This window comes from Sphingomonas sp. NIBR02145, assembly GCF_027359115.1.
GTDB classification, from domain to species: domain Bacteria; phylum Pseudomonadota; class Alphaproteobacteria; order Sphingomonadales; family Sphingomonadaceae; genus Sphingomonas; species Sphingomonas kyeonggiensis_A.
Genome location: NZ_CP114791.1, coordinates 1736524 through 1793172, shown reverse-complemented (window position 1 = coordinate 1793172; position 56649 = coordinate 1736524). Strand labels below are relative to the sequence as shown.

51 protein-coding genes, 1 tRNA gene and 1 pseudogene (2 of these 53 cut by a window edge) are annotated in these 56649 nt (G+C 67.7%); 35 read left to right on the top strand and 18 right to left on the bottom strand.

Features of this window, described 5'->3' with window-relative positions:
* The 5 genes from O3305_RS08040 to O3305_RS08020 form a co-directional block, all read left to right on the top strand.
* Positions 1-684, top strand: partial view of a FecR family protein gene (locus O3305_RS08040; protein WP_269575922.1) — the 3' portion only. Its footprint begins 297 nt before the window's first position; 684 of the gene's 981 nt are visible here — the last part of the coding sequence; its start codon lies beyond the left edge, outside the window; its stop codon occupies positions 682-684.
* Positions 685-829: 145 nt separating this feature from the next.
* A complete protein-coding gene (locus tag O3305_RS08035; protein WP_269575921.1) occupies positions 830-4363 on the top strand; it encodes a TonB-dependent receptor domain-containing protein in 3534 nt (1177 codons plus the stop codon).
* Between the two features lie 12 nt (positions 4364-4375).
* The gene (locus O3305_RS08030) at positions 4376-4960 is read left to right on the top strand and encodes a biliverdin-producing heme oxygenase (RefSeq protein WP_269575920.1); all 585 of its coding nucleotides are present in this window, start codon (positions 4376-4378) and stop codon (positions 4958-4960) included.
* Entirely contained in the window at positions 4953-5369 is a 417-nt protein-coding gene (locus O3305_RS08025; RefSeq protein ID WP_269575919.1) for a YbaN family protein, read from the top strand. Before O3305_RS08030 ends, O3305_RS08025 begins: the two co-directional genes overlap by 8 nt.
* Positions 5370-5374: 5 nt before the next feature.
* Positions 5375-6109, top strand: coding sequence for an energy transducer TonB family protein (locus O3305_RS08020; RefSeq protein WP_269576477.1), 735 nt, complete (start codon positions 5375-5377; stop codon positions 6107-6109).
* A gap of 170 nt (positions 6110-6279) precedes the next feature.
* Here the strand turns inward: O3305_RS08020 and O3305_RS08015 are convergent, their stop codons facing one another.
* Positions 6280-7011 carry a FadR/GntR family transcriptional regulator gene (locus O3305_RS08015; protein ID WP_269575918.1) on the bottom strand — a complete coding sequence of 244 codons (732 nt, stop codon included), beginning with the start codon at positions 7009-7011 and terminating at the stop codon, positions 6280-6282.
* Between the two features lie 70 nt (positions 7012-7081).
* On the opposite strand from O3305_RS08015, the gene O3305_RS08010 reads away from it, so the two are divergent.
* The 3 genes from O3305_RS08010 to bktB are packed head-to-tail and all read left to right on the top strand — an operon-like array spanning position 7082 to position 11217.
* Entirely contained in the window at positions 7082-9139 is a 2058-nt protein-coding gene (locus O3305_RS08010) for a 3-hydroxyacyl-CoA dehydrogenase NAD-binding domain-containing protein (protein WP_269575917.1), read from the top strand.
* 12 nt (positions 9140-9151) lie between these two features.
* On the top strand, positions 9152-10039 hold the full coding sequence (locus tag O3305_RS08005; protein WP_269575916.1) for an SDR family NAD(P)-dependent oxidoreductase: 888 nt from the start codon (positions 9152-9154) through the stop codon (positions 10037-10039).
* On the top strand, positions 10036-11217 hold the full coding sequence (gene bktB, locus O3305_RS08000; RefSeq protein WP_269575915.1) for a beta-ketothiolase BktB: 1182 nt from the start codon (positions 10036-10038) through the stop codon (positions 11215-11217). Before O3305_RS08005 ends, bktB begins: the two co-directional genes overlap by 4 nt.
* Positions 11218-11259: 42 nt before the next feature.
* Here the strand turns inward: bktB and O3305_RS07995 are convergent, their stop codons facing one another.
* Genes O3305_RS07995 through O3305_RS07980 form a run of 4 tightly spaced genes read right to left on the bottom strand, consistent with a single transcriptional unit; the run spans position 11260 to position 16334 of the window.
* Positions 11260-12846, bottom strand: a complete 1587-nt coding sequence (locus O3305_RS07995; protein ID WP_342251594.1) for a long-chain-fatty-acid--CoA ligase — start codon at positions 12844-12846, stop codon at positions 11260-11262.
* Positions 12843-14486, bottom strand: a complete 1644-nt coding sequence (locus tag O3305_RS07990; protein ID WP_269575914.1) for a carboxylesterase/lipase family protein — start codon at positions 14484-14486, stop codon at positions 12843-12845. Before O3305_RS07990 ends, O3305_RS07995 begins: the two co-directional genes overlap by 4 nt.
* A 37-nt stretch (positions 14487-14523) precedes the next feature.
* Positions 14524-15576, bottom strand: a complete 1053-nt coding sequence (locus O3305_RS07985) for a serine hydrolase domain-containing protein (RefSeq protein ID WP_269575913.1) — start codon at positions 15574-15576, stop codon at positions 14524-14526.
* A 2-nt stretch (positions 15577-15578) separates the two neighbouring features.
* Positions 15579-16334, bottom strand: coding sequence for a GntR family transcriptional regulator (locus O3305_RS07980; protein ID WP_269575912.1), 756 nt, complete (start codon positions 16332-16334; stop codon positions 15579-15581).
* Between the two features lie 224 nt (positions 16335-16558).
* On the opposite strand from O3305_RS07980, the gene O3305_RS07975 reads away from it, so the two are divergent.
* From O3305_RS07975 to O3305_RS07965, 3 genes are all read left to right on the top strand, one after another.
* Positions 16559-18952, top strand: a complete 2394-nt coding sequence (locus O3305_RS07975) for a TonB-dependent receptor (protein WP_269575911.1) — start codon at positions 16559-16561, stop codon at positions 18950-18952.
* Between the two features lie 114 nt (positions 18953-19066).
* Complete coding sequence (locus tag O3305_RS07970) at positions 19067-20341, top strand: MFS transporter (protein ID WP_269575910.1); 1275 nt, start codon at positions 19067-19069, stop codon at positions 20339-20341.
* Positions 20334-21623 (top strand): hypothetical protein, encoded by a 1290-nt coding sequence (locus tag O3305_RS07965; protein ID WP_269575909.1) that lies wholly within the window; start codon positions 20334-20336, stop codon positions 21621-21623. Before O3305_RS07970 ends, O3305_RS07965 begins: the two co-directional genes overlap by 8 nt.
* 106 nt (positions 21624-21729) lie before the next feature.
* On the opposite strand, the gene O3305_RS07960 is transcribed toward O3305_RS07965, so the two are convergent.
* The 3 genes from O3305_RS07960 to O3305_RS07950 all read right to left on the bottom strand — a co-directional run bounded on the left by O3305_RS07960 (position 21730) and on the right by O3305_RS07950 (position 24141).
* Positions 21730-21806: transfer RNA gene (locus O3305_RS07960), tRNA-Trp, on the bottom strand.
* A 235-nt stretch (positions 21807-22041) separates the two neighbouring features.
* Positions 22042-23838: an IlvD/Edd family dehydratase gene (locus O3305_RS07955; RefSeq protein WP_269575908.1), complete on the bottom strand. Its 1797-nt coding sequence runs from the start codon at positions 23836-23838 to the stop codon at positions 22042-22044.
* 21 nt (positions 23839-23859) lie between these two features.
* Positions 23860-24141, bottom strand: a complete 282-nt coding sequence (locus O3305_RS07950; protein ID WP_269576601.1) for a hypothetical protein — start codon at positions 24139-24141, stop codon at positions 23860-23862.
* Between the two features lie 133 nt (positions 24142-24274).
* Between O3305_RS07950 and O3305_RS07945 the strand changes: the two genes are divergently transcribed.
* A complete protein-coding gene (locus O3305_RS07945) occupies positions 24275-25564 on the top strand; it encodes a sugar MFS transporter (protein ID WP_269575907.1) in 1290 nt (429 codons plus the stop codon).
* Between the two features lie 13 nt (positions 25565-25577).
* Here O3305_RS07945 and O3305_RS07940 read toward each other — a convergent pair whose 3' ends face one another.
* Positions 25578-26339 (bottom strand): FadR/GntR family transcriptional regulator, encoded by a 762-nt coding sequence (locus O3305_RS07940; protein WP_269575906.1) that lies wholly within the window; start codon positions 26337-26339, stop codon positions 25578-25580.
* 131 nt (positions 26340-26470) lie between these two features.
* On the opposite strand from O3305_RS07940, the gene araD1 reads away from it, so the two are divergent.
* Positions 26471-27466, top strand: coding sequence for an AraD1 family protein (gene araD1, locus O3305_RS07935; RefSeq protein ID WP_269575905.1), 996 nt, complete (start codon positions 26471-26473; stop codon positions 27464-27466).
* 13 nt (positions 27467-27479) lie between these two features.
* Here araD1 and O3305_RS07930 read toward each other — a convergent pair whose 3' ends face one another.
* Both O3305_RS07930 and O3305_RS07925 read right to left on the bottom strand, forming a co-directional pair.
* Complete coding sequence (locus tag O3305_RS07930) at positions 27480-29075, bottom strand: alpha-N-arabinofuranosidase (protein ID WP_269575904.1); 1596 nt, start codon at positions 29073-29075, stop codon at positions 27480-27482.
* A 233-nt stretch (positions 29076-29308) separates the two neighbouring features.
* Complete coding sequence (locus O3305_RS07925; protein ID WP_269575903.1) at positions 29309-31672, bottom strand: putative bifunctional diguanylate cyclase/phosphodiesterase; 2364 nt, start codon at positions 31670-31672, stop codon at positions 29309-29311.
* A gap of 399 nt (positions 31673-32071) precedes the next feature.
* Between O3305_RS07925 and O3305_RS07920 the strand changes: the two genes are divergently transcribed.
* Positions 32072-32296, top strand: coding sequence for a ParD-like family protein (locus O3305_RS07920; RefSeq protein WP_184170966.1), 225 nt, complete (start codon positions 32072-32074; stop codon positions 32294-32296).
* Complete coding sequence (map, locus tag O3305_RS07915) at positions 32280-33068, top strand: type I methionyl aminopeptidase (RefSeq protein ID WP_269575902.1); 789 nt, start codon at positions 32280-32282, stop codon at positions 33066-33068. Before O3305_RS07920 ends, map begins: the two co-directional genes overlap by 17 nt.
* Before the next feature lie 324 nt (positions 33069-33392).
* Here map and O3305_RS07910 read toward each other — a convergent pair whose 3' ends face one another.
* Positions 33393-35165, bottom strand: coding sequence for a fatty acyl-AMP ligase (locus O3305_RS07910; protein ID WP_269575901.1), 1773 nt, complete (start codon positions 35163-35165; stop codon positions 33393-33395).
* 120 nt (positions 35166-35285) lie between these two features.
* On the opposite strand from O3305_RS07910, the gene O3305_RS07905 reads away from it, so the two are divergent.
* The 5 genes and pseudogenes from O3305_RS07905 to O3305_RS23150 all read left to right on the top strand — a co-directional run.
* The gene (locus tag O3305_RS07905) at positions 35286-35819 is read left to right on the top strand and encodes a regulatory protein RecX (RefSeq protein WP_269575900.1); all 534 of its coding nucleotides are present in this window, start codon (positions 35286-35288) and stop codon (positions 35817-35819) included.
* 66 nt (positions 35820-35885) lie between these two features.
* Positions 35886-36470, top strand: a complete 585-nt coding sequence (locus O3305_RS07900) for a cold-shock protein (RefSeq protein ID WP_184170978.1) — start codon at positions 35886-35888, stop codon at positions 36468-36470.
* A gap of 13 nt (positions 36471-36483) precedes the next feature.
* Entirely contained in the window at positions 36484-36966 is a 483-nt protein-coding gene (locus O3305_RS07895; RefSeq protein WP_269575899.1) for a DUF192 domain-containing protein, read from the top strand.
* Positions 36967-37004: 38 nt separating this feature from the next.
* Positions 37005-37397: an NADH:ubiquinone oxidoreductase subunit NDUFA12 gene (locus O3305_RS07890; protein WP_184170984.1), complete on the top strand. Its 393-nt coding sequence runs from the start codon at positions 37005-37007 to the stop codon at positions 37395-37397.
* A pseudogene (locus O3305_RS23150) lies at positions 37394-37834 on the top strand (DUF2155 domain-containing protein); the annotation flags it as partial. The gene O3305_RS07890 and the pseudogene O3305_RS23150, both read left to right, overlap by 4 nt.
* A 35-nt stretch (positions 37835-37869) precedes the next feature.
* Here the strand turns inward: O3305_RS23150 and aat are convergent.
* The 3 genes from aat to O3305_RS07870 all read right to left on the bottom strand — a co-directional run bounded on the left by aat (position 37870) and on the right by O3305_RS07870 (position 39823).
* Entirely contained in the window at positions 37870-38562 is a 693-nt protein-coding gene (aat, locus tag O3305_RS23145; protein ID WP_502958199.1) for a leucyl/phenylalanyl-tRNA--protein transferase, read from the bottom strand.
* Positions 38563-38621: 59 nt separating this feature from the next.
* Entirely contained in the window at positions 38622-39356 is a 735-nt protein-coding gene (locus O3305_RS07875; RefSeq protein WP_269575898.1) for a ParA family protein, read from the bottom strand.
* 86 nt (positions 39357-39442) lie between these two features.
* Entirely contained in the window at positions 39443-39823 is a 381-nt protein-coding gene (locus O3305_RS07870; RefSeq protein ID WP_269575897.1) for a hypothetical protein, read from the bottom strand.
* 357 nt (positions 39824-40180) lie between these two features.
* Between O3305_RS07870 and O3305_RS07865 the strand changes: the two genes are divergently transcribed.
* On the top strand, positions 40181-40690 hold the full coding sequence (locus O3305_RS07865) for a hypothetical protein (RefSeq protein WP_269575896.1): 510 nt from the start codon (positions 40181-40183) through the stop codon (positions 40688-40690).
* A gap of 16 nt (positions 40691-40706) precedes the next feature.
* Here O3305_RS07865 and O3305_RS07860 read toward each other — a convergent pair whose 3' ends face one another.
* Positions 40707-41204: a DNA-deoxyinosine glycosylase gene (locus tag O3305_RS07860; protein WP_269575895.1), complete on the bottom strand. Its 498-nt coding sequence runs from the start codon at positions 41202-41204 to the stop codon at positions 40707-40709.
* Positions 41205-41226: 22 nt separating this feature from the next.
* Between O3305_RS07860 and O3305_RS07855 the strand changes: the two genes are divergently transcribed.
* Positions 41227-41562, top strand: a complete 336-nt coding sequence (locus O3305_RS07855; RefSeq protein ID WP_269575894.1) for an Mpo1-like protein — start codon at positions 41227-41229, stop codon at positions 41560-41562.
* On the opposite strand, the gene O3305_RS07850 is transcribed toward O3305_RS07855, so the two are convergent.
* The gene (locus O3305_RS07850) at positions 41559-42026 is read right to left on the bottom strand and encodes a hypothetical protein (protein WP_269575893.1); all 468 of its coding nucleotides are present in this window, start codon (positions 42024-42026) and stop codon (positions 41559-41561) included. The two genes, O3305_RS07855 and O3305_RS07850, sit on opposite strands and share 4 nt — an antisense overlap.
* Before the next feature lie 133 nt (positions 42027-42159).
* Entirely contained in the window at positions 42160-42363 is a 204-nt protein-coding gene (locus O3305_RS07845) for a hypothetical protein (RefSeq protein WP_269575892.1), read from the bottom strand.
* Positions 42364-42531: 168 nt separating this feature from the next.
* Between O3305_RS07845 and O3305_RS07840 the strand changes: the two genes are divergently transcribed.
* The 13 genes from O3305_RS07840 to murC all read left to right on the top strand — a co-directional run.
* Complete coding sequence (locus tag O3305_RS07840; RefSeq protein WP_269575891.1) at positions 42532-43524, top strand: cysteine synthase A; 993 nt, start codon at positions 42532-42534, stop codon at positions 43522-43524.
* 57 nt (positions 43525-43581) lie between these two features.
* Positions 43582-43890: a hypothetical protein gene (locus tag O3305_RS07835; protein ID WP_269575890.1), complete on the top strand. Its 309-nt coding sequence runs from the start codon at positions 43582-43584 to the stop codon at positions 43888-43890.
* An 800-nt stretch (positions 43891-44690) separates the two neighbouring features.
* The gene (locus tag O3305_RS07830; protein WP_269575889.1) at positions 44691-45176 is read left to right on the top strand and encodes a division/cell wall cluster transcriptional repressor MraZ; all 486 of its coding nucleotides are present in this window, start codon (positions 44691-44693) and stop codon (positions 45174-45176) included.
* A gap of 32 nt (positions 45177-45208) precedes the next feature.
* On the top strand, positions 45209-46126 hold the full coding sequence (gene rsmH / locus O3305_RS07825; protein ID WP_221416629.1) for a 16S rRNA (cytosine(1402)-N(4))-methyltransferase RsmH: 918 nt from the start codon (positions 45209-45211) through the stop codon (positions 46124-46126).
* 1 nt (position 46127) lies between these two features.
* Positions 46128-46700: a hypothetical protein gene (locus tag O3305_RS07820; protein ID WP_184171021.1), complete on the top strand. Its 573-nt coding sequence runs from the start codon at positions 46128-46130 to the stop codon at positions 46698-46700.
* Positions 46697-48412 (top strand): peptidoglycan D,D-transpeptidase FtsI family protein, encoded by a 1716-nt coding sequence (locus tag O3305_RS07815; RefSeq protein ID WP_269575888.1) that lies wholly within the window; start codon positions 46697-46699, stop codon positions 48410-48412. Before O3305_RS07820 ends, O3305_RS07815 begins: the two co-directional genes overlap by 4 nt.
* Positions 48409-49827, top strand: coding sequence for a UDP-N-acetylmuramoyl-L-alanyl-D-glutamate--2,6-diaminopimelate ligase (locus tag O3305_RS07810; RefSeq protein ID WP_269575887.1), 1419 nt, complete (start codon positions 48409-48411; stop codon positions 49825-49827). Before O3305_RS07815 ends, O3305_RS07810 begins: the two co-directional genes overlap by 4 nt.
* Positions 49824-51197: a UDP-N-acetylmuramoyl-tripeptide--D-alanyl-D-alanine ligase gene (locus O3305_RS07805; RefSeq protein WP_269575886.1), complete on the top strand. Its 1374-nt coding sequence runs from the start codon at positions 49824-49826 to the stop codon at positions 51195-51197. The genes O3305_RS07810 and O3305_RS07805 overlap by 4 nt, the downstream gene beginning before the upstream one ends.
* Positions 51197-52267 carry a phospho-N-acetylmuramoyl-pentapeptide-transferase gene (gene mraY, locus O3305_RS07800; protein ID WP_184171033.1) on the top strand — a complete coding sequence of 357 codons (1071 nt, stop codon included), beginning with the start codon at positions 51197-51199 and terminating at the stop codon, positions 52265-52267. Before O3305_RS07805 ends, mraY begins: the two co-directional genes overlap by 1 nt.
* A complete protein-coding gene (gene murD / locus O3305_RS07795; RefSeq protein ID WP_269575885.1) occupies positions 52264-53604 on the top strand; it encodes a UDP-N-acetylmuramoyl-L-alanine--D-glutamate ligase in 1341 nt (446 codons plus the stop codon). Before mraY ends, murD begins: the two co-directional genes overlap by 4 nt.
* A complete protein-coding gene (locus tag O3305_RS07790; RefSeq protein WP_260396327.1) occupies positions 53601-54830 on the top strand; it encodes an FtsW/RodA/SpoVE family cell cycle protein in 1230 nt (409 codons plus the stop codon). The genes murD and O3305_RS07790 overlap by 4 nt, the downstream gene beginning before the upstream one ends.
* Positions 54827-55978: an undecaprenyldiphospho-muramoylpentapeptide beta-N-acetylglucosaminyltransferase gene (gene murG / locus O3305_RS07785; protein WP_269575884.1), complete on the top strand. Its 1152-nt coding sequence runs from the start codon at positions 54827-54829 to the stop codon at positions 55976-55978. The genes O3305_RS07790 and murG overlap by 4 nt, the downstream gene beginning before the upstream one ends.
* Positions 55975-56649: the 5' portion of a UDP-N-acetylmuramate--L-alanine ligase gene (murC, locus tag O3305_RS07780; RefSeq protein ID WP_269575883.1), read on the top strand. The gene runs 732 nt beyond the window's last position; 675 of the gene's 1407 nt are visible here — the first part of the coding sequence; its start codon is at positions 55975-55977; its stop codon lies off the right edge, out of view. The genes murG and murC overlap by 4 nt, the downstream gene beginning before the upstream one ends.

The following is a 56649-nucleotide window of genomic DNA, read 5'->3' as shown; positions in this document are numbered from 1 at the left end:
GCGGGAATGGCGGCCTGCCTGGCCGTGCTGGTCGCCGCACCTGAGCTGAACGTCCGGCTGCGGGCTGATCACCTGACCGGCACCGGCGAGATCCGTTCGGTCGCGCTGGCGGACGGCTCCGCCGCCATGCTCGACAGCGGATCGGCGATTGCCGTCGAGTATGCCCAGGGCGAGCGCCGGGTGCGGCTGCTGCGCGGGCGAGCCTGGTTCAACGTCGCGCATGGCGACCGGCGGCCGTTCCGCGTCGATGCGGCGGGCGGCACCACCGAGGATGTCGGCACCGCCTTCGAAGTCTCGACCGGCAATGGCGAGGGCGCCGATGTCGCGGTTAGCCAGGGCGCGGTACGGGTGATCGCGGCGCGCGGGGCGACGCCGCTGACTGCCGGGCAGCGCGCACATTATGTCGATGGGGCTGTTGCGCGGCTGGCGGACGTGCGGCCCGATCGGATTGCGGCCTGGCGTCAGGGCGAGCTGCTTATCGATCGGCAGCCCGCCGCTGCCGCAATCGCCGAGATCCGCCGCTATCGTGCCGCGCCGGTGATACTGATGGCCGATCTTGGTCGGGCAAAGCCGGTCAGCGGCGTGTTCCGGATCGATCGTCCCGACGATGCGCTGGCCGCGATTGCCGCCGCCGCGGGGCTGCGGATGACCCGCCTGCCGGGCGGGATTCTGCTGATCCGATAAAAATCACCGAAAGGGGGTTGGGTGTTTCTCTCCGGCGCCAGTCTCTCAGATGTATAACTGATAATGATTAGCATATGCATTTGAAGGGGCCGCGCGGGGCGGCGCTCATCGAACCGGGGGCTCCATGCTTCGTTCCAACTTCGCCATGTCCGTTGCCATTCGCTGCCTGCGCAGCGCGAGCGTGATCGCGCTCGCCATGGGCGCGACCGTCGCGCACGCCCAGAGCGGCAATGGTGCGGTGGTGCAGGGATTCGATATTCCGGCGGCGACGCTCGAGGAAGCGCTGCGTATCTATATGCGGCAATCGGGCGTGCAGGTATCCTGGAGCGGGATCGACGGCACCGCGATCCGGGTGAACGCAGTTAAGGGCAATCTCTCCGCCGCAGCCGCGCTGAGCCGGCTGCTCGAGGGGACGGGGCTGACCTATCGCTTCACCGCCGCGACCTCGGCGATCCTGGAAGCCGCGCCGCGTGCCGATGCCGGCACGGTCCAGCTCGGCACGCTGCGCGTCGAGGGTGCGAATGACGGTGCGGGTGGCGGCGCCCGGGGTGCGGGCGGCACGGTCGCCGGCAATGCGGGCGAGGGACGGACCTTCACCGGCGCCCAGTCCACCGCCTATTTCAGCCGGGAGCGGATCGAGCGCTTCCGCGGCACCTCGCCGGGCGACTTCCTGAGCGGCACGCCGGGCGTGCTCAACGGCGACAACCGCAATTCGGGCGCGCTCGACGTCAACATCCGCGGCATGCAGGGGATGGACCGCGTGCCGGTGGTTATCGACGGATCGCTCCAGCAATCGACCGTCTATCGCGGCTATTCCGGCGTGGCGGGGCGCACCTATCTCGATCCCGACCTGGTCGGCAGCGTGACGATCGAGAAGGGGCCGAGCGCCGCTGCCGACGGCGTCGGCGCGACCGGCGGCCTGGTGCGTGTCGATACGATCGGCGCGAAGGACCTGATCGCCGAGGGTAACGACTTCGGCATCCGCTTCCGCGGCGGACTGTCCGGCAACAATGTCGCGCCGCCGCCGACGGCGACGCCGGGCACCGGCACGGGCAGCGCCGAGCGGTTCGACCGGCCGGGGGCGCTCGACCTGGGTGGCTGGAACTTCAGCGTCGCTGCCGCCGGGCGTGTCGGCGATATCGAGCTGGTCGGCGCGGTCGCGCGGCGCAAGCTCGGCAACTATTTCGGCGGCGAGCACGGCACCGTGCCGCCGGGCGGCACCGGCACGCTCGGCAATGTCCTCCAGCGCTACAATCTGGGCGAGGAAGTGCTCAGCACCTCGCAGGACAACAGCTCCTACCTGCTGCGCGGCACCTGGCGCTTCGGCGACGGGCATGGGATCGACCTGTCCTATGTCCGCTACGAAAGCGATTTCGGCGAGATGATGCCCTCGCAGATCATCCGCTTCGGCGGGGCGCTGCAGGCGCCGCTCAGCCGCGCCGAGGTCAACACCTATACCGCGCGCTATCGCTGGGATCCGGACAGCACCGACCTGATCAACCTGAAGATCGACGCCTGGAAGACCGACAGCTTCACCAGCATCGAGACGCTGTACCGATACGTCTTCCCCAACGGCAATGTCAGCGTGACCGACGCGGCCTATCAGAGCCAGTCGACCCGCTGGGGCGTCAACCTCTCGAACCGCTCGACGTTGCACACGCCGCTCGGCCGGCTCGATCTAGACTATGGCGGCAGCTATGCGCGCGAGGACATGACTCCTCCGCGCGGCTGGGACACCTACAAGGGCAATTCGGGCTACACTTCGTTCGTCGAGCCGCGGCATGGCTGGCGCGACGAGTTCAGCGGCTTCATCGCCGGCGAGCTGAAGCCGAACGACTGGGTGACCTTCAACGCCGCGCTGCGCTACACCAACACCGTCTCGCAGGATCTGACCGAGACGCATACCTGGGCCGGCACGCCGCAGGTCGAGGTCACCGGCTATAACCGCGAAAGCAATGCCGGCTTCGCGCCGATCGCGTCCTTCCTGATCGAGCCCGTGAAGGGCCTGCAATTCTACGCCCGCTATGCCGAGGCGATCCGCAACCCCAGCCTGTTCGAATCCACCACGGGTTTTTCCTTCTACCCCGATCCGCGCAACCCGATCCGGCCGGAGCATGCCCGCAACAGCGAAGTCGGCGCGAACCTGCAACTGGCGAACCTGGCGAAGGCCGGCGACCTGCTCCAGGCCAAGCTTGCCTATTTCAGCAACGATATCGACGACTACCTGACCCGCGGCATCAGCGAGGGCATGACCTCGATCGTCAATATCGAGAAGGCGCGGCTGCAGGGCGTGGAGGCATCGTTCCAATATGATGCCGGCGTGGTCTTCGCCGATTTCGGCGGCACCTATTACACCTTCAAGCAGTTCTGCGGGACCAACCACACCTGCCGCGAGGGGGGCACGGCGGACAGCTATGTCCCGGCGCATTTGCCGCCCAAGCTGAGCCTGAACGTCAACGCGGGCGTCCGCCTGCTCGACGAGCGGCTCACCCTGGGCGGGCGCTATCGCCATGTCGGCGGGCGCGACACGCCGATCATCACCTTTGGCGGCTCGATGACCAGCATCGACTGGTCGCCGTACGACCTGTTCGACGCCTATGGCACCTTCGACATCAGCGACGATCTGCGGCTCGACGTGGCGATCGATAACCTGACCGATCGCTATTACATGGACGCGCTGACGCTGGGGCTGATGCCTTCGCCGGGGCGGACGGTCCGGATCGGGATGACCGCCGGCTTTGGCGGCCCCGCGCGCAACCGGTCGCGCGATGCCCGCCAGCGGGCGATCGAGGCGCTGAACGGGCGCCCGGCGCCGGCCGCTTTCGACGGCGACTGGTCCGGCCCCTATATCGGGCTCGCGGCGGGGCACGACTTCGTCAAAAGCCGCCGCACCCGCTCGACCGCCGGCAACGGCGCGACCGGCGGGATTCCCGCCACCGAAGTCGGCGAGGCCGAGGGCAATGGCAGCCGGATCGGGCTGCTCGGCGGCTACACCTGGCAGCTGGCGCGGCACTGGGTGGTCGGCATCGAAGGCGATTTCGGCCTGAGCCGGGCGCGGTCGCGGCTCTACACCAACTCGACCGAGCTGCTGGTCAACACGTCGATCATCACGCCGCAGGACATGCGAAACCAGGCCGATACCGAGTTCGCTTCGGACTGGACCGGCGGGCTGCGCGCGCGGCTGGGCTATGCGACGGGGCCGGTGCTGGTGTTCGGCAGCGCGGGTCTTGCGCTGATGCAGGAAGTGCAGACGCGCACCCAGTATCTGGACAATGCGGCAGCGTCCTATTTCAACGCCAATCGCCGTTTCAGCCAGAATTCTGCGCCGATGTTCTCGGAGAAGGACCGGCGGCTGGCGACCGGCTGGAGCGTGGGAGGCGGTGTCGAGTGGGCGCTCGGCAACAACTGGTCGGTGCGCGGCGACTATGGCTATGCGCGCTATGGCAGCGGCGCCTTCCGGTTCGACGATGCCCGCGCGGGCGTGGGGCGGAACTTCACCGTAGCCGGCGCGGTTCTCCGCGATCCGGTGACCAACGCCATCCTGCGCGATCCGGTGACCGGCGCGATCCTGCGCGAGATGACCAGCTACACCGGCACGTCGAGCACGGTGAACGGGCGGCGCACGCGCAGCAATGCCGATGCGCACAGCATCCGTCTCGGCGTGAACTTCCGGTTCTGAAGGAGCATGTGGATGACCGATGTGACGAACCTGCCGCGATCGCAGCGGCTCAAGCAGGCGACGCGGGAGGTGCATGACGGGCTCGATCGCTCGATCATGGACGCCGGGCTGTTCGAGAGCCTGGCCGGCTATGTCCGCTTCGTCGCGATGCAGCGGCGCTTCCACCGCGACGTCGACGCGCTCTACGCCGATCCCGCGATGCGCGCGCTGCTGCCCGGGCTTGCCGACCGGCGCCGGCTGCCGCTGATCGAAGCCGACCTGGCCGATCTCGGACTGGGCGAGGCGGAGGCCGATGCGCCGGCGTTCGCGGCCGGCCAGGTCGACCCCGCCACGGCGCTCGGCTGGCTCTATGTCGCGGAAGGATCGAACATGGGGGCGGCGCTGCTGCGCAAGGCGGCGGCGAAGCTTGGCCTGTCCGATACGCATGGCGCGCGACACCTGGCGCCAGCGCCGGAAGGGCCGGCCGCGCAGTGGCGCAGCTTCACCGCCGCGCTCGACGCGATACCGCTCGACGAGGCAGCGGAGGCGCGTGCCGTCGAAGGGGCGAAGGCGGCCTTTGCCCGGGTGCAGCGCCATGCCGACAGCGTCCTTGCCTGACGCCGAACCGGCAGCGCCGCACGGCGGGCGCGGGGCCCGGGCGGCGTGGCTGGTCGCCGGGCTCGTCTGTCTGGGCCTGGGCGGTGTCGGCATCGTCGTGCCGCTGATGCCGACGACGATCTTCGTCATCCTCGCCGCCGGGTGTTTCGCCCGATCCTCGCCGCGGCTCGATGCCTGGTTGCGCACCCACCCGCGCTTCGGCCCCCCGATCCGCGCCTGGCAGGCCGAGCGGGCGATCCCGGCGCGGGCGAAGCGGGCGGCCTGCATGGGGATCGCGCTCGGCTATGGCCTGTTCTGGCTCGGCGCGCGGCCGCATTGGCCCCTGGCGCTCACCGTTGCCGTGATGACGGGCGGCTGTGCGCTGTGGATTGTCACCCGACCGCTGCCTAGCGGGGCGGGGCTGCCGTGAAGCTGATGCTCCCGGAGGATGTTGTCGCGTCGCCTTTGCTCCTGCCGGTGCAGCGGCATGGCTATCGTGCGCAGGATTGGCGGACGCGGTCGATCGGGCTGGGTGGTGCGCTTGCCGTGCCGGCGGCGATGCTCGCGCTTGCCGTGCTGCGCTGGGCGACACCTGCGACGATCCCGGCGCGGCCGGCACCGATGATGGTGGAGCTGCTGCCGCTCGCCGCGCCGCCCGAACCGGTTCGCGAAGTGCCGGAAGGGCGGGTGCAGGAGGAACGCAAGGCGCGCAGGATGGCCGAGCCCGTGCGCCCCGAGCCGCCCAAGGTGATCGTGCCCCACCTGCTCACCCAGCCGACCGCGCCGGCGCCGCCGGTCGAGCCCGCGCCCAATGCCGATCCGGTGCCCGAGACGACCGCGCCCAAATCGACGCCCGCGCCGCCGGCCCCGCGCATGTCCAGCGATGCGCCGGCGAGCTGGGAGGCGCGGCTGCTCGCGCATCTCGAGAAATATCGCCGCTATCCGGCATCGGCCCGGGCGCGGCGCGAGCAGGGCGTCGCCTATGTGCGCTTCCGGATGAACCGGGCAGGGCGGGTGCTCGACGCGGCGCTGCTCCGTTCGTCGGGCAATGCCGCGCTCGATCGCGCCGCGATGGAGACGATCCGCCGCGCCCAGCCGCTGCCGGCGATCCCCGAGGACCGGGCGGACGAGCTGCAGCTCTCGGTTCCCGTGGAGTTCACCGTCCGCTGATCGGGCGATGCCGGATAGGAGCGCGAGCGGGCAGGGCGAAGACGATCAGACCGCACCGCACCCGACCAGGGCAAGCCGCCCGGCAGGTGACGATCCGCCTGCCCGAGGGCCGCACGCTCCGTATTCTTCGTGCCGGGGCAGGCGAAACGAAGATGACCCGATTGGCGAGCTCAGGGTGCCACCGGCGCATCCAGCGGCAAGCCGGCATGTTCGTAGCCGCGGCGGAAATCGGCCATATGCCGCTCCATCCATAGCCGGGCGGTAGCCAGGTCGCGCGCCCTGAGCGCGGCGACGATCTCGCGATGCGCCTCGAGGATGCGCCAGGGCGAGCGATCGCGCGTCCTCGGATGCGTGAACAGCCGGTCGAGCGAGGGGTAGAAAAGCAGCGACACCGGTTCGCGGGACATCAGCAGCACGCGGTTGCCGGTGGCCTGGGCGATCAGCGCATGGAACTCGACGTCGAGCGCCGAGATAGATTCGCCGCGCTCCAGCGCCTCGCTCATGGCCGCGGCATTGGCTTCCAGCGCCTCGACCAGTGTATCGTCGATCCGCCCCTCGAGCAGGTCCATCGCCAGCAGTTCGAGCTGCATCGCGACTTCCCAGATCTCGCGGAACGAGACCTGCTGCATCATCAGCGCGCGCGAGCTTTGCGAGGCGAGCGCGTCATGCTTCGGCCGCGTGACGTGCAGCCGCCGCCCGGCATCGCGCTTCACCAGGCCGCTTTGCTCGAGCGCACGCATGCCCTCGCGCACCGTGTGGCGCGTCACGCCGAACTTCTCCGCCAGTTCGGTTTCGGTCGGCAGCGGCTGGCCCGGTGCCAGTTCGCCGCTGAGGATCGCCTCCTCCAGCGCCTGCTGCACCGCCTGATAGGCACGCGCGATCGTGAGCTTGCCAAGTGCCATCAGAATCCCTTTGTCCAACAATCCAACATTTGATAGGTCGCAGCCCAACGCTGCCAATGGGAGGGGTGCTTTGCAAGTCGAGGTCGAACGGCGGGACAAGGTTGCGCTGCTGCGCTTCTCCAATCCGCCGGTGAACACCCAGTCGGTTGCCGGGGTGGGGGTGATCGCCGCGGCGTTTGCCGCGCTGGTGACGGACCCGGCAGTGGCCGCGATCGTCGTCAGCGGCGGGCCGAAGATCTTCAGTGCGGGCGCGCAGATCACCGAGTTCGATGGCGATCCGTCGAAGATCGACGCCAATCGCGCGATGATCGAGGCGATCGAGGCCTCGCCCAAGCCCGTGGTCGCGGCGATCAACGGCGTCTGCATGGGCGGCGGGCTCGAACTGGCGCTGGCCTGCCACTATCGGGTCAGCGCCGGAAACGCCCGGATCGGGCTGACCGAAGTGACGCTCGGTGTGCTGCCCGGCGGCGGCGGTACCCAGCGGCTGCCGCGCCTGATCGGGGCGAAGGCAGGGCTCGAGCTGATGCTGAGCGGGCGTGTGCTCGACGGTGCCCAGGCCAAGGCGGCAGGCGTGGTCGATGATGTGGTGACGGGAGATGCCGAGGCGGCGGCGCTCGCCCTGGCGGAGCTGGTGCCGGCGGTGCGCCGCACCGGCGAGATGCCGGCACCGGGTGACCTTGCCGAGGCACTGGCCGCTGCCAGGCCGCGCTCGCTGGCCCAGCGGCGGATCGTCGAATGCGTAGCTGCGATCGGGACGCATGATTTCGTCGCCGGACTGCGGGTCGAGGCGGATCTGTTCAGCGAGCTGCTGGGCTCGGAGGAGTCACGCGGATTGCGGCACGCCTTCTTTGGCCGCCGGATTGCCGCGCGCGTGCCCGGGCTGGGTGAGGCGAAACCGGGGAAGATCGGGCAGGTCGCGGTGATCGGCGGCGGGTTGATGGGCACCGGCATCGCGTTGGCACTGCTCAATGCGGGGCTGAAGATAGTGCTGGTCGAGCCGCGTGCCGAGGCGCTCGACAGGGCTCGCGCAACGATCGCCAAAGCCATCCTGCGCGAGGTCGAGAAGGGGCGGATCGGGGCGGATGTCGCCGATGCCCGTCTGGCTGCCCTCACCGCCGCATCGGAGATCGATGCGGCTGCCGGTGCCGACCTGCTGATCGAGGCGGTGTTCGAGGACATGGAGGTGAAGCGCCAGGTGTTCGAGGGCATGGAGCGGGTTGCCCGGACGGACGCGATCCTTGCGAGCAACACCTCGACGCTCGACCTCGATGCAATCGCCGGCTTCACGGCCACGCCGGAGCGGGTGGTGGGGCTGCACTTCTTCTCGCCCGCCAATGTGATGAAGCTGCTGGAAGTGGTGCGCGGCGCGAAAACCGCGCCCGAGACGCTGGCGACGGCAATGGCGTTCGGCAAGGCTATCGGCAAGAGCCCGGTGGCGGTCGGCGTTTGCGACGGGTTCGTCGGCAACCGGATGTTCGAGGAATATCTCCGCCAGGCCTGGTACCTGCTCGAGGAAGGTGCGCTGCCGGGCCAGCTGGACGGTGCGCTCAAGCGCTGGGGCATGGCGATGGGGCCGGTCGCGGTGATGGACCTGGCCGGGCAGGATATCGGCTGGAGCATCCGCAAGCGCCGCGCGGTGGACCAGCCCGACCGGCCCTATTCGAAGATCCCCGATCTGGTCTGTGAACTCGGGCGGTTCGGGCAGAAGACCGGGGCGGGCTTCTATCGCTATCCGGATGGACGCACCGCCGAGCCAGACCCGGAGATCGACGCGCTGATCCTTGCTGAATCCGCGCGGCTGGGCATCGAGCGGCGCGAGATCGGCGACGAAGAGATCGTCGAGCGCTGCATCTATGCCCTGGTCAATGAAGGCGCGAAAATCCTCGGCGAGAGGATAGCCTGGCGCGCGGTCGATATCGATGTCGTCTATCTCGACGGCTATGGCTTCCCCGGCGAGCGCGGCGGGCCGATGTATCTCGCCGACCGGATCGGCTTGCCCCGGGTGCTGGAACGCATCGAACAATTCGCCGCCGGTCCGCAGGGCTGGGCCTGGGCGCCGGCGCCTCTGCTTGTCGAACTCGCGGCTTCGGGGCGCACCTTCGCGTCGCTCGATGCGGCCACTCTCTGAAAGGAAAATAGGATGGGGATCGATCTCTCGACCCGGGTGGCGATCGTCACCGGTGCCGGCGGCGGGCTGGGCGCGGCGCATGCGATCGCATTGGCGAAGCGCGGCGCGAAGGTGGTCGTTGCCGACATGAACGGCGATGCGGCCCGCGCCGTCTGCGCGCGGATCGAGGCTGAGGGAGGCGAGGAGATGGCGGTGGCGGTGAGCGTCACCGATTTCGTCGGCGTCCAGGCTATGTGCGAGGATACGCTGGCGCGCTGGGGCCGGATCGATATCCTCGTCAACAATGCCGGCATCCTGCGCGACAAGAGCTTCGCCAAGATGGATCTGGACGATTTCCGGCTGGTGCTCGACGTCCACCTGATGGGCTCGGTCCACTGCACCAAGGCGGTGTGGGACACGATGCGCGCCCAGAATTACGGGCGGATCATCTTCACCACCTCGTCCTCGGGCCTCTACGGTAATTTCGGCCAGGCGAATTACGGCGCCGCCAAGATGGCACTGGTCGGGCTGATGCAGACCCTGGCAATCGAGGGCGAGCGCTACGGTATCCGGGTCAACAGCCTGGCGCCGAGCGCGGCGACGGGGATGACCAACGGGCTCTATTCGGAAGAGATGCTGGCGGGGCTCGACGCATCGCTGGTGAGCCCGGCGGTAGTGGCGCTGGCGGCCGAGGACGCCCCCAACCGCGCGATCCTGCTGGCCGGCGCCGGCAGCTTCGAGCAGGCGCATGTCAGCATGACGCGGGGGCTGTTCCTCGGCGATGGCGCGGGGGTGGCCGACACGCTGCTCGATCGGCTGGAAGCCGTCGGCGACCGGGCAGGGGAAGTGATCCCGGCCCGCGGCGAGGAACAATATCAGTATGAGATGTCGGCGCGCGCCGCCAGCATGGAGCGCGCATGACTGCCGAGGTCTTCATCGTCGCTGCGCGGCGCACCGCGATCGGCACCTTTGGCGGGGCGCTCGGGGCCGAGACGCCTGGCAATCTCGCTGCCACGGTCACGCGGGCGGCGCTCGATGCTGCGGGCGTGGCACCGGAGGCGGTGGGCCATGTCGTGTTCGGCCAGGTGATCCCGACCGCGCCGCGTGACGCCTATCTGGCCCGCGTGGCCGGTATCGAGGCGGGTATCCCCAAGGAAGTGCCGGCGCTTACCGTCAACCGGCTATGCGGTTCGGGCGTGCAGGCGATCGTGTCGGCGGCGCAGATGCTGATGCTCGGGGATGCCGAGATCGCGGTGGCCGGCGGTGCCGAGGTGATGAGCCGCGCGCCTTATTATGCACCGGCCACCCGCTGGGGGCAGAAGATGGGCGATGCTACTCTGGTCGATGGCCTCAACGGCGCGCTGACCGATCCGTTCGGCGGCGGGCTGATGGGCGTGACCGCCGAGAATGTCGCCGAGCGCCACGGCATCGATCGGGCCCGCCAGGACGCCTATGCTGCGGAGAGCCATGCCCGTGCAGTACGAGCGATCGCGGAAGGGCGGTTCGACGGACAGATCGTGCCGATCGAGGTGAAGGCGGGGCGCGCAACCAGGGTCTTTGATGTCGACGAGCATGTCCGGGCGGACGCCAATGCGGCCGATCTCGCGAAGCTGCGCACGATCTTCAAGGCGGGCGGCAGCGTGACCGCCGGCAACGCCTCTGGGATCAACGACGGTGCCGCTGCCGTCGTGCTGGCGAGCGAGAAGGCCGTGGCCGAGCACGGACTGACGCCGATGGCGCGGATCGTCGCCTATGGCCATGCCGGGGTCGATCCGGATTACATGGGCATGGGCCCGGTGCCGGCGACCCGGGCGGCGCTGGCCCGGGCAGGGCTGTCGGTCGCGGACATGGACGTGATCGAATCGAATGAGGCGTTCGCGGCACAGGCCTGTGCGGTTTCCGATGCGCTCGGTTTCGACCCCGCCAAGGTGAACCCCAATGGCAGCGGCATTTCGCTCGGCCATCCCGTGGGAGCAACGGGTGCGATCATCGTGACCAAGCTGGTCCATGAACTGGCGCGTGTGGGCGGGCGCTATGGCCTCGCGACGATGTGCATCGGCGGCGGTCAGGGCATCGCGCTGGTGGTGGAGCGGGTCTGAGGTAGCCGTCATCCCGGCGAAAGCCGGGATGACGTATCGGTTCTAGCAGCCGCTATACGCAGCCCGCAGCTGCAGCTTGTCGATCTTCCCGGTCGAGCCGCGCGGCATGCTCGGTACCCGCACCACTGCGTCGGGAATCCACCAAGAAGCGACCTGGCCGCGCAGGGCGCCGAGCAGGTCCTGGTCGCTGATCTCCTGGTCCTCGCGCAGCTCGACGAGCAGCAGCGGCCGCTCGCCCCATTTGACGTCGCTGCGGCCGATCACCGCCGCCAGGCTGACCTGGGGCAGGGCGCAGACCACGGCTTCGATCTCGGCCGGGTTGATCCATTCGCCGCCCGACTTGATCAGGTCCTTGGCGCGGCCGGTGATGATCAGGTTGCCGGCGCGATCGATCTTCGCCAGGTCGCCGGTATCGAACCAGCCCTCGGCGGTGGTGGCCGGCCTGTCCTGGCCGAAATAGCGTTCGATCACTGCGGCACCGCGCACGTGCAGGCGTCCCTCGACATCGCGCTGTTCGGGGAGCGGGCTGCCGGCCTCGTCCATAAGCAGCAGGTCCATGCCCAGCGCCGGGCGACCAGAGATCAGCGCATCTCGCGTGGGGGCGCTGAGCACGCCGAACGTGCCGACCGGTGACAGCTCGGTCATGCCCCAGCTGGTCTGAACGGGGATGCCGAGCTGACCCTCGATCCGCTCCATCAGCGCGGGCGGCATCGGCGCGCCGCCGACAAGGATGCGCTTGAGCGAGGGCAGGCTGGTGCCGGTCGCGTCGAGATGATCGCACAGGCCGAGCCAGACGGTGGGCACGCCGACCGCGATGGTGACTTCCTCGGCGGCGATCAGCCGGGCCAGGCTGGCGCCGTCGAGATGACGGCCGGGCAGCACCAGCCTGGCGCCCGCTGCCGGCACCGCAAAGGGCAGGCCCCAGGCATTGGCGTGGAACATCGGCACCACCGGCATCACCACGTCCTGGCTGGTGATGCCAGAGACATCGGCCTGGAGCAGGCGCAGCGTGTGCATGAAGCTGGAGCGGTGGGTGTAGGTCACGCCCTTGGGGGCGCCGGTCGAGCCGGAGGTGAAGCAGAGGCCGCTCGGCGCCTTCTCCTCGAAATCGCCCCAGGCAAAGCCCTCGCCGGCGGTGTCGAGCAGCGGCTCGAGCTGGGCGATCGCCGCGCTGCCATGGATCTGGGGCGTGAACTCGCCATCGATCACGAAGACCTGCCCGACACCGGGCGCTTCGTCGAGGATTCTGAGCGCCAGGGGCATCAGGTCGGCGCTGACGATCAGGATGCGCGCCCCCGACTGGCCGAGCATCCAGGCGAGCTGCGGGGCGGTGAGGCGCGGGTTGAGCGTGTGGCACACCGCGCCCATGCCCATGATCGCGAACCAGCTCTCGACATGCGACTGGCTGTTCCAGGCCAACGTGGCGACGCGCTCCCCCTTTCGCACGCCGAGGCCGGCGAGCAGCGACGAGATCTTGCGGGCGCGCCGGTCGAGCTCGGCATAGCTGGCATGGGTGATCGCACCACCCTCGCCGGCGGTGGCGACCTGCACATCGGGGTGCCATTTCGCTGCGTGCTCGACGATCCGGTCGAGGGTCAGCGGGAAGTCCTGCATGCTGCCGTCGATCACTTGCAGGCCTCCGCGGCCGGGGCAAGCGGCGGGGCGATCACCCCGACATTCCAGTTCCAGGGCTGGGTCCCCGCGGCCCGGCGGCGGCAGAAGACCTGATCGTGCAGCGCATATTCGGCCGGCTTTAGGTCGGCGGCGACCTCCGGCTTGTCGGTGAAGTGCATATAGGCGGCTCGTGCATTGTGGGATGGCCAGGCAGGATGGCCCGAAGCGGTGGGAGCGCCGGTACGGGCGAAGCTCGCCCAGTAATCGACCATCGCGTCGGAAAGCGCGCGCTCGGCCGGCATATCGGGGATCTTGGGCCAGAGCGCAGTCACCCGGTCGATCGTGCCGAACATGAAAGGCACTTCGCTGGCGTGGAAGGCGTGGATGCCGGCAGCGTCCGAGGACGGCATGTGGTGGTCGAAATAGTAGAGATAGGCCGGCTGGCCGGCCCGCGCCTGCTCGCGGACCAGCTTCTGCGAGTTCCAGGCGAAGAAGCCGTCGCGCGCGGCGGCGAGCATGTTCGCGCCGATCGCGTCCGAGGGGTAGAGGCGGAGGAACGCGTCGGCGAGTGGGCCATAGCCGGCGCGGATCTTCGCTTCGTAGGTCGCGGGCGTGAAGGTCGATGCCTCGGGCAGGCCCGGCAGGATCGATTTCATCGTGCTGATCTCGCCGGCGGTGAAGCCGGTCATCAGCGGCACCTTCGCCTGTTCGCCGCGCTCGAAGCTGTCGAGGAGCTGCCGGGTGATGACCGTGCCGTCGACGATCGCTGTCGAGGCGAAGCCGGCCTTCACGGCGCGGGCGGCGAGATCGGGGGCGGGGATCGCCCGCAGCTCCGCCACCGTCCTTGCGCCGATCGCGCCGGCATAATGCTCGCCAAGCGTCTCGGCGGAGGGAACGCCGTGCGCCATCGTCTTCAGTTCGGGGATGTTCATCAGCGACGCGCTCTGGACGATCGCCTTGCCGAACAGCCCTTGCGCCTGGGGCGATACCAGCAGGTGCAGGATGGCGAGGCCGCCCGCCGATTCCCCGGCGATGGTGACATTGCCGGGATCGCCGCCGAACGCGCCGATATTGGCCCTCACCCATTTCAGCGCGGCGATCTGGTCCATCACGCCGTAATTGCCCGAGCTGCCGTCGGGCGATTCCGCGCTCAGCCCCGGGTGCGCGAAATAGCCGAAGATGCCGAGCCGGTAGTTGATCGAGACGACGATCACCCCGCGTTTCGCCAGCCGGGCGCCATCGAACATCGCCTGTTGCGACGAACCGCGCACCAGGTTGCCGCCATGGATCCACACGAATACCGGCGCCTTCTTCGCGCGTGCCGGTGCCCAGATGTTGAGCGAGAGGCAATCCTCGCTCATCGCCGGATAGACCTCGGCATAGATGCTGCTGGGCGGCGCGGGCGGCTGCTGACAGGCCGCGCCGAACGCCGTGGCGTTGCGCACCCCGGTCCAGGCGGGCACTGCCACCGGCGGCTTCCAGCGCCGCTCGCCCACCGGCGCCAGCGCATAGGGTATGCCCTTGAAGACCTTCTGCCCGTCGACCTCGATGCCGCGGACGCTGCCCGCGGGTGCCTTGACGATCGACTGGGCGTCAGCCTGACCGGCGCCGACAAGCGCCAGGCCCAGCGCCGCAAAGCGGTGCGCTATCCCCATCTCACTCTCCTGAAATGCGTGTGTGCAGGGTCGGCGTTCAGCCGATCACCTTGTTCAGCCGCAGCCAGAGCTGCTGGTCGAAATCCTTGTCGCCCGCGGCGGCGCCGGTGCGCACCACCACGAGCTTCCTGCTTGGCACGACGAACAAGCGGCGGTTGAAGGCGCCGAGGGCGGCGACCGTGTCGGCAGGGGCGGCGGCGATCAGCGGGCCGTCCTTCCGGTTGCCCATCGCCCCCATCACGTAGTCGCCGCCGTTCAGCCACCAGAGACGACCATAGGCGGGGTTGGTCGGTGAGCGCTCGAACATCCGTTTCAGGCTCGCCTCGGAGACGACACGCTTGCCGTCGTTCGACACGCCGTTGTGCAGGATCATCAGCCCGAACAATGCGGTATCGCGCGGGGTGGTGACCAGACCGGTATCGTTGCCGATGCTGGCCAGCGCCGCGGGGCGCTTGCGCCAGGCGGTGTTTGCCATGCCGGCGGGCCCTGCCAGCCAGTCCCGCGTGATCGTCTCAAGCGGTTGCCGGGCCGCCGCCGCGACGATGCGCTTGGAGACCGCGTAGACCGGGGTGTTGTAGAAGAACTTCGTGCCGGCCGGAGCCTCGTAGCCGAACTTCTCGTCCAGGCCCGAGGCCATGTGCAGCACGTCGATCACGCGGATCTTCGCTTCCTGCTCGGGCGTCGCTCTGGACCAGCCGGCACCGATATAGTCGGCGACGGGCTTCTCGACGTCGATCAACCCCTTGTCGATCGCCACCGCGATCAGCACCGAGACGAAGCTCTTCTGCTGCGAGGCGACATCCTCGAGCAGCGCGCCGTCGCCGGCCTTGCCATAGACGAAGAGCGGGAACTGGCGATCGCCTTCGGGCGCCGGGAAGTTCTTCTCCACCAGCACCTTGCCATCCTGGATTACCAGGAAGCCGGTGGTGTTCTGATTGCGGAGATAGTCGAGCAGGCTGGTCATCGCCGCGTTGCCCGCACTTGCCGGAACGACAGGGCCGGGGCGGGCGGGGGCGGCGGCGGGCGCGATCGTCACACCGGCCATGGCCGCCGCGAGCAACATCAGCTTGGCGTGCGATCGTGCCTTCATCGTCATCTCCTGTTCGCGGCTGCGCGCTTCTTCTTTATCGGGGGAGCAGGGGCGGTCAGCGGCGTGACCTCGCGGACCCGGGGCCCGCGCGCGAGCATTATCCGGGCGACTTCGCCCTGCATGAAATAGAGGATGTCGCGGGCTGCCTGGCTCGCCTTGTCGGCGTCGCGCGCGATCAGCGCGGCGCGCACCTGGCGCCAATACTCATACGGGCCGGGGCCATTGGCGTTGATCGCCAGCGCGACATAGGAAAAGTGGAAGCGCGTCTTGCGCCGTACCATGTCGATCATCTTCTGCGCATCGGCGCTCGCCGATTCCGCCATCTCGCTGAAGATTGCTTCCGAGATCTCGATGATCTGCTCGCCCGGCGTCCCGGCGGCGGCGTCGCTCAGCAACCGGTCGATATTGACCAGCATGTGGCGGATCGCGGTATCGGAGGCACGCAGGCAGGCGAAGCGCGCGGCAAGGCCGTAGAGCGCGGCGCGGATCTCATAGAGATCAAACACTTCCTCCACCGTGGTGGCGGAAACACGGGCTCCGCGATTCTCCTCGATCTCGAGCAGCCCGTCGTCGGCAAGGGTGCGTAGCGCACGGCGAACGATCGAGCGGCCGACGCCGAACTCGCTGCACAGCGGCGCTTCGCGCAGCCATTCGCCCGGGGCAAGCTCGCTCCGCTGTATCCGAAGCCGCAGCGCTTGTGCCAGATCGTCGGCGGTCGAAATGGAACGCGCTTCCGCTGCGTCCGTCGACTCCGGCAATGCTGCTGATTCGTGATTGTCGGTCAAAGACTTGCCCTCTCGCGGGTTGGTTGCGCCATCGCAGTGCTTACCAATCCCGCACGGTCATTTCTATTGCGGCTGCCGGACTGTAGCAAGAGATTTGTCGAACCATAAATCAAAGATTGTCGTACAATCCTGTTGACTCGGTCTCACGATCGACGGATGAAAAGCTCGCAGCAAAAATGCGCGCCATGGGAGGATGCATGCGAGATTTCCTTGCCACCACGGCAACCCTTGCGCTCGTCGTGGCCACGCCGGCCCTGGCGCAGACCACGACCGCCACCGCCACCACCACTGACGCCAGCCAGGAAGCTTCCGCGCCGCAGGACGCGCCCGCCGCGAGCGAAGAGAAGCGCAATGACGACATCATCGTCACGGCGCGCCGCCGCGAGGAAAGCATCCGCGACGTGCCGGGCACGATCAACGCGGTGACCGGCGACCAGCTTGATGCCAAGGGCCCGATCGCGGGCAGCGGCGATCTGCTCAGCACCACGCCGGGTGTCCGCTTCAACGATGTCGCCAGCGAGAACCTTGCCGAAGTCTCGATCCGCGGTTCGGGCACTGCGCGCGCCACCGGCGCGGATTCGGGCGTCGGCCTGTTCGTCAACGGCGCCTATGTCGGCAGCTCGACGCTGGGCGGCCGCAATTTCAAGGCGCTCGACTATTTCGACATCGAACGGGTGGAATCGCTGCAGGGCCCGCAAGGCGCGCTCTATGGCCGCAATTCCGAATTCGGCGTGGTCAATATCGTCCTGGCCAAGCCCAAGTTCGAAAGCTCGGGCTGGGCGCGTGGCATGTACACCTTCGGGCTCGACCAGAAGCGCGTCGCCGCGGTGATGAACGAAGCGCTGAGCGACACGGTCGCGGTCCGCGTCGGCGGGGAGATCTACGGCCAGACCGGGGGCTTCTACTACGATCCCAACCACAAGAAATATTATGACAGCACCCGCGGCTGGAACGGCCGCGCCCAGCTGCGCTATCGCTCGGGCAATCTCGACGTGAACCTGATGGTCGACGGGCAGGACCTGAAGCTGCCGAGCTTCGTCAACAGCCTGGTCATCGCGCCCGGCACCAACACCGCGGTGCCGCTCGGCTATTATCAGTCGCGCTACACTCTGCCGCACGACGGCAAGGACGGGCTGATGCAGAAGGTCGGCCGGGTGATGCTCAACGCCAGCTATGATTTCGGCTGGGCCAAGCTCGAATCGACGACGATGGCGACGCGGTGGCGCTCGAGCCAATATTATGGCGCCGCGATCGACTATGCGACGCTGGTTGCAATGCGCCAGCAGGGCCAGCTGGGCATCTATCCCTTTACCCAGGTCCACACCAATGTCGTCGATCGCACGCTCTATCAGGATCTCCACCTCACCGGCTCCGGTGCGGGCGGCAAGCTGACCTGGATCGTTGGCGCCGAGGGCTTGTACCAGAACGATGATTACCGCCTGGCGATCAACAGCTCGCCCTGCGCGTTCAATACCGTCACCCAGGGTATCTGCACCGGCACGCCGACCGCGAAAGTCTGCCTGAAGCCGCTGCCGAACTCGGCCAATTGCCCGGCCAATTATCCGCTGGTGTTCGGCACCGACAGCAACACGCAGCAGCGCATCTACTCGTTCGCGGCCTATGCCTCGCTTGGCTATCAGTTCGGCAATTTCTCGCTGAACGGCGAAGCGCGCATCTCGCACGACTACAAGACCGCGACGCAATATATCTACGCGCTCTACACCACCAACTATACGCGCCTGCCGACCACCTTCGTCTACAAGGCGGAGCAGCCGGCCTTCACGGCGACGGCGAGCTACAAGATTCCGGGGCCGACCAGCACCCTGATCTATGCCAAGGTCGGTTCGGGCTATCGCGCGGGCGGCGTCAACAACGGCACCTATAATGCCGCGGCGCCCAATCCCTTCCAGTATACCTATGGCAACGAGACGACGATCGGCTACGAAGCCGGGGTCAAGTCGACGATCACGCGCGGCGTGTTCGTCCGCGTCGCCGCCTATCTGCAGCGGACCAAGGATGCGATCACCAGCATCAACGATGGCTGCACGCTGACCAATGCCTGCCTCCAGGGTGGCCAGCAGTTCAACGTCAATGGCGGCACGATCGAGGCCAGGGGCCTGGAAGCGGCGCTCGACGGGCGCTGGCGCCTGGCCGGCGGCATGTTCTCGCTCGGGCTGAACGCCGCGACCCAGCACGCCACCTTCGTCAAGGTTCCGGCCGGGGTCACTGGCCTGCCGACGCTGGACAGCTCGGTGGCGCAGATCCCCGATTGGACGATGTCGGCGAGCGTCGACTATCGCCACCCGATCAGCGACAAGTCGAACGTGTTCGTCAATTTCAACTATCAGGGCCAGCGCGGCGGCATCCAGGATACGGTGACAGCGACCACGCCTGCCATCTACATGACCGATTTCGACCTGTTCGGCGCCCGGGCGGGCTTCAACTTCAACAAGGTCCAGTTCGCGGCGTTCGTCCGCAACATCACCGATCGCCAGATCCAGGTGCTCAAGTTCATGTCGGCGGGCTATCCGCTCTCGGTGCGCTACAACAAGCCGCGCACCATCGGCGTGAGCATGTCCACCCGCTGGTAAGGATCCGGGGGGCGGCTCCTTTTTCCATCTCCGCCTTCTTCCTGCCGCCGGCTTCGCTTCCTCTTTCGCGAAGCCGGCGGCCCTCTGTTTCAAGCGCCAGCCGGGAGAGCCGATTTGGCAACACAGCAAGATACCGCCGCGAAGCCCAGCCTGCGCATCGCCGCGATGGCGTCCGCCGGCGCCGCGATCGAATGGTATGATTTCTTCATCTACGGCACCGCGGCCGCGCTGGTCTTTCCCAAGCTGTTCTTCCCGGCGGATCTGCCGCCCTTCATCGCCCAGATCGCGGCCTTCTCGACCTTCGCGGTGGGTTTCCTCGCCCGGCCGCTCGGCGGCATGGTCTTCGGCCATTTCGGCGATCTCTACGGCCGCAAGCGCGCGCTGGTCGCCGCGATGTTCATCATGGGCCTGGCGACCACGCTGATCGGCCTGCTCCCCAGCTATGCGAGCTGGGGCGTGGCCGCGCCGCTGCTGCTGGTCGCGCTGCGCTTCGTCCAGGGGCTCGCGGTCGGCGGCCAGTGGGGCGGGGCGGCGCTGATGGCGATCGAGAATGCGCCGGCGCACCGGCAGGGCTTCTACTCCAGCTTCGTCCAGGTCGGCGTGCCGCTGGGGGTGGTCCTCGCCAACACCGTGTTCCTGATCGCCAGCACGCTGATCGACCCTGCCAGCTTCGCGTCCTGGGGCTGGCGGATCGGCTTCCTGCTCAGCATCTCGCTGATCTTCGTCGGCATCGCCATGCATCACACCGTCGCCGAGCCGGAGGAGGTGGTGTCGCGGGAAGATTCTCCGGTATCGCCGCTCTGGACGGTGCTGCGCGAGCACGGCCTCACCGTGCTGATCGCCGGCGGCGCGTTCATCGCCAACAATGTCTGCTTCTACATCGCGATCACCTATGCGGTGGCATATGGCACCGCGACTGTCGGCGTCTCCCGCGAGACGATGCTGCTCGCGGTGATGGTCGGCAGCCTGGTGATGATGCCCGCGCTGATCGCCTGCGGCGCGCTGTCCGATCGCTTCGGGCGCAAGGGCATCTTCGTGTGCGGCGCGCTGCTCTCGGGCATCTGGGCCTTTGCCGTCTTCCCGCTGATCGAGAGCGGCTCGCCGCTCGGCATCGTGGCGGCGATCACGGTCGCGCTGATCTTCGTCAGCATGATGTACGGTCCCCAGGCCGCCCTGTTCGCCGAACTTTTCCCGAAGGAGGTGCGCTATTCGGGCGCCTCGCTCGGCTACCAGATCGGCACGGTGGCCGGCGGCGGCTTCGCGCCGATCATCGCCACGGCCTTGCTCGCCCATTACGGGACGAGCATGCCGATCTCGATCTATCTGGCCGCGACCTGCGCGATCTCGCTGGTCTGCGTGCTGATGCTGGGAAGGAAACGCCATGCCTAGTCGTCGAGGATTCCTGGCCGCCGGTGCCGCATTGCCGGCCGGTGCCGCACTCGCCAGGGGAAGCCAGGACCCGAGTGCCCGGGTAGCTGCCGACCTCGACAAATATATCGGTTTCGGGAGCAAGCAGGCCGGCGGCCCGGGCGACAACGCCTGCGGCGCCTGGCTGAGCGGCGAGATCGCGCAGCTCGGGTTCGCGGTCGAGCAGCAGCCGGTATCGGTGCCCTGGTTCGAGCCCGTGCGCAGCGAATTGCTGTGCGGAGATGCCAGGGCGGGCGTCTGGCCGCAGCCGATCGTGGTGCCGACCGGGCCGGAGGGGGCGAGCGGTCCGCTGGTGCGGATCGACGGGGCAGGGCGGCCGGCGGGTTCGCTTGCCGGTGCGATCGCGCTGCTCGACCTGCCCTTCGCCCGCTATTCCACCGCCGTCGCCAAGCCGATCCGCGTGCCCATCGAGGCTGCATTCGCGGCTGGAGCCGTGGCGGTGGTGGTGATCACCAATGGGCCGACCGGCAAGGTGATCGCGCTCAATGCCGATGGTCGCAAGCCGATGTTCGCCGGACCGGTGGCGCTGCTCGCGCCCGCCGACGCAGGGCCGTTTCTCGCCGCGGCGATCCGGGAGGACAGGGCGACCCTGATCGTCACCGGCAGGGGCGGGCGCCGCCAGGCCGGCAATTTCATCGGCAGGCTGGATCGGGGCAGGAAGCGCTGGATCGTCGTCTCCACGCCGCGTTCGGGCTGGTATGGCTGTGCCGGCGAGCGGGGCGGGGGCGTCGCCGCGTGGCTGTGGCTGGCGCGCTGGGCGAGCAAGGCGGTGGCCAACCACAACCTCGCCTTCATCTGCAACAGCGGTCATGAATATGAGAATCTCGGCGCCGCCGAAGCGCTCAAGGCGACTGCGCCCAGGCCCGAGGACACGCATTTCTGGCTGCATCTCGGCGCCAATGTCGCCTCGCAGGACTGGCACGACCTGACCGGCCAGGTGCTGCCGGGCATCGACACCCAGCGCTATCTCTCGGTCACCCCGGGGCTGTTGCCGCTCGCGCGCGAGATATTCGCCGGGCATGTCGGTCTGGAAGCGCCCTATTCGAGCGAGACGATCTCGGCGGGCGAGCAGATCGAGATCCTCGCCGCGGGGTATCGCAATGTCGCGGCCGTGTTCGGCCTCCATCGCTACCACCATGTCGCCGGCGACGACCGCCGCTGCATCTCGCCCGCGAATGTCGCCACGACCGCGCAGGCGTTCCAGCGTCTTCTGGAACGGGCCGCAGCGCGCAGCGGAGGCTAGAGGAGTCGGCGGCAAGAGGCATGCCGTCGTCCTTGCCGGGCACGCGAACGCGTGCGCTCACGACGCCGATCGGATCGGCACCTGAAACAAAGCCTGGGATGAAGAATGGCAGGGGCGCTCGGATTCGAACCGAGGGCCTTCGGTTTTGGAGACCGACGCTCTAACCAGCTGAGCTACGCCCCTGTGCGGACCGCGCATCTAGCGCGCGAAAGGGAAGGGAGCAAGGGCTAGCTTGGATTTGTTGCAAGCGGCGGGAAAGTTTGGGGAAAACCGGAATTCCCGAAGCGTCCGGTGCGCGATCCCGGTGCCGAAGGCCCGGCTTTCGCGGGATCGCGCACCGCGGAGTAGCCATGGGAAGCGCGACGACGGCGGCGCGCATCCGCCGGCCGTCGCCGCATCCTTGCTGCAGGGCAGGGGGCTAGTGATTGTCGCGCGGCAGCCCCATGGTCTGGGCGATGCGCTGGAACTGCTCCGACCCTTCCAGGATCGCGCCGGTATCCAGCTGGCCCACCAGCGTGCGCTGGATCTGCTGCCAGGGCGTCTGCGCCGCGGGATAGGGATAGCCGCCCTCCGCCCCGAGCGCGGCGCGGCGCTCCGCCAGTTCCTCCGGCGGTACCAGCATCTCGGCGGTGCAGCGGCCCAGGTCGATGCGCACCCGGTCCCCGGTCCGCAGCAGCGCGAGGCCACCCATCGCCGCCGCTTCGGGCGCGGCATTGAGGATCGAGGGCGAGGCGGACGTGCCCGACTGGCGGCCGTCGCCGATGCAGGGCAGGGCATGGATGCCGGCGCGGATCAGATAGGCCGGCGGGCGCATGTTCACCACCTCGGCCGCGCCCGGATAGCCGATCGGCCCGGCCCCGCGCATCACCAGCAGGCTGTGTTCGGTGATGCCCAGCGCGGGATCGTCGATCCGGGCATGATAGTCTTCCGGCCCGTCGAACACGACGACCGGCCCCTCGAACGCATTGGGGTCCTGCGGGTTCGAGAGATAGCGCCCGCGGAATTCCTCGCCGATCACGCTGGTCTTCATGATCGCGGCGTCGAACAGGTTGCCGCGCAGCACCAGGAAGCCCGAGGCTTCGGAAAGCGGACGGTCGAACGGCCGGATCACCGCCTCGTCCTCGATCTCGGCGGCGCGGCAATTCTCGCCGATTGTCTTGCCGTTGACGGTAAGCGCGCTCTCCGTGATCAGGCCGCGGCTGATGAGCTGCGCCACCACGGCGGGAACGCCGCCGGCGCGATAATAGTCCTCGCCCAGATATTCGCCGGCCGGCTGCAGGTTCACCAGCAGCGGCACGTCATGGCCATGTTCCTGCCAGTCGGCGATATCGAGCGAGACGCCGATATGGCGGGCGATCGCGTTGAGATGGATCGGCGCGTTGGTCGATCCGCCGATCGCCGAATTGACCACGATCGCGTTGAGGAACGCCTCGCGGGTCAGGATGTCGGAGGGCTTCAGGTCCTCGGCGACCATCTCCACGATGCGCTTGCCGGTGTGGTAGGCGGCTTCCTGCCGGTCGCGATAGGGGGCGGGGATGGCGGCGCTGCCCGGCAGCATCATGCCCAGCGCCTCGGCCAGGCTGTTCATCGTCGTCGCCGTGCCCATCGTGTTGCAATAGCCGGTCGAGGGCGCCGACGAGCTCACCAGCTTGATGAAGCCTTCATCGTCGATCTCGCCGGCGGCCAGCATCTCGCGCGCCTTCCACACGATCGTGCCCGATCCGGTGCGCTCGCCGCGATGCCAGCCATTCAGCATCGGCCCGACCGATAGCGCGATCGCCGGGATGTTCACCGTCGCCGCCGCCATCAGGCAGGCAGGCGTGGTCTTGTCGCATCCGGTGGTGAGCACCACGCCGTCGATCGGATAGCCATAGAGCAGCTCGACCAGGCCCAGATAGGCCAGGTTGCGGTCCAGCCCCGCGGTCGGTCGCTTGCCGGTCTCCTGGATCGGGTGCACCGGGAATTCGAGCGCGATGCCGCCCGCCTCGCGGATGCCTTCGCGGATGCGCTCCGCCAGCACCAGATGGTGGCGGTTGCACGGGCTCAGGTCCGATCCGGTCTGGGCGATGCCGATCACCGGCTTGCTCGAGCGCAGTTCCTTCAGGCTCAGTCCGAAGTTGAGATAGCGCTCGAGGTAGAGCGCGGTCATGTCGATATTCTCGGAATTGTCGAACCAGGCGCGGCTGCGCAGCTTGGGGAACGCGGAATCGGTCATCGGTAAGCCTTGTGTGCGTGCTCAATCCCGGCCCGAAGGCGCGGGGGTCGAGAAACGATAGAGGATCGGGTTGCGATAGGTCTGGCCGGGATCGAGCCGGGCGGAGCCGAATGCCGGCGGGTTCGGCGTGTCGGGAAACAGCTGCGGCGCGAGCGCGATTCCATGGGCGTTAGGCAGAGTTATTGCCTCGACCGCGCGCCCGTCCGACAGGGTGCCCAAGGCCTTTCGCTCCGCGGTGGCGGCATGCGCCACGCCCGGCATGGCCAGGGGAAGCGCCAGTGCGAGCGCGATGATCGGCTTCATTGCTCTCTCCGTCGGGCATATTCGCGATATGCGGCGCCATCGGTTGTTGACGCCCGATTGGCTAATCAATACTCCGACTAGAAAGCAAAGAGCAACCCGCGCCGGACAGGGCGGCATGAGAGGAATGAGAGCCATGGCATTGCCGCCGGGATCAACCGCGACCGTTGCGCATAACGACGTGGCGGGTGCGCCGCGCTACGGCCCGGCGCTTACGCTGCTCGCCTCGCTCTTCTTCATGTGGGGCTTCATCAGCGTCATCAACGGCACGCTGCTGCCGCACCTGCGCAGTGTGTTCGCGCTCAGCTATTTCGAGACCGGCCTGATCGAATCGGTATGGTTCATCGGCTATCTCCTGGCCTCGATCCCCGCGGCCAGGCTGATCGAGCGGATCGGCTATCAGCGCGCGCTCACCACGGGTCTCGCGGTGATGACGATCGGCTCGCTGGGCATGATCCTCGCCGCCTGGCAGGTCTCCTACTGGATCACCATTGCCTCGCTGTTCATCGTGTCGTGCGGGATCGCGTTGCTGCAGGTCGCGGCGAACCCCTATGTCGCGGTGATCGGCCCGCCCGAGAGTGCTGAATCCCGTCTCACCCTGGTGCAGGCGTTCAACACCACCGGTGACGTTCTGGCGATCCTGTTCGGCAAGTATCTGATCCTCGCGCGCACCACCGGCGGCACCACCGCGCAGGGCACCGAGCTCACCCACGCCCAGCGCATGGCCGACGCGCAGGCGACGGAATTGCCCTATCTGATCGTGGCGATCGTGCTCGCGATCCTCGCCTTCCTGATCGCGCGGGCAAAGCTCCCTGCGCTCGGCGCCGCCACCCGGCGTGTCTCGGCCGAGGAGCGCCGCAGCCTGTCGCTCTTCCGCCACCGCAACCTCATTCTCGGTTGTGTCGGCATCGCGCTCTGCGTGCTCGCCGAGATCGGCGTCGGCAGCTATTTCATCAACTTCGTGTCGCAGCCCAGCGTCGCAAACCTCACCCAGGAGCATGCCGCCACCTATCTCACCCTGTTCTGGGGCGGGATGATGGTCGGCCGCTTCCTCGGCGCCGGGCTGATGCGCAAGATCGCGCCGGAGCGCGTGCTGGCGCTGTTCGCGCTGATCGCGATGGGCGGCTCGCTGGTCGCCGTGTTCGTGCCGGGGCCGGTGGCGATGTATGGTCTGATCACGGTCGGGCTGGGCATTTCGATCATGTTCCCGGCGATCTTCGCGCTGGCGATCCGCGGGCTCGGGCCGCTGACGGAGGAGGGCTCCGGGCTCCTCATCATGTCGATCGCGGGCGGCGCGCTGGCCTCGATCCAGGGCAAGATCGCCGACGGCTATGGCCTGCACTGGGGCTTTCTCGTCACCGCCGCGTGCAGCCTTTATGTGCTCTTCTACGCGCTATGGGGCTCGCGCCCCACGCCGAGGACCTGAGCCGGGCGCGGGCTTACATCGCCGAGCGTGTATCCTCGAGCGCCAGGTCGACCAGGGTGCGCATCGCCTGGCTGGCCGCATCCGCATCGCCCGCGACGATCGCGTCGAACACGCGGGCATGGTCGGGCAGCGGGTCGCGGGGCAGGGCGCGGGCGCGCTGCTTGAACTGGGTCGTCCAGTTCACCGCCGCGCCGATGCTCGCGCTCAGCGCGATCAGGGTGCTGTTGTGCGTCGCCTGGAGCAGCGCGTCGTGGAAGTCGCGGTCGGCGGCGCGGCCGGCTTCGGTCGCCAGCGTGTAGCGGCGCATCTTGGTCAGCGCGTCCTTCATCGCCTTGATGTCGGCCTTGTCGCGGCGCTCGGCCGCCAGGCGCGCGGCATTGGGCTCCACGATCGCGCGGAGCTCGAACAGGTCGCGGACGAAGTCGAGATCGGGCTCGCCCGAAAAGGCCCAGGCCAGCACGGCGGGGTCGAGCATGTTCCAGCGGCTGCGCGGCAGGACGCGCGTCCCGGCCTTGGGGCGGCTTTCGACCAGGCCCTTGGCCGTGAGCACCTGCACCGCTTCGCGATAGGCGCTGCGCGACACGTCGAGCGCCTCGGCGTTGGCGACTTCGCCGGTCAGCCTTTCGCCGGGGGCGATCCGTCCGGAGACGATCGCGGTGCCGAGATAATGGGCGACTGCACCCCGCAGGCGGCGGCCGGAACCCTTGGGAGACGGCGTCAATTGCACCGCGGAACCCGCCGCGGGCGCTTGGGCCTCCTCCTCCTTCGATGCCATCCGGCGCATGCTCCCTTGTGACTGGCCGGTCTTATCCGCGCACATTCCGGCGCATGCAAGTTGCCTTTGGTGCGCGCCAATAATATGTCGGACTAATTATTGCCGCCCGCAGCGGTTGAAAGGGAGAGGACATGGCATTGCGACTGTTGCAGCATCGGGACCAGGACGGCACCCGGCGGGTGATCGCGGCGCGGCAGGACGGGGCCGGGTTCGTCGCCGGCGTCGCCGATGTCCGCGCGCTGGCGCTGCAGGCGATCGAGAGCGGCCGGTCGCTGGCGGAGGTGGTCGATGCGCTCGGCATTTCCGGCCAGGTCGATCTCGCGGCCGAGCTGGCGGCGGGTCGGCTGGTGGCGCCGATCGACCATCCCGATCCCGCGCACCTCGTCCTGACCGGCACCGGCCTCACCCATCTCGGCTCGGCCGAGGGGCGCGACAAGATGCACCGCGATGCCGCCGCGGCCACCCACAAGACCGACAGCATGCGGATGTTCCTCGAGGGCGTCGAGGGCGGCAAGCCCGCCGCCGGCGCGGTCGGCCAGCAGCCGGAATGGTTCTACAAGGGCAACGGCACGCATCTCGCCGGCCCCGGCGAGGCGCTCGACATGCCCGGCTTCGCGCAGGACGGCGGCGAGGAGCCCGAGCTCGCCGGCATCTACCTGATCGGCCCGGACGGCACTCCCTGGCGGCTCGGCATCTGCCTCGCCAACGAGTTCAGCGACCATGTGACCGAGCGGCACAATTATCTCTGGCTCGCCCATTCGAAGCTGCGTCAGGCCGCGCTTGGCCCGGAGCTGCTCGTCGGCGCGGTGCCCGGGGATGTGCGCGGCACCAGCCGGATCCTGCGCGACGGCGCGACGCTCTGGGAGAAGCCCTTCCTCTCGGGCGAGGCGAACATGTCGCACACGCTCGCCAATCTCGAGCATCACCACTTCAAATACCCGCTGTTCCGCACCCCCGGCGACGTCCACGTCCATTTCTTCGGCACCGCCACCCTCTCGTTCAGCGACGGCATCCGCACCGCGCCGGGCGACGTGTTCGAGATCGAGGCGGCGCCCTTCACCTTGCCGCTGCGCAACCCGCTGTCCCGCAGCGCCGATGCCGGCCATGTCGCGGTGCGGACGCTCTGAGCGCGGCGGCGCCTCAGCCCTCGATCCGCACCACCACCACCGACTTGCCCGGCAGGTCGAGCAGCACGCCGCCCTTGTCCGCCTTGCCGGCAAAGGGCCTGGGCACCACCACTTCCGGCGCGTCGAAGCTGTTGACCGAGTCCACCCGCGGCGCGGTCAGCACTTCGCCGCGGGCGGCGCGCACCTGCAGGCCCGGGAAGCGCGCCGCGATCCGCGCCGGCCTGGCCGGATCGAGATTGGTCACCGCCAGCCACAGCCGGCCCGCCGTGTCGCGCACCGCGACCGCGTCGATCCGCGGCAGCTTGATGTCACCCTGGCTGTAGACGCCCGCGTCGAACGCCACCGGCACGAAGGTCGCGTCCTGGAAGGGCAGGTACATCCTGTAGAGATGGTAGGTCGGGGTAAGGACCATCTTCTCCTTGTCGGTGAGGATCATCGACTGGAGCACGTTCACCATCTGCGCGATGTTGGTCAGGCGGACGCGGTCCGCGTGCCGCGCGAAGATGTTGAGGTTGAGCGCGGCCAGGATCGCGTCGCGCATCGAGTTCTGCTGGCGCAGGAAGCCGGGATTGGTGCCCGGATCGGGCGCGAGCCAGGCGCCCCATTCGTCGACCGCGATCGCCACCTTCTTCGCGGGATCGTACTTGTCCATGATCGCGGCGTTCTTCGCGATCGTCTCCTCCATGCCCAGCGTTTCCTTGAGCATCAGCGCGTAGCGGCCCTCGTCGAAGCCGGTGCTCGGCTGCGTGGTCGGCCAGCCGCCGCCGGTGGTGTAGCGGTGCAGCGAGAGCCCCTCGATGCTCCACGCCCAGTCATGCGCCTTCCACGCCTTCATCACGCTTTCGGTATAGGCGAGATTGTCGTCGCCCGGCCCCACCGCGATGCGCTGCATAGCCCCGGGGCCGTCCGCCGCCTGGGCGGGGTTGTAGTTGCGCACGAAGCGGGCGAACGGCTTCATCACATCGACATAATGGTCGGGGCTCATCGCGCCGCCGCACGACCAGCTTTCGTTGCCGATGCCCAGATACTTCACCTTGTAGGGCGCGGCATGCCCGTTCGCGGCGCGCTCCTTGCCCGCCGTGGTCGCGGGATCGGCGGTCATGTACTCGATCCATTCGGCGGCTTCCGCCACCGTGCCGGAGCCGAGGTTGACCGAGATATAGGCGTCGCTGCCGATCTGGTCGGCAAAGTCCATGAACTCGTCGGTGCCGAAGCTGTTGGGCTCGGTGGCGCCGCCCCAGTTCGAGTTGATCGTGACGCGCCGGTCCTTCGCCGGGCCGATGCCGTGGCGCCAGTGATATTCGTCGGCGAAGCAGCCGCCCGGCCAGCGCACGTTCGGTACCCGGATCGCGCGCAGCGCGGCGACCACGTCCTTGCGGATGCCGCGCACATTGGGGATCGGCGAGTCCTTGCCCACCCATACGCCGCCATAGATGCCGGTGCCGAGATGCTCTGCGAACTGGCCGAAGATGTTGCGGTCGATCTTGCTGCCCGGCCTGGCGCTGTCCACCGTCACTTCGATCGGGGCCGATGCATCCTTCTGCGCCAGCGCCGGCGACGCGGATGCAAGCAGCAGGGCGAGCGCGCCCGGACGGACAAGATCGAACATCGTGCCTCCCTCTCGTGATCTCTTCTTCCGGAAGGTGGTCCTTCTCGGCGACGATCAGGTTTTAGTCAGACAAAATATCAGGTCAAGCGGCCGGTTCGGGCAGCGCTCTGGTAGGGATTTGGGAAGATCCAGCCACGAGCCGTGGCGGGCGCGTGGCCATAATAGCCGGACTAAAGGGCTGTGGCGCGAACCGGGAGGTGCAATCGGGTGTCGCCGCCCGGGTCGCCAGTGGCTCAGGCCGCCGCCGTCTCGCCGCTGCTGGCCCGGGTCGCCAGCGCGCGTGCTTCCTGCACGGGCAGCGGGCGGCCGAAATAATAGCCCTGCACCTTGGTGCAGCCGAGCCGCTGGACCATGTGGTGCTCCTCCTCGGTCTCCACGCCCTCGGCCGTGGTCGCCATGCCCAGGCTGTCGGCCAGCGCCACCACCGCGCGGATGATCGCGATCGCTTCCTTGGTGCCCTTGGACGCGCCCTGCACGAAGCTGCGGTCGATCTTGATCGTGCTGAACCGGGTGTGCGCCAGATAGCCGAGCGAGGAATAGCCGGTGCCGAAATCGTCCAGGCTCAGCTTCACGCCCAGCTCCAGCACCTTCTCGAGCACATGGATCGCCTGGGTGCCCTCGCGCATGAACACGCTTTCGGTCACTTCGAGCTCCAGCCGCTCGGCCGGCAGGCCCGATTGGGCCAGCGCCTGCGCCACCATCGTGGCGAAGGCCGGCGAGTGGAGCTGCTCGGGGCTGACGTTCACCGCCACGCGGATATCCGAATCCCACTTGGCCGCTTCCTGGCAGGCGGTACGCAGCACCCATTCGCCGATCGCCGGGATCAGCCGGGCATCCTCGGCCAGCGGCACGAACTTGGCGGGAGAGACCACGCCGAACTCGGGATGCGTCCAGCGCAGCAGCGCCTCGAAGCCGCGCAGCGTGCCGTTGTCGGCCAGCACCACCGGCTGGTAGTTGAGGTGCATCTCGCCATTCTCGACCGCGCTGCGCAGCGCGATCTCGAGCACGCGGCGCTCCTCGGCGGCCATGTGCAGCTGCGGCTCATAGCTGTGATAGGCGCCGCCGCCGCTGTCCTTGGAGCGATAGAGCGCCAGATCGGCCGAGCGGATCAGCATCTCGGCGGTGCGCCCGTCGCGCGGGCCGACCGCGAGGCCGACCGAGGCGCCGATGAACAGCGTGTTCTGGTCGATCTCATAGGGGCGCGAGACCGTGTCGATGATCGCCTGGGCCAGCCGCTCGATGCCCGCCGTATCGGTCGCGTCGCGCACCACCACGGCGAACTCGTCGCCGCCCAGCCGCCCGACCATCTCGTTGTCGCTCATCAGCTGCTTGAGCCGTTCGGAAACGCGCATCAGCAGCCGGTCGCCCACCGGGTGGCCCAGCGTGTCGTTCACCGCCTTGAAGCGATCGAGGTCGATCATCATGAAGGCGCAGCGCGATCCCCATTTCTCGGCCTCGGCCATCGCCCGCGCCAGCGTTTCGTTGAGCAGCAGGCGATTGGGCAGCCCGGTCAGCGTGTCGAAGCGCGCCATCTTGCTGATCTGGTCGGCCGACTTGCGCGCCTCGGTAACGTCCGAGCCGACGCCGCGGAAGCCGATGAAGCTGCCGCTTTCGTCGAAGCGCGGGCTGGCGGACATTTCCCACCAGCGCTCCTCGCCGCTCACCAGCACCGGCAGCAGCAGGTCATGGAACGGCTCGCGGGTCTTCAGCCGCTCGGCGAGCTCGCGCAGGCCGGGTGCGAAATTGCCGTCTTCCCAGCTCGGGCCCGCCAACACCTGCAGGAAGGGCATGCCGTTGATCGCCTTGGGATCGACCCCCAGCGACTTGGAGAAGCGCGGATTGGCGCGCGCCACGCGGCGCTGCGCATCGATCTCCCACAGCCAGTCGGCCTCGCCCTCGCGCTCGGTCTCGCGCAGCAGCAGGCTCAGCGTCTCGTCGCGGTCGGCGATCGCGATCTCGCCGGCGCGGATCACCACCAGCGCCTTGCCGCGCGCGAAGGTGGCCATCACCAGCAGCACGGTGAACAGCGCGGAAGCGGCGGCCAGCATCGGCGAGGCGATCAGCGACAGCGTCGTCACCAGCGCGGCGCCGGTGATCGAGACGAAGGTGATCGTGGCCATCGGCAGCGCGGCCATTGCCACGGCGCTGGCGGTCATCAGCAGCGACAGCACGATCCACAGGCCCAGCGCGGCGCTGGCATCGACCAGATGGCCGAAGGCGAGCGGCGGGATCGACCAGACCGCGCCCAGCGCGATCCCGTCGAACAGCGTGTCGCGCACATCGCCCAACGATGCGGTCACCGCCTCGCGGTGGCGGCGGGCCAGCCGGCGGAAGGCGACGGCGGCACCGGCGGCGGCGACCAGCGCGCTCCACCCGGCAAGCTGCCACAGCGGCACCAGCGGCGCCAGGATCATGGTGACCAGCGACGCGCCGATCACATTCGCAGCGAGCATGAACAGCGCCAGCTGGCTGCCCGCATGGAGCTGGGCGGCACGGATCGGCCCCCAGTCGGTCGTGTCCGCCGGGTCGTACAGGCCCAGAAGCGCACGCGCATCGATGCGCGGCCGGGCGAATTGGGAGGTCGTCTGGCTAGTCACCCGGCCACGGTAACCCGGCGTTGGTTGACGAGTGGTTAGGGTGGGGCGGGGGAAGGGGAATTTCCTGCGGCCAATCCAATTCTTCCGCCGGTTCCCCGGCGAAGGCCGGGGCCCAGTCGCAACGAACCCTCGAAGGCGCGGGAAACCTCACGAACGCCATCGCCACAAACCGTCACGAGCCTGGATTCCCCTCCCTGCAAGGGAGGGGCTAGGGGTGGGTTAGAAGAGGGCGGGCTCGATGCCCGGCCTTTTCTTCTTTCCGCACCGTCGCGCCGAGCTCGCTCCGCTCGCCACCCACCCCCAACCCCTCCCTTGCAGGGAGGGGAGTGAGAAGGGGGCTTGGCCAATCACCACATGGTCCATATACGATACATATACGAATCATATACGGACTTCCAAATGGGCATCGTGAACATCGAGGAAGACCTGCACGACCAGCTCCGCCGCGCGAGCAAGGTCGGCTGCCGGTCGATCAACGCGCAGGCGGCCTTCTGGATAAAGATCGGCATGCTGTGCGAGACCAACCCGACGCTGAGCTTCAACGAGATCGTCGAGCGCGAGCTGCGTGCCGCGGGGGTCTCCGCGCAACCTCTGGCAGTGGTGCGGCATGACGAAGCAGCCTGAGGAGCTCGCGCTGATGGCCGAATCCGGCCGTCTGCTGGCCTCGGTGTTCGAGATGCTCGATCGCACCGTGCTCGCCGGCATGTCGACGCTGGAGATCGACGCGCTGGTCGAGCGGTTCATCACCGAGGACCTCCAGGCCCGGCCGGCGAGCAAGGGCCAGTACGGCTATGGCTATGTGCTCAACAGCTCGGTCAACCAGGTGGTCTGCCACGGCGTGCCGTCGGAGGCCGACGTCCTGCGCGACGGCGATATCGTCAATCTCGACATCACGCTGGAGAAGAACGGGTTCATCGCCGATTCGAGCAAGACCTATCTGATCGGCGAGGTCGCGCCGGCCGCCCGGCGGCTGGTCCAGGCGACCTATGAGGCGATGTGGCACGGCATCCGCACCGTGCGCCCCGGCGCGCGGTTGGGCGATATCGGCTGGGCGATCGAGCGCCATGCCAAGCGGAACGGCTATTCGGTGGTCCGCGAATATTGCGGCCACGGCATCGGCCGCGAGATGCATGAGGAGCCGCAGATCCTCCATTTCGGCAAGCCGGGCACCGGCATGATGCTGCGCGAGGGCATGGTGTTCACGATCGAGCCGATGCTCAACCGCGGCCGTCGCGGGGTGCGGACGGAGGCCGATGGCTGGACCGTGGTGACCCAGGACGGCTCGCTCTCCGCCCAGTTCGAGCACACCGTCGCGGTGACCGCGACCGGCGTCCAGGTCCTAACCCTGCGCCCGGACGAGCGGGGCGTGTTCGAACGGATGCGGCGCGCGGCGTAGGGGAAGGGGCGACTCTATCCCCGTCATCCCCGCGAAGGCGGGGATCCATTGCCGCTGAACGCAGTGAGACTCATCTCAACCAGCCAGAATGGATCCCCGCCTTCGCGGGGATGACGCGCTGTGTGCCGCGTGCTGCCTTGCAATGTAGGATTTCGCCTGCTTGGCTCACGCAGCCGGGCGAACCACCCGGCCGCTCCTTGACCCCGTCAACCGGCTATTCCGCGGAAACCGCCCGGAAGCGGCTTCCCGAACCCTGATTCCACCAGCCGCCGGTCGAGGGTTCGAATCCCTCGCCCTGCGCGGCCCGTGTCGTCATTTGCAAAATCAGGCGGCGAGCGCGTAGGGCTTGATCTCGCCGTTGAGGTAGAGGTTGCGGGCCTTGGCGCGGCTGAGCTTGCCCGAGCTGGTGCGCGGCAGCGTGCGCGGCGGCACGAGTTCGATCACGCAGTTCATGCCCGTCACCGAGCGGACGCGCTCGCGGATCTCGTCGCGCAGGCGCAGGCGCTCGGCTTCGTCCGAGGTGCGGCACTGGACCAGCACCGCCGGCGTCTCTTCGCCGCCCGGGGTGGTGATCGCGAAGGCGGCCACGTCGCCCTGCTTGAACGCCGGCAGCTGCTCCACGGCCCATTCGATATCCTGGGGCCAGTGGTTCTTGCCGTTGATGATGATCATGTCCTTGGCGCGGCCGACGATATAGATATAGCCGTCCGACATGTAGCCCATGTCGCCGGTATCCAGCCAGCCGTCCTTGAGGCAGGCATCGGTCGCTTCCTGGTCGCGGAAATAGCCGACCATGACCGACGGGCCCTTGCACCAGACCTTGCCGATCGCCTTCTCGGGCAACGGCGTACCGTCCTCCTCGCGGATTTCGATCGTCATGTCGCGCGCCGGAACGCCGCAATTGACGATGGCGCGGAAACGCTGCGGGCGGTCGCCGCGAGCGACTTCGCCACCCGAAAGCTGGGTCTCTTCGACCAGCTCGACCATGATGCCTTCGCCTGGCGGCATGATCGACACGGCGAGGGTGGCTTCCGCCAGGCCGTAGCTCGGCAGGAAGGCGGTCGCCTTGAAGCCCGCATCGGCGAACGCGTCGACGAACGACTGCATCACGTCGGGGCGGATCATGTCGGCGCCGTTCCCGGCGACGCGCCAGCGGCTCAGGTCGAAGCGCTCGCTCGCCTTGGTCTGGCTCGACATGCGGCGGGCGCAGATGTCATAGCCGAAGGTCGGCGAATAGCTGAGCGTGTTGCCCGGGTTGCGGCTGATGAGGTCGAGCCAGGCGAGCGGGCGCCGGGCGAAGTCCTCGGTCTTGAGATAGTCGGTCGAAACCTGGTTGGCGACGACCGAGAGCAGGCAGCCGACCAGGCCCATGTCATGGTACCAGGGCAGCCACGAGACGCAGCGGTCGCCATCGGTCACGTTCATGCCGTGGCTGTGCGCCGCCAGGTTGTTGAGCAGCGCATGGTGGGTGATGACCACACCGTGCGGGAAGCGGGTCGAACCGCTCGAATATTGGAGATAGGCGATGTCGCTGGTCTTCGCCTCGGGCAGTTCCACCGGCACCGCGTCGCGCTGGACGAACTCGGACCAGTCGACGCCCGGCACGTTGCGGCCGCGCGCCGCCTCGGCGCACATCGCGCCGATCTCGGGCGGGTAGAGCAGCATCGAGGGATCGCAGCTCTGCAGCTGGACGGTCAGCTGGTCGATGTAAGACTGGGCGCCGCCGAAGCTGGTCGGCAGCGGCAGCGGCACCGGCCAGGCGCCGGCATAGACCACGCCGAAGAAGAGCGAGGCGAATTCGGCGCCCGTCTCCGCGATCAGCGCGATGCGATCCTCGGGCTTCACGCCTGCGGCGATCAGGCGATGGGCCTGCTTCAGCGCATCCTCGCGAAGCTCCGCGAAGGGATAGGGGCGCACGAGGTTGCCGCGCGCATCGTGGAAGTTGAGCCCACGTACGCCCTGAGCAGCGTAATCGAGCGCATCGCCCAGCGTATCGAAATCCGCAAGGCGACGCGGCAGGCTGTCATCGGTAGGCGTAGGCGCGAGCGTTCCCGCTTCCTTTTCTGCCTCTAGCGATCCCGTAACGTCCAATACCATTCTTTATTCCGTGCCCCTGCGTGGTAGCCAACGTCGTGCCCCCACGACATTTTTTTGAGGCTAGCCTCTGCTACGCACTATCGTTCAAAATCGGTTGCCACTGTGGCACAATCATGGCGCATGCCTGACCCGAGACGCCCCCTGCCACCGCTGAATAGCGCCGATCTGGAGCGTTTCGCGCTCCGCTATGTCGAACGTTACGCTACGACAAGAGCTAAACTGACGGCGTACCTGTCCCGAAAGCTGCGTGAGCGGGGCTGGGACGGAGAAAAATCGCCCGATCCGGAAGGGCTGGCAGAGCGGATGGCCGAACTCGGTTATGTCAATGACAGGCTCTATGCCGAATCGAAGGCGGGATCGATGGCGCGGCGCGGCCTGGGCGCGCGCAGGGTGCGGGAGGCGCTGCGCTTTGCCGGGGTGGAGGCCGAGGATGCCGAGGCGCTGGCGCCCGCGATAGAGGCGGACGGAGTCTCGAGCGCGATCACGTTCGCGCGGCGCAAGCGGATTGGTCCCTATGGCCGGGAACTCGCCGATCGGCCGCTCCAGGAAAAGCAGATGGCGGCGATGATCCGGGCCGGCCATTCGCCCGGGCTGGCTCGCGCGATCGTCCGCATGGCCCCGGGGGATGACCCGGAAGACACACTCCGGAAATGAATCGCACAAAGGCAATTCCATTTATGGAAAATACTATGTTAATGACGTCCTTCGGGGGACAGGAAAATGCGTGCTGACCAACAGGTTGCGCAGAAGGACTATACTGACACGCCGGACGAAAACGGGGGAATTGGCGGGGACCGGATGGACGAAGGTCAGGTCTTTGCCGGTGTCGTGAAATGGTTCGACGTTACGCGGGGGTTCGGCTTTCTAGTGGCCGATGATGCCGCCGTGGGCGACATTCTTATCCATTTCACCGTGCTTCAGGAACATGGCCGGCGCTCGCTGCCCGAGGGGGCTCGGGTCGAGTGCACTGCCGTGAAGCGCCAGCGGGGGCTGCAGGCGCGCGAGATCATTTCCATCGACCTGAGCGAAGCGGTCGAGGCGCCCAAGCGCCCGGCCGAGCGCACCGACCGGGTGAAGCTGATCGAGACCGCCGGGCCGTTCGAGCCGGTGGAGGTGAAGTGGTTCAATCGCCTCAAGGGCTATGGATTCCTGGTGCGCGGGTCCGACTCGGCCGATATATTCGTCCATATGGAGACGCTGCGCCGTGCTGATATCGAGGAGGTCGAACCCGGCCAGCCGCTCAGCGCACGCATCGTCGATGGCGAAAAAGGGCCGCTTGCCGTGGCGGTCGAAAGGACCAGCTAGTCAGATGAAGTGCATGCGTGGGTTGGGAGCGGCGCTCGCCGCTTCGGTGTTGCTTGTCTCGGGTGCCTGCCAGGGAGCGGCGGAGACCGGCCCCGCGGCAGTTCAGGCGGCGAAGAAGATCGACGTCATCGTCGAGAGCGCCAATGGCCCGCATGTCTTCCATGTCGAAGTGGCGAGAACTTCGGCCGAGCAGGAGCGGGGGCTGATGTTCCGCACCAACATCCCGCAGGACGGCGGGATGATCTTCACGCCCTATCCGGCCGAGGGCGAGCCGCGCGAGGCGAGCTTCTGGATGAAGAACACGCCGACCGCGCTCGACATCATCTTCATCCGCGCCGACGGCAGCATCGCCCGGATCGGCGAGAATGCGGTGCCCTTCTCCGAGGACAATGTGAAATCGGGCGAGCCGGTGGCCGCCGTGCTCGAGATCAATGCCGGCGTTTCGGCGAAACTGGGCATCAAGGCGGGCGACAAGGTGCATTGGGCGAAGCAGTAAGCATTGCCTCGCCCCGCGCTCCTCGCTAATCCGCGCCCATGGGCCTCAATCTCAATCCCTTCACCTGGTGGAACGGCGCCACCTTCGGCACCTGGATCGCTCTGCGCAGCAAGACGCAGGTCGGCGAAGACCATATGGGCAACCTCTATTATGAGGGCGGCAAGGACCCCAACGGCATCACGCGCCGCTGGGTGATCTATAACGGCTCGAACGATGCGAGCCGCGTGCCGCCGGAATGGTTCAGCTGGCTCCACCACCAGATCGATTCGGTGCCCGACCAGGCACTGCCGGCACCCAAGGCATGGGAAATTCCCGGCGAAGTGAACCTGACCGGTTCGCAGCTCGCCTATCGCCCGAGCGGCGCGCTGGAAAAGGGCGGCCATCGTGCCCGCGCCACCGGCGACTACGAGGCCTGGACCCCCGGCGCATGATGCGTCGCCCCGCTGGAGCCGTCGCGGCCGGGCTGCTGCTCGCCCTCGGCGCATGCTCGGGCGGGAGCGGCAAGGATGCCACCAAGAACACCGCCTCCGACGAGATCGTCACGACTGGCGGTCGCGACTCGGGCGGCCAGCCTGCGGACGTGATCACGGTCGATCGTGACGGCAAGGCGATAGAGGATGCCTCGGCGACGCCGATGAAGGACCGCGTCGCGGTGCTCGGCATCCTCAACAAGCGCAATGGCGAAGCGCGCGAGTTCAAGCTCAAGCCCGGCCAGGCCGTGCGCATCGGCGATGTGATCGTCCGCCTCAGGGCCTGCGACAAGACCGCGCCCTGGGAAGCGGACCAGCTCACCGGCGCGTTCGTCCAGGTGGATGTGCTCGAAGTCGACAAGAAATGGCACCGCGTCCATTCGGGCTGGCTGTTCGCCGAGCGCCCGGCGCTCAACGTCGTCCAGCACCCGATCTACGATGTCTGGCCCAAGAGCTGCGCGATGACTTTCCGCGATAGCGGGCCGGACACGGTGCCGGCTCCGGCCGCGGGCGGCAGCGGATCGGGCAACGCATCGAGCGCGAAGAAGTCGCCATCGACCGAAGGCGCGCCCGTTGAGAGCCCCGCGGCCGAATCGCCGAGCGCTGCGCCCAGCAACGCGACATAATCGTCACGCGGGATCTCGATCGCGCCGAGCGTCGAGAGATGCTCGGTGATGAACTGGCAATCCAACAGGGTGAACCCGCCGGCCCCCAGCCGGGCGACAAGGTGCGCGAAGGCGACCTTGGATGCGTTGGGTACGCGCGTGACCATCGATTCGCCGAAGAAGGCCCGGCCGAGCGCCAGGCCGTAGAGGCCTCCGGCGAGCGTGTCGCCGTCCCAGCATTCCACCGAATGGGCGAAGCCGCGACGGTGCAGCTCGAGGAAGACGCGCTCGATCGGGCCGTTGATCCAGGTATCGGGCCGATCGGCGGCGCTTTCGGCGCAGAGCCGGATGATTCGCTCGAACGCGGTGTCCACGGTCAGCCGGAAGCGGCCCGACTGGATGACCTTGCGGAGCGAGCGCGAGAAGTGGAAGCCGTCGAGCGGCAGCACCCCGCGCTGCTTGGGTTCGACCCAATAGACGGTGGCGGCGGTGCGGTGATCGGCCATCGGGAACACGCCCATGGCATAGGCGCGCAGCACCAGGTCGGGGTCGAGTTCCTGTTGTGGCGGCTGGGCGCGGCTCAACGCTTCTTGCCCGTGAGCCGGCGCTCGATCGCTTGCCACAGCGCGGTAAAGGCCTGGGCGCCCGGACTGCGCGGCGCGAAGCTGCCCACCGCGGCGCGGTGCACGCTCATCGATTCGACGATGCTCGCCATCGGGATCACCGGCCAGTCGGGATGCGCCGCCACTGCCTCGACATGCAGCTTGCGCCGGCGATCGACCATCGAATGCACCGGCATCAGCGACACCTTGCCGCCCTTGCGCGCGAGGTGCGCCGAGACTTCCTCGAAGGCGCGGGTGGAAAGCGGGGAGGGGATCACCGGCACGACGATCAGGTCGGCGGCGCGCATCACCTGCTCGCTGGTCTCGGTCAGCCCCGGCGGGCAATCGAGCAGCACCCGGTCATAGGCCTTGTCCAGCTCGCCCAGCAGCTTGGCCAGCCGCTTCTTCTTGTCGAGCTCGTGGAAGGTGAGGTCGAGGCCGCGCAGCGAAGTGTCGGCGCCGATCAGGTCGAGCCGCTCGATGCCGGTATGCTGGACCAGCTTGGTGGGGGCGATATCCTTGGTGAAGATCGCCTGCGCCTGGTCGCGGGTCTTGCCCTCGGGCTCGACGAGATAGGTCGAGGCGGCCTGCGGATCGAGATCCCAGAGCAGCGTGCGCCGGGCCGACAATGTGGCCGATGCCCAGGCCAGGTTCACGGCAAGCGTCGTTTTCCCGACGCCGCCCTTCAGGCTGTAGATCGCCACCGTCGCCAATGCGCTCTCCTCTTGCGGCTAGCCTTGCATGAAAAAGGGCCGGCGGGAATGCCCGCCGGCCCTTGATGAAACACTGGATGCCGCGATCAGGCGTGGCAGGCGCGCGAGCCCTTGCCGGGAACTTCGATCGTGGCGTTCTTCGAGGTACCGGTGACCTTGTAGCCGCCGTCGGCGACGAAGGGCTGGCCGGCTTCCGGCGCCTTGAGCAGGGTGCCCGGGCCGTCCTTGGTTTCCTTGATCAGGACCATCTTGGCGCCCTGATAGAAGTCGGCGAACACGACGCTGTTGTCCTTGCAGCGCATCGAGACCGAGGCCTCGATCGACGGCGGCAGCTCGACCTTGGGGGCGTTCTTCAGGGCTTCAGCCTGGGGATCCGGAGCGGTGCCAGAGACTTCCTCGGGCTTGTTCTCACAGGCAGCGAGCGAAAGGAGCACTGCGGCGGCGGCAAAAAAGGGGGCTTTCTTCATAACGGACTGGAGCTTTCGTTCACCATGCAAGAATCGTCAAGCGATTCGTGATATAGAGTTACATATCGATTGTGCGCTGCGACATGACATCCGTAATGTTGCGAAGTCATGGCAGACACCGATGTCATTCATGGAATTCACTCATTTCCGGAATACGTCCAAAAGCGATCTTTGTGCCTGTACGGTCGATTCTGCCGCCATGCAGCGCATTGGCGGGCAAGTATCGCAGCCGATTTCTGGTTAATAGGGGCCGTCGAGTCGACCCGGATGCGGCAACCAAGACCAAGACCTGGCGGCGCTCCATGGCTTGACCACCGCAGGCGCCCTGCGCAGGGTCGCGGCGAGGGAGAATGATCAATGCGCGCACTCGCCATTGCCGCGCTGCTCATGCTGGCGGCCTGCGGATCGACGGAAAAGGCGGAGGAGCCCAACGCTGCGCCGAGCCCAAGGGGAGCGCATCTTGGCGATGTGTCCCTCAACAAGCCGCTGCGCGCGACCGACAATGCCTTGACCTGGTCGCTGGAAGTCGCCCCGGGGTCGATCACCCTCACGCGCTTTGCCGGGCGCGGGAGCGAAGGCGATGTCTCGCAATTCTATCCGGTCTCGCCACAGGTGCGCGATGACAAGGCCGTATGGCAGACCAAGGATACGCTCGGCCAGCCGGTAACGATCACCTTCACCAATGCGCGCTGCACCGAGGGTGGGGAGCCGGTGATCGAGCGCCCGCTGACCGCGGAGCTGAAGATCGCCGACAAGGTCTTCCACGGCTGCGCGGGCGTGCGGCCGGTGGACGGGCTGAATTCGGCATCCGATGCCGGGAACGCGTCGGCGGACAAGGCCGCGGACGATGCGGGGAATGCACACTGAGCCTTTGAGCGACCCATCAGGCGAGCAGAGGCCTCAGCGCCTCCCAATGCGGGAGCTTCTTTTCGAAGCCGATCGTGTGGAGCGGGCTCGACGAGGGCAGGGCGACGATCGTGTAGCATGCGGCCACGGCGCCAAGCTGCTTCGATCCGGTGCGGAATGCGGTCCCGCCGTTGAACGCGATGGCGCGCAGATCGGGCAGGGTGGCGGCGAGGGCGGCGATGTCATGCCCTTCGACATCGCGCAGTGCGGCATCGGTGCTGCCGGTGCGCCGCGCGCTGGCAACCACGTCCCACAGGCCGATATGCGCGTCGAGCAGCGCGGTGAGGCGGTCGGGATAGTCCAGCGCAGCCAGGTCGCGCCCCGCCGCGGGGGAGATCAGGCGCCAGAACTGGTTCTGCGGATGGGCATAATAACGCTGTTCGGCCAGCGAGCGCTCCCCGGGGAGCGAGCCGAGGACGAGCAGGCGGGTACAGGCGTCGACCACGGGCGGGAAGCTGTGCTTGCGCGGATCCATCAAGCCGCGTTAGCCTGACGTCATGGCAGGCACCATCACCACCTATCGCGAATTCTGGCCCTTCTATCTGCGCGAGCATGGGAAGCCGTGGACGCGCGGCATGCACTATGTCGGCACGATCCTGACCCTGTGGTTCCTGCTGCTCGCGCTGGGCGGCGCGGGCTGGTGGTGGTGGCTGGCGATCCCGCTGGCGGGCTATGGCTTTGCCTGGGCGGCACATTTCGGCGTCGAGAAGAACCGGCCGGCGACCTTCACCTATCCGCTCTGGTCGCTGGTCTCGGACTATCGGATGTTCTTCCTGTGGTTCGGCGGCCGGCTCGACGCGCATCTCGCCCGGGCGGGCGTGGCGATGGCCTAGCCCTCCGCCAGCACCCTGCCGCCAAGACGCGCCAGCGCACCGCCCAGAGGGCTGCACGGATAGGGCATCGGTTCGGACAGGAAGATCAGGTCGGCGGCGCCGTCATGCTCGGAGGCGAGCGCGGCGATGGGCTCGGCGATCTCGAAATGCAGCTCGGTGGAGGGGTGGGCGTCGGTCTCGGCCTGCCAGCGGGCGTGGCGAATGCCGGCGGTCCAGAGCGACACGCCGCGGCCTTCGATCGAGACGAAACCCAGTTCGCGCGCCTTGGTAGCGGCGCGAAGGAGGCGGCCGCCATCGGCGCAGTCGAGGTCGAGCATGCGGACCGAGCGGTGGCCATGGTTGCGGAATTCGAGCAGCGCTTTCGCGATCCGCGCGTCGCAGGGGCCGTGTCGCGATCCTCCAGGTTCGGTCGACAGGCCGGCGCGGCGCAGCAGCCCGCCGAGCGAGAATTGGGTGGCAGTCATTGTTTCTTCTCCTGGGAATTCATGGGGGTCCTCAGCGACAGGGATCCCTGAATCCGGCGGTGGGATGGGGCGTGTCGTTCACCGGAAGCCGGACGAGCAGCGCGCAGGCGAGCGCGAGCAAGGCGGTCATGCATCAGTGCGACAGGATCGAGTGAAGCGGGGTGGTGGCGAGCACCATGCGGGCGCCGGGAAAGGCGCGGCACTCTGACAGGGCGAAGCGGATCGCCGCGTCGCGGGAGCGGAACAGCCCTTCGAGCTGGCCTTCCTCCTCCTGCACGACCCAGTGGCCTTCGGTATCCTGGCCGACGCGCAGGACATGTTCGGAACGCGAAACCATATGCACTCCTCAAGTGAACGGAGCACGAGATAGGGTGGGGGTGCGTTAAGCTTCGAGACGAATTTCGCGTGGGCGCATAAGCGTTTCGTAAAGGCGTAAAAGCGGGACTTGGCGGCGATGTGCCAGCGCTTGCTTGCGGTATCGGCCAATCCCCTCCATCTAGCCGCCATGCATGCTACATCCGACACGCTGGCGCTCATCGGCAACACGCCGCTGGTGCGCCTGAAGGGGCCGAGCGAGGCCACTGGCTGCGACATCTACGGCAAGTGCGAATTCGCCAATCCCGGCGCCTCGGTGAAGGATCGCGCGGCGCTGTTCATCGTCAACGATGCCGAGGAGCGCGGGCTGATCCAGCCGGGCGGGTGCATCGTCGAGGGTACGGCCGGCAACACCGGCATCGGGCTGGCGCTGGTAGCCAATGCCAAGGGCTATCGCACGATCATCGTTATGCCCGAGACGCAGAGCCGCGAGAAGATGGACACGCTGCGCGCGCTCGGTGCCGAGCTCGTCCTGGTGCCGGCGGCGCCCTATTCGAACCCCGGCCATTTCGTCCACACCTCGCGGCGCATCGCCGAGGAGACGGCCAACGCGATCTGGGCCAACCAGTTCGACAACACCGCCAATCGCAAGGCCCATATCCACGGCACCGCCGAGGAGATCTGGGCTCAGATGGATGGCCGGATCGACGGTTTCACCTGCTCGGCAGGTACCGGCGGCACGATCGCCGGCGTGGGCCTGGGCCTCAAGGCGAAGGACGAGAAGGTGTGCATCGCGTTGAGCGACCCGCATGGCGCCGCGCTGTACAACTACTACCAATGCGGCGAGCTTCGGGCCGAGGGCAGTTCGGTCGCCGAGGGCATCGGCCAGGGGCGGATCACCGGCAACCTGGAAGGCGCGCCGATCGATGCGCAGTTCCGCATTTCCGACGAGGAAGGCCTGGAATGGGTCGAGCGGTTGCTCAAGGAGGAGGGGCTGTGCCTTGGCCTGTCCTCGGGCATCAACGTGGCCGGCGCCGTCCGGCTGGCCAGGGAGCTTGGCCCGGGCAAGCGGATCGCGACGATCCTGTGCGATACCGGATTCCGTTACCTTTCAACGCTGTACAACGCCGAATGGTTAACCGCCAAGGGATTGCCGGTGCCGGAGTGGCTCGCCGAGGCGTGAACGACCTGTCTTGGCAACGGGGCAGTTCGGCGTTACATTTATGCAACAGATATGAGCGTGGGTTCGCCTGATACCGCCCATACGATCCAGCGCGTACGCGTTGGTCTTACGGGGCTCGCCATTGTGGCGGTGATGATTGCGCTCGCCAGCGCGATCGGTAACTGGCGCACGCGGGACACGGCTGTTTCCGCGATCGGCGGCGCCAATGTGAGCGTCGTGGCCAACATGACCGCCGTCGGCAACTCGCTCGGCGAGAAGATCAAGGACGAGCCGCTCGCCGAACTGGGTGCCGCTCCCAGCACCACCACGACCGAGAAGACCGACCCAGCCGAGGCTGCGCCGCAGCAGAATGGCGAGTCGCGCTAGCGTTTTTGCATTTCACGACACGGCGCGCGCAGGGGGAGGGATTCGAACTTCCCGGCGACGGCGCGTGCAATCCCGCTTTCGCGGAACCGGTTTTGGCGGTTCCCGCGCGTGTTTCCCTCTCGACGGTTTAAAGGTGCGGCGGGGTGTCGCCCCGGCGGTGTGAGGCAAGCAGGCGGAATCCTACATTGCAAGAGCTTTGCCCCTTGGAGGTTCGAGAGGTTCTCGCGCCTGGCCTGATGCGCCGAGACTGGGCCCCGGCCTTCGCCGGAGAGCTGGTGGAGTGGAGACGGGCGCGCGTCCGCTATCCACAATTTCCTTGCCTCGTCCGCGCAAAACGCCTTGAATCCTGCCGAAACTGGTTAAGCGGCGCAGGTTTTCGTGGCGACTCGCAGGATTTCTGCGGTTTCCGGAAGATGTGCGCCCGACCGCTCCTTGGGAGCCCCATGCCAGGCGGATGCGGGAAAAACGGGGAAATCGCGCCACTTGGGCGGTTTTCCCGGGATCCGGCGGGATTGGGCCCCACTTTCAGGAATATCCCCTAGCGGATGTGGATTATGCGTAGCGACCTACCGGAACAGAAGCGAACAAAAGACGATTCTAAGCAAAACATGGCTTGAAATTGGCGCTGAGTGGGGCAAATTCCCGCTCAATCCCCAATTCTCCCGTTGAATCCCCGAGCATTTCTGCTAAAAAGAATGCTTAAGAGGGGGCACGCCCTTTTTCCGTCAGTTCAAAAGCGCCGGAGCGGCCGTGGGGGTTGATTCCGGAGGCGGGAAAGTCGTGCCCATTGGGGTAATGGCGTGGCGGACAGGGAGCTCTTCGAGGGATTTGCGCTCCAGGCGGTCGACCAGAAGGGTCGCGTCGCCATCCCCGCAGACCTGCGCGCCGCCGCCGAGCGCAATTCCGACATCCGCCAGATCGTCGTCGGCCTGCATCCTTACGATCCGTGCCTGTCGGCGCATGACCTCTCCTGGTCCAAGGAGAAGTATGATCGCCTCGACCGCAAGGAGCAGCAGGCAGCCGATCGTGGCGAGGACGCCGACCCGCGCGCCAAGCGCCGCGCCTTCGGCCAGGTCGAAAAGGCCCCGTTCGACGATTCCGGCCGCTTCGTGATCCCGCCCTTCTTCAAGATGAAGGCCGGCATCCAGAAATGGGCGCTGTTCTACGGCAGCGGCGAAACCTTCGACATCTGGGCGCCCGAGCGCCTGATGAACGATCCCGACGCGGACCCCACGCTGCGCGAGATCTGCGAATATCTGTGCCAGGCCAAGGGAGTGACGCTGTGAGCTCCCCGACCGAGCCCCACATTCCCGTGCTGATGACCGAAGTGGTCGACGGCCTCGCCCCCGTGCCCGGCGAGCGCCATGTCGACTGCACCTTCGGCGCAGGCGGCTACACCAACGCCATCCTCGAGCGGGGTGCCGAGGTGGCCGCCTTCGATCGCGACCCCCGTGCGATCGAAGGCGGCCAAACCCTCGTCGCGGCGTCGGGCGGGCGGCTGGTGCTGATCGAGGCGCCGTTCAGCCAGCTCGAGGGCGAGCTGGAGCGGCGCGGGCTGGTGCCCGTCGACGGCGTGACCATGGATATCGGCGTATCGTCGATGCAGCTCGACCAGGCCGAGCGCGGCTTCTCCTTCCAGCAGGAAGGGCCGCTCGACATGCGCATGGCCGGCGAGGGGATGACCGCGGCGGAATGGCTGAACTCGGCCGACGAGGGCGAGATCGCCGACGTGATCTATCAATATGGCGAGGAGCCGCGCTCGCGCCGCGTCGCCAGCGCGATCGTCCGCGCGCGCCCGCTGACCACGACGACCGAGCTGGCCAATGTCGTCCGCAAGGCGCTGGGCCACAAGCCGCACGACAAGAAGGACCCGTCGACCCGGACCTTCCAGGCGGTGCGCATCTTCATCAACCGCGAGCTCGACGAGCTGGCGGAAGGCCTGGCCGCGGCCGAGCGCGTGCTCAAGCCCGGCGGCCGGCTGGCGGTGGTGACCTTCCACAGCCTGGAAGACCGGGTGGTGAAGCGGTTCCTGCGCGAGCGCAGCGGCAGCGAGCCCGCCGGCTCGCGCCATCGCCCGGCAATGGCCCCGGTGGCCGCGCCCAGTTTCGAACCTCCCGCCAAGGCCGTGCGCCCGAGCGACGAGGAGGTTGCCCGTAATCCGCGTGCCCGTTCGGCGACGCTGCGCGTGGCGCGGCGGACCGCCGCGGCACCGTGGTCCAGTGAAGGAGTAGCGTAAGATGGCCGTTCAGAGCTTCAAGGGACTGGGGTGGCTCCTCTGCGCCGTTGTGGTGGCGCCGGCGTGCTACATGGTCAATTCGCACGGTGCGGCCGAGCAGGCCCGGCTCAACGCGATGAAGATCGCGATCCTGCAGGCGCAGAAGGACATTCGCGGGCTGGAAACCGAGTTCCAGACGCGGGCCAACCTGGCGCAGATCGAGCGCTGGAACGGCGACGTGCTGGCGCTTGCCGCGCCGACGTCCGGCCAGTATCTGGCGAGCGAGACGGCGCTGGCCAGCCTCGACCAGCCCGCCCAGATGCAGAACGCCGCGCTGATCGTTCCGACCGGCGCGCCTTCGGCTCAGCCTGCCGCAGCAGTGGCGACGGCAGCGGCGGCTCCGGTGCAGGCGACGCCTGCGCCGGCCCAGGCCGTTTCGGGCAAGAGCGTGGCGCAGCAGGACCGGGAACTTCACGACCTCATGAAGAAGGCTGACAAGCGCGCAGTGGCGATGGTGGACAAGGGCGTGCTCAGCACCTCTACCATCGACGACCTGAAGAAGCTTGCGCAGCGCGAGAAGCTGGCACTCCGTTGATCGTCGTCGTCGCCCCGCCGGCCCGCAAGGGCCGTACGGGCGATGCCCGTCAGGCGCTTGTCGCCACCGCCCAGGTGCGGTTGATGATCCTGTCGATCCTGTTCGGCTTCGGCATGCTGGTGGTGATCGGCAAGCTGGCCTTCCTGGCGGTATGGGCCGAGCCGGCGACGGCGCGCGAGATCGCGACCAGCCTGGTGCCGCCGCGCGGCGACATCACCGACCGCAGGGGCGCGCCGCTGGCCCGCTCGATCGACAGCTGGACGATCGCGATCCACCCGAACCAGGTGATCGGCGACAAGGCCGAGCTTGCCAAGAAGCTGGCCGAGCTGATCCCCGAGCAGAGCGCCGAGAAGTATTTCGCGATCCTCAAATCGGGCAGCAGCTTCGCGTTCCTGAAGCGCCGGGCGATGCCCGAGCTGGTTGCCCAGGTGAACGAGCTGGGCCAGCCGGCGATCGAGTTCCAGCGCGAGAACGACCGGCTCTATCCGCAATCGACCCTGGCGGCGCACGTGCTCGGCTATATCGATAGCACCGGCCATGGCCGATACGGCATGGAGCGGGTGCTCGATGCGCAGCTGAGCGATCCGGCGCGGCGCGGCCAGCCGGTGGCGCTCTCGCTCGACCTGCGCGTGCAGGCGGCGCTGGAGAATGAACTCGGCACGGCGATGACGCAGCTGCAGGCGCGCGGCGCCGCCGGCGTGATCCTGGACGTGCAGACCGGCGAAGTGATTGCAATGACTTCGCTGCCGGCCTTCAATCCCAATGCGATCGATGGGCCGCCGCCGCGCAACAATGTGACGCAGAGCGTCTATGAGCTGGGATCGACCTTCAAGCCGATCGCAGTGGCGGCCGCGATCGACACCGGCACGATCACCTCGATGGCGCGCCGCTTCGATGCGACGGTGCCGCTGCAGGTGGGCCGCTTCAAGATCCATGACGATCCGGGCGACGAGCAGTTCCGCTGGCTCAACATCCCCGAGACGCTGATCTATTCGTCGAACATCGCCACCGCGCGCATCGCCGACGAGCTGGGCGCGGCGAAGATGCAGGAGATCTTCCGCCGCTTCGAATTCGACCAGCGGCCGAAGATCGAGCTCGACGCGAGCGCCAAGCCGCTCTGGCCGGCGAGCTGGGGGCGGATCACGGTGATGACCACCGCCTATGGCCATGGCATCGCGGTGACGCCGCTGCATCTCGCCACGGCCTATGCGGCGATGGTGAATGGCGGGATCCTGTATCCGGCGACGCTGCGCAAGGTGGATGCGGCGCATCCGCCCCAGGGCAAGCGCGTGCTCAAGCAGGAGACCAGCGACCGGATGCGCCAGCTGCTGCGGCTGATCGTGCTCAAGGGCACCGGCCGCAAGGGCGAGGCCCCGGGCTTCCGCATCGGCGGCAAGACCGGCACGGCGGAGGCGGCCGCCGGCGGTGGTTATGACAAGAGTCGCAACGTTTCGACGTTTGCGGCGGCTTTCCCGATCGACGCGCCGCGCTATGTCATGATCGCAATGCTCGATTCGCCCAAGTCCAACCCCTCGATCGGCGTGTACCGCACGACCGCTGCCTGGACCGTGGCGCCCGTCGTCGCGCGGGTGGTGGGGCGCACCGGCTCGCTGCTGGGCGTGGTGCCGGATGCGAACCGCGATATTGACGAGCGCGAGCTGTTGCCGCTGATCTGGGCGGGGCCGGACGCCGACAAGAAGGATCCCGAATGAAACTGGGCGCGCTGACGGGAGGCGGGGAAGACGCCGTCGTCACCGGATTTGCCATCGACCATCGCAAGGTCGCCCCCGGAACCATATTCGGCGCGTTCGAAGGGGCGCGCTTCAACGGTGAGGACTTCATCGCCGATGCCGTGAAGGCCGGTGCCGTCGCCATCGTCGCCCGGCCGGGCGCGAAGGTGGAAGGCGTGTTGCATATCGCCGACGACAATCCGCGCGAGAAGTTCGCCCGGCTGGCGGCGGCGTTCTTCGCGCCGTTCCCGGGGACCGCGGTGGCGGTGACCGGGACCAACGGCAAGACCTCGACCGTCGAGATGACCCGGCAGCTGTGGCGGATGCGCGGCTTCCATGCCGCCTCGATCGGCACGCTGGGGGTGACCACGGCGGACGATACGGTTTCGACGGGCCTGACCACGCCGGATATCGTGACCTTCCTCTCCAACGTCGCCGGGCTGGCGCGCGAGGGCGTGAGCCATGTCGCGTTCGAGGCTTCGTCGCACGGGCTCTCGCAATACCGGACCGAGGGGCTGCCGGTGAAGGCGGCGGCGTTCACCAACCTCAGCCGCGACCACCTCGACTATCACGGCGACATGGAAACCTATTTCCACGCCAAGATGCGGCTGTTCGCCGATGTGCTCGACCTGGACGGCGGCACCGCGGTGGTGTGGGCGGACGATCCCAATGCGCCGCGGATCGAGGACCTGGCGCGGCAGCGGGGCAACAAGCTGGTCACGGTGGGCGAGCATGGCTCGACGCTGCGGCTGGTGGGTCGCGAGCCGACCCTGCTCGGCCAGGGACTGACGATCGAGGCCGAGGGCCAGACCTACAAGGTGAATTTGCCGCTGATCGGCGCGTACCAAGCAGCCAATGCGCTGGTCGCGGCCGGGCTGGTGGTGGCGACTGGCGGGGACGTGGCGCAGACGCTGAGCGATCTCAGCCGGCTGCAGCCGGTGCGCGGGCGGCTCGAGCGCGCGGTGATCACCAAGGTCGGCGCGCCGGTCTATGTCGATTACGCGCATACCCCGGATGCGCTGGAGGCGGCGATCGCGGCGCTCAAGCCGCATACCAGGGGCAGGCTGATCATCGTGTTCGGCGCGGGCGGCGACCGCGATACCGGCAAGCGCGCCCCGATGGGGCAGGCGGCGACGGCGGGTGCCGACGTGGTGATCGTCACCGACGACAATCCGCGCTCCGAGGATCCGGCGGCGATCCGCGCCCAGGTGCTCGAAGGGGCGCCGGGGGCGATCGAGATCGGCGGGCGCCGCGAAGCGATCAAGGCGGCGATCGACATGGCGGGCAGCGAGGACATCGTGCTGGTCGCCGGCAAGGGACATGAGCAGGGCCAGATCGTCGGCGACATGGTGCTGCCGTTCGACGATGTCAGCGTGGCGCGGGAGAGCGCGGCGTGAGGCTGTGGACCGCAGACGAGATCGCCGGGGCGACCGGCGGCACGGCTTCGGCGGACTTCGAAGTCTCGGGCGTTGCCTTTGACTCGCGCGAAGTGGGGCAGGGGGATCTGTTCCTCGCGCTCAAGGGCGAGACCACCGACGGGCACAAATTCCTCGACCAGACCTTTGCCCAGGGCGCGGCGGGGGCGGTGGTGTCGCAGGCGACTGCGTTCCCGCACGTGCTGGTGGCGGACACGGTCGCGGCGCTCGATGCGCTGGGTACGGCGGCGCGGGCGCGGATGCAGGGCAAGGTGATCGGCGTCACCGGCTCGGTCGGCAAGACCGGGACCAAGGAGGCGCTGTTCGCGGCGCTCGAGCGCAATGCCCCGGGCGAGGCGCATCGCTCGGTCAAGAGCTACAACAACCATACCGGCGTGCCGCTGAGCCTGGCGCGGATGCCGCGGAACACGCGCTATGGCGTGTTCGAGATGGGGATGAACCATGCCGGCGAGCTGGCGGCGCTGACCCGGCTGGTGCGGCCGCATGTCGCCATCGTCACCACGATCGCGCCGGCGCATATGGGCTTCTTCGCCAGCGAGGAAGCGATCGCCGACGCCAAGGGCGAGATCTTCCAGGGGCTGGAGCCGGGCGGCACCGCGATCGTGCCGTTCGACAGCCCGCACCGCGAGCGGCTGATCGAGGCTGCCAGGCCCTACGCGGCGAAGATCGTCACCTTCGGGCTGGGCGAGGGCGCGGATTACCGCGCGGTCGAGACGATGCGGACGCGGACGGGGGGCACCTTCGTCACCGCGCGCTTCGGGCAGCGCGAGCTGAGTTTCACGCTGTCGCAGCCGGGCGCGCACTGGGTCTCCAATGCGATGGCGATCCTCGCCGCGGTCGATGCGGTGGGCGCCGATCTGGAGCTGGCCGGGCTGGCGCTCGCTGAGCTGGGCGGGCTGGCCGGGCGCGGGGCGCGGCTCAATGTGCCGGTGCGCGGCGGCACCGCGCTGGTGATCGACGAGAGCTACAACGCCAACCCCGCCTCGATGCGCGCGACGCTGGCGGTGCTGGCGCAGGAGCCGGGCCGCAAGCTGGCGGTGCTCGGCGAGATGCGCGAGCTGGGCGAGCATTCGGATGCCTTCCACGCCGAATTGTCGGGCCCGATCGAGGCGGCGGGCGTCGAATCCGTCATTCTGGTCGGTGAAGCGATGGCGCCGCTCGCACAGGCGCTTGAGGGCGCGGTCGATTTCGTCCATGTGCCCGACGCGGCGACCGCGCTGGGCAGGCTCGATGACATGCTCCAGGCCGGGGACGCCGTTCTCATAAAAGGCTCTAACGGCGTGCGGCTCGGGTCGGTCGTTGCGGCGTTGGCGGAAAGGGCACCTGCCTGATGTTGTACTGGATCGCAGAGCTGCTCGGCTTCCCCGGCGTGTTCAACCTGTTCCGTTATTTGTCGTTCCGCACCGGCGGCGCGGTGGCGACGGCGCTGCTGATCGGCCTTGTCATCGGCCCGAAGTTCATCGGCTGGCTGCGCGTCCGCCAGGGCAAGGGGCAGCCGATCCGCGACGACGGCCCGCAGAGCCACCTCGCCAAGCGCGGCACGCCGACCATGGGCGGCCTGATGATCCTGACCAGCCTGATGCTGTCGCTGCTGCTGTGGATGGACCTGAAGAACCCCTATGTCTGGGCCTGCATGTTCGTCACCTTCGGCTTCGGCATGATCGGCTTCCTCGACGACTATGACAAGGTGCGGAAGCAGAAGACCGCGGGCGTATCGGGCAAGGTGCGGCTGATCGGCGAGTTCGCGATCGCGGGCATCGCCGCGGCGATCATCTGCTCGCAGAACGGCACCCAGCTCTACGTGCCCTTCTTCAGCAGCTTCCACCCCGACATCAGCTACTTCTACATCGCCTTCGCCGCCTTCGTGATCGTCGCGTTCGGCAATGCGGTGAACCTGACCGACGGGCTCGACGGTCTGGCGACGATGCCGGTGGTGATCGCCAGCATGGCGTTCATGCTGATCGCCTACCTGGCGGGCAACAAGATCTACGCCGTCTATCTCGGCATCCCGCACGTGCCCGGCGCCGGCGACCTGGCGATCTTCTGCGGCGCGATGGTCGGCGCAGGGCTCGCCTTCCTGTGGTTCAACGCGCCCCCGGCGGCGGTGTTCATGGGCGATACCGGCAGCCTCGCGCTCGGCGGCGCGCTCGGCACGATCGCCGTGACCACGCACCACGAGCTGGTGCTCGGCATCATCGGCGGCCTGTTCGTGATGGAGGCGCTCAGCGTCATCATCCAGGTGTTCTTCTACAAGCGCACCGGCAAGCGCATCTTCCGGATGGCGCCGATCCACCACCATTTCGAGCAGCTCGGCTGGTCGGAGCCGACGGTCGTGATCCGCTTCTGGATCATCGCCTTCGTGCTGGCGCTGGCGGGCCTCGCGACGCTCAAGCTGCGGTGATCACCAGCACGTCCTGGCGCGGCAAACGCTATGCGGTGCTCGGGCTTGCGCGCTCGGGCGCGGCGACGGCGCATGCCTTGCTGGCGAGCGGGGCGGAAGTTGTGGCCTGGGACAGCAATGAGGCGGCGCGGGCCAAATTGGCTTCCGGTCTCGGTGAGACGCTGCCCCACCCCAACCCCTCCCCCGAAGGGGAGGGGCTTGAGATTGCTGATCCGCTGGAGATTGATCTCGCGGGCTTTGCCGGCGTCGCCGTTTCTCCGGGCGTGCCGCTGAATACGCATCCGATCGCGGCGAAGGCGGCGGAAGCCGGCGTCCCCATCATCGGCGACATCGAGCTGTTCGCCGAAGCCCGTGCCGAGATGCCGGCGCACCGCGTGGTCGGGATCACCGGGACCAACGGCAAGTCGACCACCACGGCGCTGATCCACCATATCATCGAGACCGCCGGCATCCCGACGCGGATGGGCGGCAATATCGGGCTGCCGATCCTGGGGCAGGACCCGCTTCCCGAAGGCGGCATCTATGTGCTGGAGCTTTCGAGCTACCAGATCGACCTGACCCACAGCCTCGACTGCGACGTCGCGGTGCTGCTCAACATCACCCCCGACCATCTCGACCGCTATGACGGGTTTCTGGCCTATGCGGCATCGAAGGCGCGGCTGTTCGCGATGCAGGCCAAGGGGCATGCCGCGATCATCGGCATCGGTGACGAGCCCTCGGCGGCCATTGCGCAGCAGGTTGCCGCCGCGGGCCGCAGCGAGGACCTGACCCGGATCGCGCCGGGCATCTGCATGGACCAGTCGCGCTGGCCGGCCCTGCAGGGCCCGCACAACGCCCAGAACGCGCTCGCCGCCATCGCTGCCTGCCAGGCGCTCGGCATCGAGCAGGCCGCGATCGACAAGGGGCTGGAGAGCTTCCCCGGCCTGCCGCACCGCATGGAGCGGGTGAAGACCGTGAACGGCGTGCTGTTCGTCAACGACAGCAAGGCGACCAACGCGGATTCCACCGCGCCGGCGCTCTCGGCCTATCCGAAGATCCACTGGATCCTGGGCGGCAAGGCGAAGACCGACGATCTCGATGCCTGCCGGACGGGCTTCAGCCATGTAGTGAAGGCGTACACGATCGGCGATGCGGGCGAGATGTTCGCGAAGCTGCTCGAAGGCGAGATGCCGGTCGAGCGATCGGGCACGCTCGATGTCGCGGTGAAGGCCGCCGCTGCCAATGCCCAGCCGGGCGAAGTGGTGCTGCTGTCGCCCGCCTGCGCGTCGTTCGACCAGTTCAAGGACTATGAAGCCCGGGGCCAGGCCTTCCGCGACGCGGTGGAGGCACTGGGATGAACGACACGATGCCGCAGGAAGCGGAGCCCGAGGCCCGCCGCCGCGGCTCGCCACAACTCGGCCGCGCGAGCAAGACGCGCGCCGGCATGTGGTTCTGGGAAGTCGACCGCGTGCTGCTCACGCTGGCGCTGCTGCTGATCGCGATCGGTCTGGTCGCAGTCGCCGCGGCCTCGCCCGCGACCGCGCGCCGCTATTCGGACGCCAGCCATGTGATGGCGCCGATGTATTATTTCTGGCGACAGCTGGTGTGGGTGTGCATCTGCGTGCCGGTGCTCGTCACCGTGTCGATGCTGCCGGTCACGCTTGCCAGGCGGCTTGCGCTGATCGGGGCGGCGATATTCCTCGCCTGCCTCGCGCTGGTGCCGATCATCGGGCACGAGGTGAACGGCGCCAAGCGCTGGATCGGCGTCGGCATCTCCGAATTCCAGCCTTCCGAGTTCCTCAAGCCGCTGTTCATCGTTGCGACCGCCTGGATGCTGAGCTTCCGCGCCAAGGATCCGCAGCTGCCGGTGCTGTTCGTCACCGGCGGGCTGACCGCGCTGATCGGCGTGCTGCTGATGCTGCAGCCGGACTTCGGCCAGACGATCGTGTTCGCCAGCGTGTGGATCATCCTGCTGATGATCTCGGGCATTTCCCCGGCGGCGATTGCTGGGCTGTTCGGCACGGCGGTGGCGGGAGTGATCGCGGCCTATCTGTTCTACGGCACGGCGCGCACCCGCATCGACAACTTCCTGTTCCCCACCAAGGACGCCGCACTTGCCGAGCGCTATCAGGTGGAGATGGCGCATGACACGCTGACCGCCGGCGGGCTGCTCGGGCGCGGGCCCGGCAACGGCATCATGAAGTTCAAGCTGCCGGAAGGGCATACCGACTATATCTTCTCGGTGATCGGCGAGGAGTTCGGGCTGATCGCCTGCATCGTCATCGCCTTGCTCTATCTCGCCATCGTGATCCGCGTGCTGATGAAGCTGCTCGACGAGGAAGACGCCTTCCGCCTGCTCGCCGCGGCGGGGCTGGCGGCCCAGTTCGGCGTGCAATCGCTGATCAACATGGCGGTGAACACCGGCATCGCCCCGTCCAAGGGCATGACGCTGCCCTTCATTTCCTATGGCGGATCGTCGATGATCGCGCTGGCGATCGGCTATGGGTTGCTTCTCGCCTTCACGCGGCGAAACCCGTATCTGAAGCGCTCGCCCTATACCGGCCGCTGGAGCACCAACGCATGAGTCAGTCCCGAAGCTATGTCCTCGCAGCCGGCGGCACCGGTGGGCATATGGTGCCCGCTGCCGCCCTGGCAGCGGAACTGGCCGAGCGGGGCCATCATGTGGCGCTGGTGAGCGACGACCGTGGCGTGCGCTTCCCGGGCCTGTTCGACGGCGTCGAGACACATGTGCTGCCGGCCGGACGGCTGGGCGGCGGGCCGCTCGGCTATATCCGCGCGGCGGGCAAGATCATGGCCGGGCGCTCGATGGCGCTGCGGCTCTACAAGGAAATCCAGCCTTCGGCGGTGATCGGGTTCGGCGGCTATCCGGCGCTGCCCTCACTGCTCGCGGCGTTCCGGGGCGGCGTGCCGACGATCATCCATGAGCAGAATGCGGTGCTCGGTCGGGTGAACCGTTTCGTTGCGGGACGCGTCGATGCGATCGCGACGTCGTACGAGCAGGTCGATCGGATGAAGCCGGGCTGGCAAGCCAAGGCGCATCTCGTCGGCAATCCGGTGCGCGAGGCGGTGCTCAACCTGCGCAACCGGCCCTATCCGCTGCTCGAGGAGGACGGCATCTTCCGCGTGCTCGTCACCGGCGGCAGCCAGGGCGCGACCGTGCTGAGCCAGGTGGTGCCGGATGGCCTGGCGCTGCTGCCCGTCCATTTCCGCCGCCGTCTGCAGGTGACCCACCAGGCGCGCGTCGAGGATATCGAGACGGTGCGCGCCAAGTATCAGGCGCATGGCATCCCGGCCGACGTCTCCACCTATATCACCGACATGCCCGAGGCGCTGGCCTGGGCGCATATCGTGATCGCGCGGGCAGGGGCCTCGACCATTGCCGAGCTGACCGCGGCGGGCCGCCCGGCGATCCTGGTGCCGCTGCCCAGCGCGACCGACGATCACCAGACCGCCAATGCGCGCGAGATCACCGCCGCCGGCGGCGCGCGGACAATCTCGCAAAAGGGCTTCACCGCCGCCGAGCTCGCCAAGCAGATCCAGAAGCTCGGGCTCGACACGGTGGGCCTTGAGAATGCAGCGGCGCGGGCGCGCAGCGTGGGCCGTCCCAACGCCACGCGCGACCTTGCCGATCTCGTCGAATCCATCGATGCGCCCGAGGCCCCGATCAAGGGCCAGCGCATCTCCATGCAGGGAAGGCCAGCGTTCGCATGAAGGGTGTCGCGAAGGACATCGGTACCATCCATTTCGTCGGTATCGGCGGCATCGGCATGTCGGGCATTGCCGAGGTGATGCACAATCTCGGCTATTCGGTGCAGGGATCGGACGTGGCCGAAGGCTATGTCGTGCAGGGGCTGCGCAGCCGCGGCATTCCGGTGACCATCGGCCACAAGGCGGAGAATCTGGGCGATGCTTCGGTGGTGGTCGTCTCCACCGCGATCGTGCGCACCAATCCCGAGGTGGAAGCCGCCTATCAGCGCCGCATCCCCGTGGTGCGCCGCGCCGAGATGCTGGCCGAGCTGATGCGGCTGAAGTCCACCGTCGCGGTGGCCGGCACGCACGGCAAGACGACGACGACCTCGATGGTCGCGGCGCTGCTCGATGCCGGCGGGGTGGACCCGACCGTGATCAATGGCGGCATCATCAACCAGTACGGCTCGAACGCCCGCCTGGGCGACAGCGAGTGGATGGTGGTCGAGGCCGATGAGAGCGACGGCAGCTTCCTGCGGCTCGACGGCACCTATGCGATCGTAACCAATATCGATCCCGAGCATCTCGACCATTATGGCTCGTTCGATGCGGTGAAGGATGCGTTCGTCGAGTTCGTCGAGAATGTGCCCTTCTACGGCGCGGCGCTGCTGTGCCTCGATCATCCCGAAGTGCAG

Excerpts from the sequence above, each read along its gene's own strand:
- O3305_RS08035 (WP_269575921.1), top strand. The coding sequence starts at position 830 with ATGTCCGTTGCCATTCGCTGCCTGCGCAGCGCGAGCGTGATCGCGCTC.
- O3305_RS08030 (WP_269575920.1), top strand. The coding sequence starts at position 4,376 with ATGACCGATGTGACGAACCTGCCGCGATCGCAGCGGCTCAAGCAGGCG.
- O3305_RS08020 (WP_269576477.1), top strand. The coding sequence starts at position 5,375 with ATGCTCCCGGAGGATGTTGTCGCGTCGCCTTTGCTCCTGCCGGTGCAG.
- O3305_RS08015 (WP_269575918.1), bottom strand. The coding sequence starts at position 7,011 with ATGGCACTTGGCAAGCTCACGATCGCGCGTGCCTATCAGGCGGTGCAG.
- O3305_RS08005 (WP_269575916.1), top strand. The coding sequence starts at position 9,152 with ATGGGGATCGATCTCTCGACCCGGGTGGCGATCGTCACCGGTGCCGGC.
- bktB (WP_269575915.1), top strand. The coding sequence starts at position 10,036 with ATGACTGCCGAGGTCTTCATCGTCGCTGCGCGGCGCACCGCGATCGGC.
- O3305_RS07990 (WP_269575914.1), bottom strand. The coding sequence starts at position 14,486 with ATGGGGATAGCGCACCGCTTTGCGGCGCTGGGCCTGGCGCTTGTCGGC.
- O3305_RS07985 (WP_269575913.1), bottom strand. The coding sequence starts at position 15,576 with ATGAAGGCACGATCGCACGCCAAGCTGATGTTGCTCGCGGCGGCCATG.
- O3305_RS07975 (WP_269575911.1), top strand. The coding sequence starts at position 16,559 with ATGCGAGATTTCCTTGCCACCACGGCAACCCTTGCGCTCGTCGTGGCC.
- O3305_RS07965 (WP_269575909.1), top strand. The coding sequence starts at position 20,334 with ATGCCTAGTCGTCGAGGATTCCTGGCCGCCGGTGCCGCATTGCCGGCC.
- O3305_RS07955 (WP_269575908.1), bottom strand. The coding sequence starts at position 23,838 with ATGACCGATTCCGCGTTCCCCAAGCTGCGCAGCCGCGCCTGGTTCGAC.
- O3305_RS07950 (WP_269576601.1), bottom strand. The coding sequence starts at position 24,141 with ATGAAGCCGATCATCGCGCTCGCACTGGCGCTTCCCCTGGCCATGCCG.
- O3305_RS07945 (WP_269575907.1), top strand. The coding sequence starts at position 24,275 with ATGGCATTGCCGCCGGGATCAACCGCGACCGTTGCGCATAACGACGTG.
- O3305_RS07940 (WP_269575906.1), bottom strand. The coding sequence starts at position 26,339 with ATGGCATCGAAGGAGGAGGAGGCCCAAGCGCCCGCGGCGGGTTCCGCG.
- araD1 (WP_269575905.1), top strand. The coding sequence starts at position 26,471 with ATGGCATTGCGACTGTTGCAGCATCGGGACCAGGACGGCACCCGGCGG.
- O3305_RS07930 (WP_269575904.1), bottom strand. The coding sequence starts at position 29,075 with ATGTTCGATCTTGTCCGTCCGGGCGCGCTCGCCCTGCTGCTTGCATCC.
- O3305_RS07920 (WP_184170966.1), top strand. The coding sequence starts at position 32,072 with ATGGGCATCGTGAACATCGAGGAAGACCTGCACGACCAGCTCCGCCGC.
- map (WP_269575902.1), top strand. The coding sequence starts at position 32,280 with ATGACGAAGCAGCCTGAGGAGCTCGCGCTGATGGCCGAATCCGGCCGT.
- O3305_RS07910 (WP_269575901.1), bottom strand. The coding sequence starts at position 35,165 with ATGGTATTGGACGTTACGGGATCGCTAGAGGCAGAAAAGGAAGCGGGA.
- O3305_RS07905 (WP_269575900.1), top strand. The coding sequence starts at position 35,286 with ATGCCTGACCCGAGACGCCCCCTGCCACCGCTGAATAGCGCCGATCTG.
- O3305_RS07900 (WP_184170978.1), top strand. The coding sequence starts at position 35,886 with ATGCGTGCTGACCAACAGGTTGCGCAGAAGGACTATACTGACACGCCG.
- O3305_RS07895 (WP_269575899.1), top strand. The coding sequence starts at position 36,484 with ATGCGTGGGTTGGGAGCGGCGCTCGCCGCTTCGGTGTTGCTTGTCTCG.
- O3305_RS07890 (WP_184170984.1), top strand. The coding sequence starts at position 37,005 with ATGGGCCTCAATCTCAATCCCTTCACCTGGTGGAACGGCGCCACCTTC.
- aat (WP_502958199.1), bottom strand. The coding sequence starts at position 38,562 with ATGGGCGTGTTCCCGATGGCCGATCACCGCACCGCCGCCACCGTCTAT.
- O3305_RS07870 (WP_269575897.1), bottom strand. The coding sequence starts at position 39,823 with ATGAAGAAAGCCCCCTTTTTTGCCGCCGCCGCAGTGCTCCTTTCGCTC.
- O3305_RS07865 (WP_269575896.1), top strand. The coding sequence starts at position 40,181 with ATGCGCGCACTCGCCATTGCCGCGCTGCTCATGCTGGCGGCCTGCGGA.
- O3305_RS07860 (WP_269575895.1), bottom strand. The coding sequence starts at position 41,204 with ATGGATCCGCGCAAGCACAGCTTCCCGCCCGTGGTCGACGCCTGTACC.
- O3305_RS07855 (WP_269575894.1), top strand. The coding sequence starts at position 41,227 with ATGGCAGGCACCATCACCACCTATCGCGAATTCTGGCCCTTCTATCTG.
- O3305_RS07850 (WP_269575893.1), bottom strand. The coding sequence starts at position 42,026 with ATGACTGCCACCCAATTCTCGCTCGGCGGGCTGCTGCGCCGCGCCGGC.
- O3305_RS07845 (WP_269575892.1), bottom strand. The coding sequence starts at position 42,363 with ATGGTTTCGCGTTCCGAACATGTCCTGCGCGTCGGCCAGGATACCGAA.
- O3305_RS07840 (WP_269575891.1), top strand. The coding sequence starts at position 42,532 with ATGCATGCTACATCCGACACGCTGGCGCTCATCGGCAACACGCCGCTG.
- rsmH (WP_221416629.1), top strand. The coding sequence starts at position 45,209 with ATGACCGAAGTGGTCGACGGCCTCGCCCCCGTGCCCGGCGAGCGCCAT.
- O3305_RS07820 (WP_184171021.1), top strand. The coding sequence starts at position 46,128 with ATGGCCGTTCAGAGCTTCAAGGGACTGGGGTGGCTCCTCTGCGCCGTT.
- O3305_RS07810 (WP_269575887.1), top strand. The coding sequence starts at position 48,409 with ATGAAACTGGGCGCGCTGACGGGAGGCGGGGAAGACGCCGTCGTCACC.
- mraY (WP_184171033.1), top strand. The coding sequence starts at position 51,197 with ATGTTGTACTGGATCGCAGAGCTGCTCGGCTTCCCCGGCGTGTTCAAC.
- O3305_RS07790 (WP_260396327.1), top strand. The coding sequence starts at position 53,601 with ATGAACGACACGATGCCGCAGGAAGCGGAGCCCGAGGCCCGCCGCCGC.
- murG (WP_269575884.1), top strand. The coding sequence starts at position 54,827 with ATGAGTCAGTCCCGAAGCTATGTCCTCGCAGCCGGCGGCACCGGTGGG.